Annotated in this window: 56 protein-coding genes and 1 pseudogene (2 of these 57 cut by a window edge); 32 read left to right on the top strand and 25 right to left on the bottom strand. The window is 60.6% G+C overall.

Annotated elements, in window-relative coordinates; translation table 11 throughout:
- The 11 genes in view from AB4N64_RS14400 to AB4N64_RS14350 are tightly spaced (at most 30 nt apart) and all read left to right on the top strand, a layout consistent with a single transcriptional unit that may run on beyond the window.
- Positions 1-627, top strand: the 3' portion of a protein-coding gene (locus AB4N64_RS14400; RefSeq protein ID WP_460126532.1) for a hypothetical protein. Its footprint begins 177 nt before the window's first position; 627 of the gene's 804 nt are visible here — the last part of the coding sequence; its start codon lies beyond the left edge, outside the window; it ends in the stop codon at positions 625-627.
- A 1-nt stretch (position 628) separates the two neighbouring features.
- The gene (locus AB4N64_RS14395; RefSeq protein ID WP_460126530.1) at positions 629-1,174 is read left to right on the top strand and encodes a PilN domain-containing protein; all 546 of its coding nucleotides are present in this window, start codon (positions 629-631) and stop codon (positions 1,172-1,174) included.
- The gene (locus AB4N64_RS14390; RefSeq protein WP_460126528.1) at positions 1,161-1,709 is read left to right on the top strand and encodes a GspMb/PilO family protein; all 549 of its coding nucleotides are present in this window, start codon (positions 1,161-1,163) and stop codon (positions 1,707-1,709) included. Before AB4N64_RS14395 ends, AB4N64_RS14390 begins: the two co-directional genes overlap by 14 nt.
- Positions 1,709-2,227, top strand: a complete 519-nt coding sequence (locus tag AB4N64_RS14385; RefSeq protein WP_460126526.1) for a hypothetical protein — start codon at positions 1,709-1,711, stop codon at positions 2,225-2,227. The genes AB4N64_RS14390 and AB4N64_RS14385 overlap by 1 nt, the downstream gene beginning before the upstream one ends.
- A complete protein-coding gene (locus AB4N64_RS14380; protein ID WP_460126524.1) occupies positions 2,224-4,068 on the top strand; it encodes a secretin N-terminal domain-containing protein in 1,845 nt (614 codons plus the stop codon). The genes AB4N64_RS14385 and AB4N64_RS14380 overlap by 4 nt, the downstream gene beginning before the upstream one ends.
- A 2-nt stretch (positions 4,069-4,070) precedes the next feature.
- Complete coding sequence (locus tag AB4N64_RS14375) at positions 4,071-4,544, top strand: type II secretion system protein (RefSeq protein ID WP_460126522.1); 474 nt, start codon at positions 4,071-4,073, stop codon at positions 4,542-4,544.
- Between the two features lie 3 nt (positions 4,545-4,547).
- Positions 4,548-4,922, top strand: a complete 375-nt coding sequence (locus tag AB4N64_RS14370; RefSeq protein ID WP_460126521.1) for a type II secretion system protein — start codon at positions 4,548-4,550, stop codon at positions 4,920-4,922.
- A complete protein-coding gene (locus AB4N64_RS14365) occupies positions 4,897-5,436 on the top strand; it encodes a type II secretion system protein (RefSeq protein WP_460126519.1) in 540 nt (179 codons plus the stop codon). The genes AB4N64_RS14370 and AB4N64_RS14365 overlap by 26 nt, the downstream gene beginning before the upstream one ends.
- A complete protein-coding gene (gene csgE / locus AB4N64_RS14360; RefSeq protein ID WP_460126517.1) occupies positions 5,433-5,822 on the top strand; it encodes a curli production assembly/transport protein CsgE in 390 nt (129 codons plus the stop codon). Before AB4N64_RS14365 ends, csgE begins: the two co-directional genes overlap by 4 nt.
- Entirely contained in the window at positions 5,819-6,253 is a 435-nt protein-coding gene (locus AB4N64_RS14355; protein WP_460126515.1) for a curli assembly protein CsgF, read from the top strand. The genes csgE and AB4N64_RS14355 overlap by 4 nt, the downstream gene beginning before the upstream one ends.
- A 30-nt stretch (positions 6,254-6,283) precedes the next feature.
- A complete protein-coding gene (locus tag AB4N64_RS14350) occupies positions 6,284-7,141 on the top strand; it encodes a CsgG/HfaB family protein (protein ID WP_460126513.1) in 858 nt (285 codons plus the stop codon).
- 293 nt (positions 7,142-7,434) lie between these two features.
- On the opposite strand, the gene AB4N64_RS14345 is transcribed toward AB4N64_RS14350, so the two are convergent.
- A complete protein-coding gene (locus tag AB4N64_RS14345; protein WP_368559208.1) occupies positions 7,435-7,875 on the bottom strand; it encodes a phage infection protein in 441 nt (146 codons plus the stop codon).
- Positions 7,876-8,179: 304 nt separating this feature from the next.
- Positions 8,180-8,542, bottom strand: coding sequence for a hypothetical protein (locus AB4N64_RS14340; RefSeq protein ID WP_460126511.1), 363 nt, complete (start codon positions 8,540-8,542; stop codon positions 8,180-8,182).
- Between the two features lie 553 nt (positions 8,543-9,095).
- Here AB4N64_RS14340 and AB4N64_RS14335 point away from each other — a divergent pair.
- A complete protein-coding gene (locus AB4N64_RS14335; protein WP_368554010.1) occupies positions 9,096-9,413 on the top strand; it encodes a DUF6124 family protein in 318 nt (105 codons plus the stop codon).
- A gap of 185 nt (positions 9,414-9,598) precedes the next feature.
- Here the strand turns inward: AB4N64_RS14335 and AB4N64_RS14330 are convergent, their stop codons facing one another.
- The 5 genes from AB4N64_RS14330 to AB4N64_RS14310 all read right to left on the bottom strand — a co-directional run bounded on the left by AB4N64_RS14330 (position 9,599) and on the right by AB4N64_RS14310 (position 15,805).
- Positions 9,599-9,883, bottom strand: a complete 285-nt coding sequence (locus AB4N64_RS14330; RefSeq protein WP_460126509.1) for a hypothetical protein — start codon at positions 9,881-9,883, stop codon at positions 9,599-9,601.
- Between the two features lie 287 nt (positions 9,884-10,170).
- Entirely contained in the window at positions 10,171-11,616 is a 1,446-nt protein-coding gene (locus AB4N64_RS14325; RefSeq protein WP_460126507.1) for a curlin, read from the bottom strand.
- A 28-nt stretch (positions 11,617-11,644) separates the two neighbouring features.
- Positions 11,645-12,109 carry a curlin gene (locus tag AB4N64_RS14320; RefSeq protein ID WP_460126506.1) on the bottom strand — a complete coding sequence of 155 codons (465 nt, stop codon included), beginning with the start codon at positions 12,107-12,109 and terminating at the stop codon, positions 11,645-11,647.
- 58 nt (positions 12,110-12,167) lie between these two features.
- Positions 12,168-14,423, bottom strand: a complete 2,256-nt coding sequence (locus tag AB4N64_RS14315; RefSeq protein WP_460126504.1) for an Ig-like domain-containing protein — start codon at positions 14,421-14,423, stop codon at positions 12,168-12,170.
- 35 nt (positions 14,424-14,458) lie between these two features.
- The gene (locus tag AB4N64_RS14310; RefSeq protein ID WP_460126503.1) at positions 14,459-15,805 is read right to left on the bottom strand and encodes a hypothetical protein; all 1,347 of its coding nucleotides are present in this window, start codon (positions 15,803-15,805) and stop codon (positions 14,459-14,461) included.
- A 292-nt stretch (positions 15,806-16,097) separates the two neighbouring features.
- On the opposite strand from AB4N64_RS14310, the pseudogene AB4N64_RS14305 reads away from it, so the two are divergent.
- The 5 genes and pseudogenes from AB4N64_RS14305 (at position 16,098) to AB4N64_RS14285 (ending at position 24,551) form a co-directional block, all read left to right on the top strand.
- Positions 16,098-17,545, top strand: a pseudogene (locus AB4N64_RS14305) (sensor histidine kinase).
- A 187-nt stretch (positions 17,546-17,732) separates the two neighbouring features.
- Positions 17,733-20,534, top strand: a complete 2,802-nt coding sequence (locus tag AB4N64_RS14300; protein ID WP_460126501.1) for a multicopper oxidase domain-containing protein — start codon at positions 17,733-17,735, stop codon at positions 20,532-20,534.
- Positions 20,531-21,562 (top strand): SCO family protein, encoded by a 1,032-nt coding sequence (locus tag AB4N64_RS14295; protein ID WP_460126499.1) that lies wholly within the window; start codon positions 20,531-20,533, stop codon positions 21,560-21,562. Before AB4N64_RS14300 ends, AB4N64_RS14295 begins: the two co-directional genes overlap by 4 nt.
- Positions 21,563-21,664: 102 nt before the next feature.
- Entirely contained in the window at positions 21,665-23,155 is a 1,491-nt protein-coding gene (locus tag AB4N64_RS14290; RefSeq protein ID WP_460126497.1) for a sensor histidine kinase, read from the top strand.
- A complete protein-coding gene (locus AB4N64_RS14285) occupies positions 23,124-24,551 on the top strand; it encodes a sigma-54-dependent transcriptional regulator (RefSeq protein WP_460126495.1) in 1,428 nt (475 codons plus the stop codon). The genes AB4N64_RS14290 and AB4N64_RS14285 overlap by 32 nt, the downstream gene beginning before the upstream one ends.
- Here AB4N64_RS14285 and AB4N64_RS14280 read toward each other — a convergent pair.
- Entirely contained in the window at positions 24,542-24,931 is a 390-nt protein-coding gene (locus tag AB4N64_RS14280; protein ID WP_460126493.1) for a hypothetical protein, read from the bottom strand. The two genes, AB4N64_RS14285 and AB4N64_RS14280, sit on opposite strands and share 10 nt — an antisense overlap.
- Positions 24,932-25,101: 170 nt before the next feature.
- Between AB4N64_RS14280 and AB4N64_RS14275 the strand changes: the two genes are divergently transcribed.
- Positions 25,102-25,953 carry a class I SAM-dependent methyltransferase gene (locus AB4N64_RS14275; RefSeq protein ID WP_460126491.1) on the top strand — a complete coding sequence of 284 codons (852 nt, stop codon included), beginning with the start codon at positions 25,102-25,104 and terminating at the stop codon, positions 25,951-25,953.
- On the opposite strand, the gene AB4N64_RS14270 is transcribed toward AB4N64_RS14275, so the two are convergent.
- Positions 25,938-26,246, bottom strand: coding sequence for an addiction module antidote protein (locus AB4N64_RS14270; protein WP_460126489.1), 309 nt, complete (start codon positions 26,244-26,246; stop codon positions 25,938-25,940). The genes AB4N64_RS14275 and AB4N64_RS14270 overlap by 16 nt on opposite strands.
- A gap of 434 nt (positions 26,247-26,680) precedes the next feature.
- On the opposite strand from AB4N64_RS14270, the gene AB4N64_RS14265 reads away from it, so the two are divergent.
- The 6 genes from AB4N64_RS14265 (at position 26,681) to AB4N64_RS14240 (ending at position 32,686) form a co-directional block, all read left to right on the top strand.
- The gene (locus AB4N64_RS14265; protein ID WP_460126487.1) at positions 26,681-27,349 is read left to right on the top strand and encodes an ABC transporter ATP-binding protein; all 669 of its coding nucleotides are present in this window, start codon (positions 26,681-26,683) and stop codon (positions 27,347-27,349) included.
- A 1-nt stretch (position 27,350) separates the two neighbouring features.
- Positions 27,351-29,822: an ABC transporter permease gene (locus AB4N64_RS14260; RefSeq protein WP_460126485.1), complete on the top strand. Its 2,472-nt coding sequence runs from the start codon at positions 27,351-27,353 to the stop codon at positions 29,820-29,822.
- Positions 29,812-30,882 (top strand): lipocalin-like domain-containing protein, encoded by a 1,071-nt coding sequence (locus tag AB4N64_RS14255; protein ID WP_460126484.1) that lies wholly within the window; start codon positions 29,812-29,814, stop codon positions 30,880-30,882. The genes AB4N64_RS14260 and AB4N64_RS14255 overlap by 11 nt, the downstream gene beginning before the upstream one ends.
- Before the next feature lie 61 nt (positions 30,883-30,943).
- Positions 30,944-31,186 (top strand): hypothetical protein, encoded by a 243-nt coding sequence (locus AB4N64_RS14250; RefSeq protein ID WP_460126482.1) that lies wholly within the window; start codon positions 30,944-30,946, stop codon positions 31,184-31,186.
- Positions 31,187-31,197: 11 nt separating this feature from the next.
- Entirely contained in the window at positions 31,198-31,368 is a 171-nt protein-coding gene (locus AB4N64_RS14245) for a hypothetical protein (RefSeq protein ID WP_460126481.1), read from the top strand.
- Positions 31,369-32,008: 640 nt separating this feature from the next.
- Complete coding sequence (locus tag AB4N64_RS14240) at positions 32,009-32,686, top strand: type 1 glutamine amidotransferase domain-containing protein (protein WP_460126752.1); 678 nt, start codon at positions 32,009-32,011, stop codon at positions 32,684-32,686.
- A 48-nt stretch (positions 32,687-32,734) separates the two neighbouring features.
- Here the strand turns inward: AB4N64_RS14240 and hglS are convergent, their stop codons facing one another.
- The 6 genes from hglS to AB4N64_RS14210 form a co-directional block, all read right to left on the bottom strand.
- The gene (gene hglS / locus AB4N64_RS14235; RefSeq protein ID WP_460126479.1) at positions 32,735-34,120 is read right to left on the bottom strand and encodes a 2-oxoadipate dioxygenase/decarboxylase HglS; all 1,386 of its coding nucleotides are present in this window, start codon (positions 34,118-34,120) and stop codon (positions 32,735-32,737) included.
- A 110-nt stretch (positions 34,121-34,230) separates the two neighbouring features.
- Positions 34,231-35,187, bottom strand: a complete 957-nt coding sequence (locus tag AB4N64_RS14230; protein WP_460126477.1) for an alpha/beta fold hydrolase — start codon at positions 35,185-35,187, stop codon at positions 34,231-34,233.
- Between the two features lie 22 nt (positions 35,188-35,209).
- Entirely contained in the window at positions 35,210-36,664 is a 1,455-nt protein-coding gene (locus AB4N64_RS14225; RefSeq protein ID WP_460126475.1) for a flavin-containing monooxygenase, read from the bottom strand.
- A 241-nt stretch (positions 36,665-36,905) separates the two neighbouring features.
- The gene (locus AB4N64_RS14220) at positions 36,906-37,775 is read right to left on the bottom strand and encodes an isocitrate lyase/PEP mutase family protein (RefSeq protein ID WP_460126473.1); all 870 of its coding nucleotides are present in this window, start codon (positions 37,773-37,775) and stop codon (positions 36,906-36,908) included.
- A gap of 151 nt (positions 37,776-37,926) precedes the next feature.
- Positions 37,927-38,961 carry an arginine N-succinyltransferase gene (gene astA, locus AB4N64_RS14215; RefSeq protein WP_460126471.1) on the bottom strand — a complete coding sequence of 345 codons (1,035 nt, stop codon included), beginning with the start codon at positions 38,959-38,961 and terminating at the stop codon, positions 37,927-37,929.
- A 55-nt stretch (positions 38,962-39,016) separates the two neighbouring features.
- Positions 39,017-40,033 carry an arginine N-succinyltransferase gene (locus tag AB4N64_RS14210; protein ID WP_460126469.1) on the bottom strand — a complete coding sequence of 339 codons (1,017 nt, stop codon included), beginning with the start codon at positions 40,031-40,033 and terminating at the stop codon, positions 39,017-39,019.
- 534 nt (positions 40,034-40,567) lie between these two features.
- Between AB4N64_RS14210 and AB4N64_RS14205 the strand changes: the two genes are divergently transcribed.
- Together AB4N64_RS14205 and cobF are read left to right on the top strand one after the other, a co-directional pair.
- Positions 40,568-41,140, top strand: coding sequence for a histidine phosphatase family protein (locus AB4N64_RS14205; protein ID WP_460126467.1), 573 nt, complete (start codon positions 40,568-40,570; stop codon positions 41,138-41,140).
- On the top strand, positions 41,140-41,895 hold the full coding sequence (gene cobF, locus AB4N64_RS14200) for a precorrin-6A synthase (deacetylating) (RefSeq protein WP_460126465.1): 756 nt from the start codon (positions 41,140-41,142) through the stop codon (positions 41,893-41,895). The genes AB4N64_RS14205 and cobF overlap by 1 nt, the downstream gene beginning before the upstream one ends.
- Here the strand turns inward: cobF and ftrA are convergent.
- On the bottom strand, positions 41,864-42,853 hold the full coding sequence (ftrA, locus tag AB4N64_RS14195; RefSeq protein ID WP_460126463.1) for a transcriptional regulator FtrA: 990 nt from the start codon (positions 42,851-42,853) through the stop codon (positions 41,864-41,866). The two genes, cobF and ftrA, sit on opposite strands and share 32 nt — an antisense overlap.
- 101 nt (positions 42,854-42,954) lie before the next feature.
- Between ftrA and AB4N64_RS14190 the strand changes: the two genes are divergently transcribed.
- The 4 genes from AB4N64_RS14190 to AB4N64_RS14175 all read left to right on the top strand — a co-directional run bounded on the left by AB4N64_RS14190 (position 42,955) and on the right by AB4N64_RS14175 (position 46,467).
- Positions 42,955-43,389: a rhodanese-like domain-containing protein gene (locus AB4N64_RS14190; RefSeq protein WP_460126461.1), complete on the top strand. Its 435-nt coding sequence runs from the start codon at positions 42,955-42,957 to the stop codon at positions 43,387-43,389.
- A gap of 235 nt (positions 43,390-43,624) precedes the next feature.
- Positions 43,625-44,404: an ABC transporter substrate-binding protein gene (locus tag AB4N64_RS14185; RefSeq protein WP_460126459.1), complete on the top strand. Its 780-nt coding sequence runs from the start codon at positions 43,625-43,627 to the stop codon at positions 44,402-44,404.
- Positions 44,405-44,532: 128 nt separating this feature from the next.
- Positions 44,533-45,645 (top strand): succinylglutamate desuccinylase/aspartoacylase family protein, encoded by a 1,113-nt coding sequence (locus AB4N64_RS14180; RefSeq protein ID WP_460126457.1) that lies wholly within the window; start codon positions 44,533-44,535, stop codon positions 45,643-45,645.
- Between the two features lie 105 nt (positions 45,646-45,750).
- Positions 45,751-46,467, top strand: a complete 717-nt coding sequence (locus tag AB4N64_RS14175; protein ID WP_460126455.1) for an alpha/beta hydrolase — start codon at positions 45,751-45,753, stop codon at positions 46,465-46,467.
- A gap of 3 nt (positions 46,468-46,470) precedes the next feature.
- On the opposite strand, the gene AB4N64_RS14170 is transcribed toward AB4N64_RS14175, so the two are convergent.
- From AB4N64_RS14170 to AB4N64_RS14155, 4 genes are all read right to left on the bottom strand, one after another.
- On the bottom strand, positions 46,471-47,037 hold the full coding sequence (locus AB4N64_RS14170; RefSeq protein WP_460126453.1) for a hypothetical protein: 567 nt from the start codon (positions 47,035-47,037) through the stop codon (positions 46,471-46,473).
- A 100-nt stretch (positions 47,038-47,137) separates the two neighbouring features.
- The gene (locus tag AB4N64_RS14165; protein WP_460126451.1) at positions 47,138-47,632 is read right to left on the bottom strand and encodes an RES family NAD+ phosphorylase; all 495 of its coding nucleotides are present in this window, start codon (positions 47,630-47,632) and stop codon (positions 47,138-47,140) included.
- Entirely contained in the window at positions 47,629-47,850 is a 222-nt protein-coding gene (locus AB4N64_RS14160) for an antitoxin Xre/MbcA/ParS toxin-binding domain-containing protein (RefSeq protein WP_460126449.1), read from the bottom strand. The genes AB4N64_RS14165 and AB4N64_RS14160 overlap by 4 nt, the downstream gene beginning before the upstream one ends.
- A gap of 156 nt (positions 47,851-48,006) precedes the next feature.
- Positions 48,007-48,774, bottom strand: a complete 768-nt coding sequence (locus AB4N64_RS14155) for a hypothetical protein (RefSeq protein ID WP_460126447.1) — start codon at positions 48,772-48,774, stop codon at positions 48,007-48,009.
- A gap of 282 nt (positions 48,775-49,056) precedes the next feature.
- Between AB4N64_RS14155 and AB4N64_RS14150 the strand changes: the two genes are divergently transcribed.
- On the top strand, positions 49,057-50,376 hold the full coding sequence (locus AB4N64_RS14150) for an Nramp family divalent metal transporter (protein WP_460126445.1): 1,320 nt from the start codon (positions 49,057-49,059) through the stop codon (positions 50,374-50,376).
- A 137-nt stretch (positions 50,377-50,513) separates the two neighbouring features.
- On the opposite strand, the gene AB4N64_RS14145 is transcribed toward AB4N64_RS14150, so the two are convergent.
- Genes AB4N64_RS14145 through AB4N64_RS14135 form a run of 3 tightly spaced genes read right to left on the bottom strand, consistent with a single transcriptional unit; the run spans position 50,514 to position 53,107 of the window.
- Positions 50,514-51,695 (bottom strand): acetyl-CoA C-acetyltransferase, encoded by a 1,182-nt coding sequence (locus AB4N64_RS14145; RefSeq protein ID WP_460126443.1) that lies wholly within the window; start codon positions 51,693-51,695, stop codon positions 50,514-50,516.
- Between the two features lie 11 nt (positions 51,696-51,706).
- A complete protein-coding gene (locus AB4N64_RS14140) occupies positions 51,707-52,372 on the bottom strand; it encodes a CoA transferase subunit B (RefSeq protein WP_460126441.1) in 666 nt (221 codons plus the stop codon).
- A 36-nt stretch (positions 52,373-52,408) separates the two neighbouring features.
- The gene (locus AB4N64_RS14135; RefSeq protein ID WP_007975747.1) at positions 52,409-53,107 is read right to left on the bottom strand and encodes a CoA transferase subunit A; all 699 of its coding nucleotides are present in this window, start codon (positions 53,105-53,107) and stop codon (positions 52,409-52,411) included.
- 174 nt (positions 53,108-53,281) lie between these two features.
- Between AB4N64_RS14135 and AB4N64_RS14130 the strand changes: the two genes are divergently transcribed.
- The gene (locus tag AB4N64_RS14130; protein ID WP_460126439.1) at positions 53,282-54,166 is read left to right on the top strand and encodes a LysR substrate-binding domain-containing protein; all 885 of its coding nucleotides are present in this window, start codon (positions 53,282-53,284) and stop codon (positions 54,164-54,166) included.
- A 28-nt stretch (positions 54,167-54,194) separates the two neighbouring features.
- Here AB4N64_RS14130 and AB4N64_RS14125 read toward each other — a convergent pair whose 3' ends face one another.
- On the bottom strand, positions 54,195-55,037 hold the full coding sequence (locus AB4N64_RS14125; RefSeq protein WP_460126437.1) for an NAD-dependent protein deacetylase: 843 nt from the start codon (positions 55,035-55,037) through the stop codon (positions 54,195-54,197).
- A gap of 173 nt (positions 55,038-55,210) precedes the next feature.
- Positions 55,211-55,519, bottom strand: the final stretch of a protein-coding gene (locus AB4N64_RS14120; RefSeq protein WP_460126435.1) for a class I SAM-dependent methyltransferase. 738 nt of this gene lie beyond the right edge of the window; the window shows 309 of its 1,047 coding nt (coding positions 739-1,047); its start codon lies off the right edge, out of view; the stop codon is at positions 55,211-55,213.

Below are 55,519 nucleotides of genomic sequence, written 5' to 3'. Positions count from 1 at the left end.
CGCGCCGGTGCCGAGTTGAGCGTCGTGGTTTCCGGGCACTTCAGCCGGTTCTGCCTGGTGCCCTGGAGCGAGCAGATCAGCAGCCCAAGCGAATTGCTCGGCTTTGCGCAACTGTGTTTCGAAGACCTCTACGGCGCGCCCAGCCAAGCCTGGAACCTGGTGATCTCGGCGGAACCGGCCGGCCATGACCGCATCGCCAGCGCCTTGCCCGAAGACCTGCTGACTCGGCTGCGCACCCTGGTCCGTGCCCGAAGTCTGCGCCTGCGCTCGGTGCAGCCCTATCTGATGGCGGCGTTCAATCATTTCGACAAAAGCCTGGCCGGTGGCGACTTCTTGTTCGTGGTCGCTGAACCGGTGCGCAGTGTGTTGCTGCTGCATCGCGAGCAGCGCTGGAGCTCGGTGCGCTCGGTGGGCAGCAGCGACAGCGACGCCGCGTTGACCGCACTGATTGCCCGTGAATGCCAGTTGCAGGCGTGCACGAGTGAGCGGCCGCTGAGCGTCTATCTGCATGCCCCGGCCCGCGTCGACGTACAACCGGACTTGCCCGACGTGCAGTTGCGCACCCTCGAAGAAGGCCGGACACCCGTACGCGATTGCCTGTACGTCATGTCCCGGGCGGTGGCCTGAGATGCGCACTCTTAATCTGGATTTTCAACCACGCCGGCGCTCGGGTCCGTTGGGCTGGACCCTGCTGGTGCTGGGCGGCGTGCTGGCGCTGAGCTGCCTGGTGATCTCGCAGCGCCTGGGTGAACAGGTCGAGCAACAGCAAGGCCATCTGCAAACAACCCAGCGCGTGCTGACCGGCGATAACGGAACCAGGGTCAGCCTGACCCCGGCCGAGACCCGAGAACAGGCGCAGAACCTGGCCGAGATGCGCAAGGTTTCGCAGCAGTTGCGCCGGCCCTGGGAAAGCCTGTTCGCCATGCTGGAGACCATGCCGCGCACCGACATCGCCTTGCTGACCCTGACTCCCGACGCGCGCAAGGGCCAGGTGCGGATCAGCGCCGAGGCGAAAGACCTGGAGGCGATGCTGGATTTCCACCGCAACCTTGAAGCCAGTGACGAGCTGTCCGATGTGTCGCTGCTCAGCCACGAAATCGTGGCCAACGTGCCGGAACATCCGGTGCAATTCAACCTGTCGGCTACCTGGGAGATTGGCGATGCGAATCCCTAGACTGATCGTCCACGAATACCTGCACGGTCTGGGCGTTCCGGGCCTGGCCGGGGCGGTGTTGCTGCTATTGGCGCTGGGGTACGGCCTGCTGGGCCTGCTGCCGCACTGGCAGTCGTTGCAACAGCTCAGCGTGCAAACCCAGGAAGCGCGCGAGTATCTGGCCAGGGTCGAGGAGGGGAGTATTGCGGCCCCGGTGGTGCCGCAACGGCAACTCGATGACTTTCGCAGCAAGCTGCCGGCGCAGCCCCAGGCCACTGTCGCCATCGACAGGATCTACGCGCTGGCAGCGCAGGAACGCATCACCCTGGCCCGTGGTGAATATTCCCTGGGCGTCGACCCCAAGACCCATCTGGCGCGCTACCAGATCCTGCTGCCGGTGCGGGGCAGCTACCCGCAACTTCGGCGCTTCCTGCACGCCTTGCTGGGCCAGTTGCCGGCAGTGGTGGTGGAGGACGTGGAGTTCCAGCGCAAGAAAATCGCTGACACCGACCTGACCGGACGGATCCGCCTGACCCTTTATCTGTCGAGGTCATGATGAATACCAAGCGCGCAGCAGGTTGGGCAGGTTTCCTGGGCGTCGCAGCGGCGCTGGCCTGGTTGCCCGGATACTGGATGCCGGCCGAGGAGGGCGATGAAACGCTCGCGGTGACCGCTACGACTGCCAGCGGCAATCCCCGTGTTGCCTCGCCGGACGCCACAGGCAAGCACAAAGCGGCGGTGATCAAGGACTTGAGCCCGGCAGGTGACCTGTTCACCGCCCGCAGCTGGAAGGCCGCACCCACCCTGGCCAGTGTGGTCGAGCAGCCCGTCAACATGACCCCGGTGGTGCAGGCCCCCACTGTACCGCCGATGCCGTTCCAGTTCGTTGGCCGGCTGGATGACCGTTCCGATCTGCAGGTGTTTTTGCAGAGCGGCGAAAAAATATACGTCGTACGCAAAGGGGATGTGATCGACGACACCTGGCGGCTCGAAGGCATTACCGATGCCGAGCTGAACCTGGTCTACCTGCCGATGCATTTGTCCCAGACCTTGTCTGTGGGGAGCGCGCCATGAACACAATCCGTTCGCTGATGAGCCTTGGCCTTTACGTTGCGCTGGCCGCGTGCAGTTCCGCGCAAGTGGCCAACAAGGAAGCTGCCGACTTGATCGACCAAGGGCAGTACGAAGCCGGACTGGCGCGGATCCAGGAAGGGCTGCGGGAAAACCCACGTGACACCGAACTGCACATGGCGCTCAACACCCAGCGAGTCAAGGCCATCAACGCGTTGCTGACCGACGCCGACACCGATCGCGCCCGCCGTGACTTCGCCTCGGCCCGCACCAGCTACAGCCGGGTGTTGACCATTGAGCCGAACAATCGCCGCGCCCAGGACTCCCTGCGCCAGCTCGAATACCTGCGCAGCATGGACGAAAAACTCGAACTGGCCCGTGGCGATCTGCGTCGCGGCGACATTTACGGCGCCGATCGGCAGATCAAACAGATCCTTGAGCTTGACCCGCAAAACGCCGGTGCCCTGGAACTGCAAGGCAACATCCGCCTGGTGCAGAGTCGCAACGTCATCCAGTACCCCCAGTTGCGCACTCGCCTGGATCGGCCGGTGACCCTGGAGTTTCGCGATGCCAATCTGAAAACCATTTTTGAAGTGCTGTCCCAGGTCGCCGGCCTCAATTTCATCTTCGACAAGGACCTGCGTCCGGACATGAAAGCCACGATCTTCGTGCGTGACGTGCGCATCGAGGACGCCGTGGAACTGCTGCTGCAACAGAACCAGTTGCACCAGAAAGTGGTGAACGAAAATACCCTGCTGATCTACCCGGACTCACCGCAGAAGCTCAAGGATTACCAGGAACTGGTGATGCGCACCTTCTACCTGACCAGCATTGACGCCAACACCGCGCTGAACATGGTCAAGACCATGCTCAAGACCCGCGATGTGTTCGTCGACGAACGCCTTAACACCTTGACCATGCGCGACACCGAGGACGCGATCCGCATGGCCGAAAAACTCCTGCAGTCCCAGGATCAGTCCAACCCTGAAGTGGTGCTTGAAGTGGAGGTGATGGAAGTCGCCACTCAACGGATTCTCGACCTCGGCCTGCAATGGCCCAACACCTTTGGCGTAATCAACAGCGACGGCTCGCCGGTGACCTTGCTCGATCAGCTCAAGGGCATCGACTCCAGCCGGATCACCATCAACCCGTCGCCCCAGGCCAAGATCAACGCCCAGGACAACGATATCAACACCCTGGCCAGCCCGACCATCCGCGTGAGCAACCGCGAACAGGCTCGCATCCACATCGGCCAGCGTGTGCCGATCATCAGCGCCACCTCAGTGCCGTCCACCCAGGGACCGGTAATCACTGAAAGCGTGACATACCTGGACGTCGGTCTGAAACTGGAAGTGCAGCCCACTGTGCACCTGAACAACGAAGTGGCGATCAAGATCGCCCTCGAAGTCAGTAACGCCACGCCTCTGGAACCGACCCGCCAGGGCACGATTCCGGTCCAGGTCGACACCCGCAACGCGCAGACCACCCTGCGTCTTCACGACGGCGAAACCCAGATACTGGCCGGCTTGATGCGCAACGACCACGGCGCCACCGGCAACAAGATCCCGGGCCTGGGCGACATCCCGGGGCTGGGCCGGTTGTTCGGCAGCAACAAGGATAACGTCAGCAAATCCGAGCTGGTGCTGTCGATCACTCCACGCGTGGTGCGCAACCTGCCGTATCAGAGCCCATCGGACATGGAGTTTACCACTGGCACTGAAACCAGCATGCACATCCAGGCGCCGGATCGCGGCATGCAGACGACCGTGACCACAGGCCCCGCGGATCGACTCGACCGCCCCGTGGCAGCGACCTCGACCCAAGTCTTTATCGAGAAGCCTTGATCATGAACGCCTCGCAACGCGGTTTTACCCTGGTCGAAGTGGTGGTGACGCTGGCGCTGATCGGCATGCTCGCGAGCATGGCTGCGCCGCTGACCGAGACCGTGGTACGCCGTGGCAAGGAACAGGAGTTACGGTCCGCGCTGTATCAGATCCGCGATGCCATCGACGCCTACAAGCGTGCCTTTGACGCCGGCTATATCGAGAAGTCGCTGAACAGCAGCGGTTATCCACCAAACCTCAAGGTACTGGTGGACGGCGTGCGCGATGTGCGCAGCGCCAAGGGCGCCAAGTTCTACTTCCTGCGCCGTATTCCCCGCGACCCGCTGGCCACGGTCAAACGCGACGATGAAGGTGGCTGGGGTGTGCGCAGCTATGACAGCTCGGCGCAGAACCCCCGCGAAGGCGAAGACATCTTTGATGTGTATTCGAAGGCCCGCGGCAAGGGTCTCAACGGCATTGCGTATCGGGAGTGGTGAATCATGCGTCGGCAGAAGGGTTTTACCTTGCTGGAACTGATGGTGGTCATGGCAATCATCGCCACCCTGATGACCATCGCCATGCCCCGTTATTTCAACAGCCTGGAAACCTCCAAGGAAACCACCTTGCGCCAGAGCCTGGCGGCGATGCGCGAAGCGTTGGATCACTACTACGGCGACACGGGGCGCTATCCCGACTCGCTTGATCAACTGGTGGAGCAGCGTTATCTGCGCAACCCGCCGATGGACCCGATTGCCGAGCGCAAGGACGTCTGGGTGCTGGTCGCTCCGCCGGATGGCGTGCAGGGCGGGGTCGCCGATATCAAAAGCGGTGCCACAGGGAGGGCGCGTGATGGCAGCCTTTATTCCGAGTGGTAAGCCTGCCGGCGAAAGCGGCTTCACGTACCTGGGCGTGTTGTTTCTGGTCATGGTAATGGGGATGGGCCTGGCCAGTGCCGCCGAGTTGTGGTCCACCGCGTCGCGTCGCGACCGCGAGCGCCAGTTGCTGTGGGTCGGCACCCAGTACGCCCAGGCCCTGCGCAGCTACTACCGATCCTCGCCTGGGCTGGCGCAGTACCCAAAAGCCCTTGAGGACCTGTTGCAGGACGAGCGTTTTCCCAACCCCAAGCATCATTTGCGGCAGCTCTACCCGGACCCGGTCACCGGTGGCGAATGGGTCCTGATGCGCGGTTTTGACGGGCGCATCACCGGCCTGACGAGCGCCTCCACGGACAAGCCGTTGAAGCAGGACAATTTCCCCACCCAGTGGTCGGACTTCGCGGGTATGGCGAGCTACAAGGACTGGCAGTTCGTCGCCGAGAAAGCCTTCCTCGACGGCGCAGCAGGCGCCGGCAAGGGCCAGGCCAAATCGCCACAGGGGTTGCAGCCATGAACCGGTTTTGCCTGGCGCTGATCATGATGCTGGCGAGTGCCGCCGCCCCGGCCGGCGAAGAAGACGAAATGATGGGCTTCATCGTCGATGACACGATCTCGCACATCGGCCACGACTTTTACTACTCGTTCAGTGAACGCCTGCGTGCCACCAGCCCGATGGATTTCAACCTGGTGGTGCGCGAACGACCTTCGGCGCGATGGGGCGCCCTGGTCACCGTGGAATTTCAGCAGCGCCTGGTTTACCGGCGGTTCCTGCCGCCGAACACCGTGGAACTCAAGGAAGAGGCGTACGACGCCGCCGACTGGGTACGCGGGCAGATCGTCCAGCGCAAGCTGGAAGCCATGTTGCAGGACACAACGGACCTTGAGAGGGACGAATTATGAAAACAACAAACTTCTCGCAACGTTCAGTGCTTTCACGGGCCGGCCTTTGCCTGCTCGGGCTTGCAGGTTGCAGCCTGGCGCACGCCACGGAACTGGTCTACACGCCCATCAACCCGTCGTTTGGCGGCAACCCATTGAACGGCACGTGGTTGCTCAACAATGCCCAGGCGCAGAACGACTACGACGATCCCGACTTGAAAAAACGCACTTCGGCAGCCGGCACATCGGCATTGGAGCGTTTCTCCAGCCAGTTGCAATCACGTCTGCTCGGGCAACTGCTGGACAACATCTCAGCGGGCAACACCGGAAGCCTGACCACCGACGCTTTCATCGTCAACGTCATCGACGACTCCGGGCAACTGACCATCGAGGTGACGGACAGGGCCACGGGTGAAGTCTCGGAAATCAAGGTGAGTGGCCTGGCCCCTTGATGGGGATGTGCTTGATGGGGAGTGATGGACATGAAAAAAATAATAGTGCTAGGGCTGATATTGGCGGCATTACAAGGGTGCAGTCTGCGTGAGCCGATCGGCGCCGAACAGGACACCGAAACCCCGACGCTCACCCCAAGGGCGTCCACTTACTACGACCTGATCAACATGCCGCGCCCCAAGGGCAGGCTGATGGCGGTGGTGTATGGTTTCCGCGACCAGACCGGACAATACAAACCGACCCCGGCCAGCTCGTTTTCCACCAGCGTGACCCAGGGCGCGGCGAGCATGCTGATGGACGCGTTGCAGGCCAGCGGCTGGTTCGTGGTGCTCGAGCGCGAAGGGCTGCAGAACCTGTTGACCGAGCGCAAGATCATTCGCGCCTCGCAGAAAAAGCCCAACACCCCGGTGAACATCCAGGCGGAACTGCCACCGTTGCAAGCGGCGAACATGATGCTCGAAGGCGGGATCATCGCCTACGACACCAACGTCAAGAGCGGCGGTGAAGGGGCGCGCTACCTGGGCATCGACATCTCCCGCGAATATCGCGTGGACCAGGTCACCGTCAACCTGCGCGCCGTGGACGTGCGCAGCGGCCAGGTGCTGGCGAACGTCATGACCAGCAAGACCATCTACTCGGTCGGCCGCAGTGCCGGAGTGTTCAAGTTCATCGAGTTCAAGAAACTGCTCGAGGCCGAAGTCGGCTATACCACCAACGAACCGGCGCAATTGTGTGTGCTGTCGGCGATTGAAGCGGCGGTGGGGCATTTGCTGGCCCAGGGGATCGAGCGGCATTTGTGGCAGGTGGCGGGGGACAACTCGGTGCAGAATGAAACGCTGGATCGGTACCTGACGCAGAACAAAGTCGTGCCCGAGGAAGAGGAATGAGCCCAATCCCCTGTGGGAGCGGGCTTGCCCGCGATGGCGGCTTTCGACCTAGTACATATCCATTTCTGCGGTAACGGCCGCTTATGGTTCCGCTCTTACCGCGGGTCACTTTGAGTCCCTGTAGGAGCGAGCTTGCTCGCGATGGTAGCCCAGGCACCGCGGGCATCCAGGCAGCCAGCGTCATCGTTAACGACGATCGCGAGCAAGCTCGCTCCTACAGGACCCCCGGCACGTACAAAAAGCCCGGCTGATTAGGCCGGGCTTCTTGTTGGGTGTTGCGCGGGGGCCATGCTTCATACGGCACGGCGTTCGATCAGGCGATCCGAGCCACCTTCGGCTACACGGCGTTCGATGAGACGATCAGAGCCACCTTCGGCTACACGGCGTTCGATCAGACGATCTGAGCCACCTTCGGCTACGCGGCGTTCGATCAGACGGTCAGAGCCACCTTCAGCAACGCGACGTTCGATCAGACGATCCGAACCACCTTCAGCCACACGGCGTTCGATCAGACGATCCGAACCACCTTCAGCCACACGACGCTCGATCAGACGATCCGAACCACCTTCAGCTACGCGGCGTTCGATCAGACGATCCGAACCACCTTCAGCTACGCGGCGTTCGATCAGACGGTCAGAGCCACCTTCAGCAACAACTGGCTGAGCAGAGGTAGCGGCAAAAGCGTTAACTGCGAAAACCGAGAAAGCGATGCTGAGAAGAGTTTGGCGTTTCATGATCGTGTGCTCCAAGGGGTGTAGTTGTTTGGTATGGAGCTGATGTTACGCCGCACAATTTTTATGAGAACTTCATTGAGCTGATGGTAACTATCGACGCCGATAATGCCCGCGCCAACCACATCCCCCTGTAGGAGCGAGCATGCTCGCGATGGAGGCCCAGACACCGTTGGGTGTCAGGCAGCCAGCGTCATCGTTAACGACCATCGCGAGCAAGCTCGCTCCTACAGGACCCCCGGCACGTACAAAAAAGCCCGGCTGATTAGGCCGGGCTTTTTGTTGGGCGTTGCGGTTGAGCCATGCTTCATACGGCACGGCGTTCGATCAGACGATCTGAGCCACCTTCGGCTACGCGGCGTTCGATCAGACGATCTGAGCCACCTTCGGCTACGCGGCGTTCGATCAGACGGTCAGAGCCACCTTCAGCCACACGGCGTTCGATCAGACGGTCAGAGCCACCTTCAGCTACGCGGCGTTCGATCAGACGGTCGGAACCACCTTCAGCCACACGACGCTCGATCAGACGATCCGAACCACCTTCAGCTACGCGGCGTTCGATCAGACGATCCGAACCACCTTCGGCAACCACCGGGTGAGCGGCGGTAGCGGCAAAAGCGTTAACTGCGAAAACCGAGAAAGCGATGCTGAGAAGAGTTTGGCGTTTCATGATCGTGTGCTCCAAGGGGTGTAGTTGTTTGGTATGGAGCTGATGTTACGCCGCACAATTTTTATGAGAACTTCATTGAGCTGATGGTAACTATCGACGCCGATAATGCCCGCGCCAACCACATCCCCCTGTAGGAGCGAGCATGCTCGCGATGGAGGCCCAGACACCGTTGGGTGTCAGGCAGCCAGCGTCATCGTTAACGACCATCGCGACGGTTCGACGCCTCGACAGGCTCGCTCCTACAGAACCTGTTTCCGTAGGAGCTTTCCGCAATGGCCTCACCTTGCTCCTTTGCCTACAACTACGCCAGAATCCGCTGGCTTGTGTGCCTTGTCTCCTGGCTTTACCGTTCCCCTGTCGCTGCCCATTCAGCGAACGGGTTTAGCAGCCTGGACAATTTCAAGGCACGCCAGCACACCTCGTTACGGTGACTGTGCGTGGGGCACTTCGGTGCGCCGGGTTCCTTGATCCCTGGTCTGCTAACCCGCGTACAGTTGCCACCCACTTGTTTAGCAGCAACACGTGGCGACTCCATTGATCAAGGAGCTTCACCATGCCCAAGGTAACGCCAAATCCCCCCGAATCATCCTCACCAAACGAGCCAGTGGACGAGCTGGGTTTCGATCCTGCGCTGCTGAAGTGCGCATCACCCCACACCCCCAGTACCCTGTTTCTCATTGCCCCTGACATCGACACTGAAACTCTGTTGGCCAGCGCCTGCGAATCCCTGGCCTCGGCGAGCATCATGGCCGGCGATCTCTCGGTGTTCGTGGACGGGCCGCAGCGCAGCATGTTGTTGGGCATCCAGCAAATCATCATGCTGGCTGACCTGGCAGTGAATCGCGCGCTGGATAACCTGGATCCCCTGTAGGAGCGAGCTTGTCGAGGCGTCGAACCGTCGCGATGGTCGTTAACGATAACGCTGGGTATCTGGATGCCCGCGGTGCCTGGGCTTGCATCGCGAGCAAGCTCGCTCCTACAGGTCCCCCGACAGGTACAAAAAAGCCCGGCTGTTCAGGCCGGGCTTTTTGTTGGGCGTTGCGGTTGAGCCATGCTTCATACGGCACGGCGTTCGATCAGACGGTCAGAGCCACCTTCAGCCACACGGCGTTCGATCAGACGGTCAGAGCCACCTTCAGCCACACGGCGTTCGATCAGACGATCAGAGCCACCTTCGGCTACGCGACGTTCGATCAGGCGATCCGAACCACCTTCGGCTACACGGCGTTCGATCAAGCGATCCGAACCACCTTCGGCAACCACCGGGTGAGCGGCGGTAGCGGCAAAAGCGTTAACTGCGAAAACCGAGAAAGCGATGCTGAGAAGAGTTTGGCGTTTCATGATGGTGTGCTCCGGGGTGTTATTGGTTGGTATGGAGCTGATGTTACGCCGCAGATTTTTTATGAGAACTTCATTCAAATGATGGTAACTATCGACGCCAATAATGCCCGCACCAACCACCCCCCTGTAGGAGCGAGCTTGCTCGCGATGGTAGCCCAGGCACCGCGGGCATCCAGGCAGCCAGCGTCATCGTTAACGACGATCGCGAGCAAGCTCGCTCCTACAGGGCCCCCAGACGAAAAAAAACCGCGACCCTCACCAGGGTCGCGGTTTTCCTTGCCTCGCGCTCACTGCTGCATCACGGTCGCCCGGTTATCCATCCCCATCTGTTGAACGGTTGCCATCTGCGTCGTACCGCTCTGGTCGACGTTGGCAGTGTTGCCGGTGCCGCCCTGGGTGACGTACGCCACGTTCATGGTATCGGCCTGTTTGACGGTGATCATGTTGTCGTCGCCGCTCTGGCTGGTGTAGGCCTCGTTGCCGGTGCCCGATTGGGTGAAGTTGGTGGTGTTGTTCATGCCGTTGCTGTTGCCCATGGCCAGGTTGGCAGTGCCGCGCTGGTCGGCGACGAGGATGTTGTCGGTGCCGTTCTGCTCGAAGTACAGCTCGTTGAAGCTGTCAGCCTGGACGACTGTGGTCTTGTTGCCAGATCCTCCCTGGAAGGTGGTCATGATATTGCTGACGCCGTCCTGGGTGAGGTTGGCGGTGTTGCCGTTGCCGTTCTGGTTGACGGTGGCGCGCTGGTTGCTGCCGAACTGGCCGCCTTTTTGCGGGCCTTTCCAGTTGCTGGCGTAGACCTTGTTGTCGTTACCCACCGAGGTCGCCGTGAGCGAATGACCGTCGCCGTTCTGATAGGTGAAGTGCACATTGCCCACGCCGGTCTGGTACAGCGCCAGGCTGGAGCCAATGGACTCGAACTGGTCGGCATAGATGGCGTTGAGGTCACCGACCTGGAACACCTGGGCGACGTTGTTTTCCCCAAAGCTCTGGTCGACCACGGTTTCGTTGCTCACGCCCGACTGGTTGACGGTGGCCTGGCTGGCGAGCTGGGTGTCCTGCCAGACTTCGGTGCCGTTGCCGTCACCGAACTGGTTGATGGTCAGAGTGCCGCCTTCGCCGTTGCGCTGGTCGCCGTAGGCGTAGTTGGTGCTGCCCGCCTGGTTGATGTTGATCTGGCCGCCATTGTGGAAGACCTGTTCGGCGGTACCGTAGTTGCCGCTGCCGTACTGGATGATCACCGCGTTGTTGGCGGTGCCGAGCTGGATCTGTTCGATGTTGGCGTCATTGCCGTCACCGAACTGGTAGGTCTGGCCACTGGTGCTTTCCTGACTGTCCTGATAGACGAACGAGAAGTTGCCGGTGCCTTCCTGCTGCTGCAGCACTTCGCCGCCACCGACGCCGATCGACTGGCTGGCATGGGCGGTGTTGAAGGCGCCGGTCTGCTGCTGGGTGATCTTGCTGTTGTCCTCGAACAACTGCTCGGCGTAACCGGCGTTGTAGTCGCCGACCTGGTTCTGCTCGATGGTGCCGGTGGCCGTGTCCTGCACGGCAGCGGCGTCGTTGCCTTGGCCCAGTTGCTGTTGGGTCGCGGAGCTGAACGAGGCCTTGGTCTGCTTGACGTCGGCAACGTTGGCGGTACCGTTCTGGTTCTGGGTGGACTGGCTGTCGTCGGCCATGGCCTGGGCACTGACCATGACCAGGATGGCGGCGGTAAGGGGCGTCAGTTTGAACATGATGAAACCTCCAGGATGATGCAGTGCTTTAGCGGTATTGTTTGACCGAAACGCTCATGCCATTTCCCGACTGGTTCACGGCGCTGGAAAGCCCCGTGCCGGCCTGGTCGATGCTGGCGTCGTTGTTATTGCCGTTTTGGGAAATCTGCGCGCGGTTCTGGCTGCCGGTCTGGGTGATCGAAGCGGCATTGCCATAACCTTGCTGGGTGATCATCGCCATCAGGTCGCTGCCTTGCTGCAGGATGAACGCTTCCTGATTGCTGCCCGACTGGACGATGGTGCCGAGCAACGACTGGCCGTTCTGTTGCACCAACGCCACGTTGGCCTGGCCGTTCTGGTTGATCAGTGCCTGTTGGCCAATGGGCGTCGGTAACTCGCCCAGATCGGCACCGGGGCCCAGATCGTCGTTTTCCATCAAATCGTCGGCGCCGCTCGCGCCTGCGCCGCTGCAAAGCAGAAGCAGGCAGAGCAGGGCGGCGGTTGACGTTTTCATGGTCTTGTCCTTTTGAGTGAAAGGGCCCCATCAGCCGGGTGGCCGATGGGGCGCGGGCTCAGTTGGAGATCACTTGCACGGTGCGCACGGTGCCTTGGGACGAGGTGATGGTGGCGGTCGGGTTGGCCGACGGGACCACTGTTGTCGTGTTGTTCACCGTCAGCCGCCAGCGCCCGGTCACCGGCACCGTGGTGGTGCCCAGTGTTTGCAGCCCGGTCGGGGTAGTGACCTGGATGGTGATGGTGTTGCCGGTGGTCACCGATGAGGTCCCGCTGAGGTCCCAGGTGAAGCGGTTGTTGGAACGTGCGGTCACGGTGGCCGCCGTCACGGCAAAGGTTTCTGCCGCTGGCCGTGGCGAGACTTGCACGGTTACCGTCGCCGGGGCTGTCGACACGGCGCCGAAGCTGTCCCGCGCGAAGTAGGTGAAGGTTGTGGTGAAGGCGGTCGTCACGGTCGCCGGTGGGTTATAGGTCAGGACCGTGCCATTGCTGGTGACGGTGCCTCGGCCTGCTGCCGGTTGAGTGAAACTGGCCACCCCGAGCGGCAGGTTGCCTTCCGGATCGGTGTCGTTGGTCAACACGTTGATCGGCACGGACACACCCAGGGTCGCGATGCTGTCAGCCACGGCCGTTGGCGCCTGGTTCGGTGCCACGGTGATGGTCACGGTCGCGGCCGTGGTGGAAGCCAGGCCTTTGACGTCTTGCGCCTTGTAGGTGAAGGTCGTGGTCAGTGGCGAATTGACCACTGCCGGTGGGGTGTAGACCACCGCAGTGGTGCCGCTCAGCGTCACGGTACCTTGCCCGGTTTCCGGTTGGGTCAGCGCGGTGATGGCCAGCGGCGTGTTGCCGTCCGGGTCGCTGTCGTTGGTCAACAGGTTGAGGGTGATCGGCACGCCGAAGCTGGTGCTGCCGCTGTCCGCGTTGGCGATCGGCGCCTGGTTCTCGCCGCTGTCCGGCGCGGTGCCGACCACCACGACGGGTTCGGTGTCGCTGCCGCCGGCCGAGGATTTGATCGTCACGGTGGCCGGTGGTTGAGTCAGGTCGGCGACGGTGAGTTTCTGCAATAGGCCTTGTTTCGACAAGCGTCCGAAACCTTGGGCAACCATGTCAGGCACGTTCACTTCATCGGTGGACGTGGCTTCAATGACCAGGCTGTGATTGCTCCAGTTGTAGCGTGCGGTCTGGACTTTCACGACGTCAGTGACTTTGCTCGAGACCGCCGTTGGCCGGGTGGTTGCGTCGCCCGGGGTGTTGGCGGTGAGCACCACCACTGGCGGCACGTTGCCGTTGCTGATGAGGTGCTGGGCGAAGTACTGGCCGCGTCCGTCGCCGATCATGTTGACCAGGCAAGGTGATGGAGGCGTGCCGGGAATCAGTGTCACGCTTTCGCGGAAGCACAGGCTCGAACTGTTGGGCGATTTGCCAAAGACTTCCACCTGGGTGCTGCTACTGCCAGGGCCGGTGGACTTGCGTCGATAGGTGGCACGACCGATTTCCACCGGTGTCTGTGTCCGGCTGTCGAGAATTTTGCCGGAGACGGTAAACGCCGAGGTCTCGATGGTGCCCGCCGGCCCTTGGATACGCAGAAAATTGGTGCCGAAGGGGCTGCCGGTGACCGCCTCGGAGATGTTCGGATCGCCGATGAACGTGTCCATGGTGCCGGTGTCCGGGTTGAGCTCGGGGTAAGACCCGCCAACGCCGCGCAGGAAAGGCCCGACTTCACCCGTGAGCGCACCGGAGAAGTTGCCCGGTGCGCCGATGCCGACGTCGCGGGTGACATTGATGACCCGCCGGCCAGGCGTCGGCACATTGATCGTTTCCTTGCCGTAGGGGTGAGTGATCACATAGGTCCCGGCGATGGGAATGTTCACGCGAATGCGAATCCGCGCGAAGCTGGCCTGATCGCCATCGATCGGGTTTTCCGCCGTGAAGGCTGCTTCGACCCCCGCCACGTAGGCGTCCACGCCGTAACCGCCGACATCGGCGATGGTGGTTTCTGCGAGGAACCAGAAAGCCTCCGGTGGCCAGTTGTCCGGGAACACCATGGGCTGAGTGTCGTCGAAAATCCCCGGTTCCGGATTAAGGATGCACATGTAGGCCGGTGCGCCGGGTGCACCTGGGGCCCGGGAGCTCGTCGCTCGTGACTGGCACAATTCCAGCGACAGTTCAGTATTGTCCTGATACCACATGGGGAATTTCCCCGTGGCGAAGGTGTAAGGGCCGGGGTCGACGGCGGCGAGTTGAGCGAACGCAGTGCCGGAGAGCGAGATTGTCAGCCCCAGAGCGTTGAGTGCGAAGCGTGGCCACTTGTTCATGATGCCTCCTGATGCGGATCTGGGCATGAGTGCGTTCATTGCACGATGACCACGTCTTCGATATCGACGCCGCCATTGGCGGACGTCACTTGCACCTTGGCCGGTGGAATCGGCGTGATGTTGGTCGACAGGGTTTTCTCAGGACCGCTACCACTCAATGCACCGATGGCCACCCCGGTGCCGGAGGTGGCGGTCAACACCGGTGGCGAAGTTTCGTCGCTGCTGGAAGCAACGATGGTGAGCTGGCCGTTGCTGAGCTTGTATTCGGCTTGTGTGATCACCACCAGGTCGGTCAGCGTTGCGGACCGCGTGGTCGCTGTGCTGGTGGAAATGGCCAGGTGGTTGTCCGCCGTGACCGACAGGCTGGTTGGCAGCGTCGGGTTGGTGGCGGACTGGGCATACCAATGGCCGGTGGTGTCGGCCTCGGTCAGGTTGAGCACCGGCGTGTTGCTGTCCAGCTTCACGGTGGCTGGTGGCGGCGGGGCCAGCACGAACACATCCTGCTGAGCCACCGGGGCACTGCTGCCAGCCTTGCGTGAGTAAGTGCTGCGTTCGGTGATCAGCGGGGTCGGCCGGGCGACCGTCGACAACTTGCCGGATATGGCGAGGACCGTGGTGCGCAGGTCCAGGCCGTTGGGGCCTTCGATGCGAATGTAGTTGGTGTTGAAGGGGCTGCCGGTGAAGGTTTCTTCCAGGTTCGGATCGCCGACAAATTGCTCGACTGCCTGGGTTTCGGGATTGGTCTCGGTGTAAGGACCGTTGGTGCTGCGCAGGAATGGGCCGATATCACTTTTGAGCGCGCCGTCATAGGTTTTCGGCGAGCCGATACCGATGTCGCGGGTCATGTTGATCGCTTTGCGGCCAGCGACAGGCACGTCGAATATGTCGACGCCATAGGGGTGAGTGATCGTGTAGATACCCGGGGTGGGCACGTCGACGCGAATCCGGATACGGCCGAAGCTGATCTGGTCGCCTTCCTTGGGATCGCCGCCGGAGAAGGCGGCTTCCAGGGCGCTGACGTAGGTCAGGTCGATGCCGCGCGCAGCGTCGACGATGGAGCCGTCACCGGTGAACCAGAACGCTTCGTCGGGGAAGTTATCCGGAAATACCATCGGCTTGGTGTCGTCGAAAATCCCGGGGTTGGGACCCAGCAGGCACATGTAGGCAGGCGTGCCCGCCACGACAGGGGCCCTGGAACTGACAGCCTTGGTCAGGCACAGGTCGAGGGTACGACCGTGGGTGTCCTGATACCAGGCGGCAAAGTTGCCGGTGGGAAGCGTATAGGGACCTTGGTCCACAGCAAACAACGCGGCCTGGGCAGAGCCTTGGGCCAGTGCACTCACGATCATGGCGATCGCGGTTTTGGACAGTAAAGGGTGCATGAGTTTTCCCTCTATCGAAGACCTGCCCCCGGGGGTTGGGTCAGTTGAGGGGGCTTCGGCAACTTCCATACCAACAACGTGAAAGTGTCAGGAGAGGCCCGTGGTAGTCGGGTATTGGGGGTGAGAAGGCCTGACGCGTCCAAGCAGGGAACGGGCGATTTTCCCCAGGATTGGGGTAAGGATGGGGATGCTCGCTCCTACAGAAGATTGAGGGATGCCAATCCCCAGCACCGGGCAAAAATGTGGCCATGGGCTATAACCAAAAGGGGGAAGTGGTCAGGAAGCAGTGCCCATGAACATGCCAACACAAACCCTTCAGAATCAGGAGGGCGACGTCCTTCTGCGCTCGCGCAAGCAGCCATTCAATCTGTTGCGCTGGTTCTCGCTGATCAGCATGGCGGTGATCGGCACCGTGGCGATTGCGTTGGGCGCGGTCTCCACCAAGTTCGTGATTACCGAAAGTATTCAGCGCGATGCGTTGCTCACCTCGCAGTTCATCCAGGCGATTGCCTCGGCGGAGGTGCGCCACGTCTCGATCCCCCATGTGCGCACCATGGGCGACTTGCTCGACCCACGCCAGGATCGCAACTATCCTGAAATCGACCCCTTGGCCCGCGCCGATGCCCGGGGCGAATTCCTCGATCATGTCGCCCACTTGCCCGACGTGATCCTGGCCAACATCTACGCCCCCGATCGCATGGTGATCTGGTCGACCAACCCGGCGCTGATGGGCACCACCATCGAAGCCGATGAAGACCTGGACCATGCCTTCGAATTCAAGACACCGGTGTCCGCCAGTTACCACGATGTCGACAAGGCGCGCATGGAGCAGAAGTTCACTTCACCCCTGAATACATCTTCATCGAGAATTACATTCCACTGTTCGACGCCGAGGGCAAAACCGTCACGGCGATGGTCGAGATCTACAAGGAACCCAAGGACCTGATCGAACGCATGCAGCGCGGACTGGTGCTGATCTGGCTGGCGACAGCCCTGGGGGGCGGGCTGATTTACTTGGGGTTGTACTGGATCGTGCGACGCGCAGCGATGCAACTGGCGGCACAACAAAAGCAACTGATTACCAACGAAACCTTCGTGGCCCTGGGCGAGATGTCATCGGCGGTGGCCCATAGCTTGCGTAATCCCCTGGCGACCATCCGCTCGAGCGCCGAGCTGGCACTGGAGTTCGACAGCGGGCCGGCGCACAAGAACATCAATGACATCATTGGCCAGGTCGACCGCATGTCGAAATGGGTGCGCGAACTGCTGCAATCCCTGCGTCCTTTGCACGATGAACCGGAGCCCGTGAACCTGGTGGCCGTCTTGCAAGAAAGCCTCAAGGCGTTCGAGCAGCAGATCGCCAGGGCTTGCGTGAACGTGGTGTTCGAGCCGCAGCAAATGCCAATGGTGGTGAGCCAGCCGATGCAGTTGGCGCAGATCCTCAACAGCCTGATCGCCAATGCACTCGAAGCGATGGACAAGGGCGGGACGCTAACGGTTACCCTGGAATCGAGACATCCCCGCCGTGTGAAAGTCGCCCTTCGCGACACCGGTAAGGGTATGAGCGAGGAGCAGCGCAAAATGGCCTTCCGCCCGTTTTTCACCACCAAGCAGGGCGGGCTCGGCGTTGGGCTGGTGCTGGTCAAGCGGATCATGGAGCGCTGCGGCGGTTCGGTCAGATTGGAAAGCCGTGAAGGCGAGGGCACGTGTGTCCGTCTGTCGTTCAAGCGCTTTCCCTGAAAATGGGGATGAACTTTCCCCGGTAGCGGGTGTCATTCCCCACCCCGATCGGCACCGGTATGGCACATTGATGCTGATAAGCCATTGTTTCGCGGGGTGTTAACACTTTCGTATTAAGTTGTTACAAATTTGGCCGATTCCTTGCAAAACCACCAGTACCCCCTTCATGACTTCGAGGCGGCTGGTGATGAACACGAAAGCCCGTTATCCCTTCAAATGGCTCCTGACGCCTTTGAGCGTTGTCCTCACAATGACGCTGGGCACGGCGACGCTGCGCGCCAGCCCGATCGATGACGAGCGACAGCCAGAACCGACAGACCCTTCGGCGTACTACGACGAACCGGCCGACGAGCCCGCGGCTCTAAACGCCATCCTGACCATGCCGGAGGCCAACGAAGACTCCTTCGATCTGCCCGATGGCGTCAAAGGCAGCCGCGACACCACGCGCCAGGAAAACATCCTGCCGCCGACGGTGCAGACCAGTTTCAACTATCCCACCAACGGGAAGCCCAGCCCGTTGTTCGGCGCGTTGCCTTTCACTCAGCAACTGGCGCTGTTCGAGGAGTTCGGCCCGGAGAAACTCGACCCCACCACACCGTCGGCGCCCTTGCCATTCCCCGCAGCAGCCATCGGCCCGTTGCCGCAACAGGACCCTACCAGCGTTGCCCGCAGCGCACCGCCCAGCGCCGCTCTCGATGCCTTCATGCGCCAACCGGGGCTGACACCATTCCCCAGCCAGTTCTCCAATGTGGTGGATCGCAACCCGTGGCAGGCGCAGATCGAGTACTTCCTCAACCGCCGCATCGGCTCCTCGGCCGAAGGTCGTCCACCAGGAAAGGGCTGGTCGCATCAACGCTGGAACGAGTTCTACCCGCAAACAGCCTACAAGACCGTACAGACCGGGATCAGGACCAACACCGGCTGGCGTGACAGTCATCAGATGCATGGTTACGCCGTGGGGGAGTTCGGCCCTGGTGGCCTCTATCACAACGTCGCCGGCATCCCCGCCACGGACGGCACCGCCAAGGGTGTCGAAGCGCGGATTCACCCGAACATGCCGGTGCAAAATCACAACTCGGTGTGGACCTTCGACGGCACCTTGCCGCCCAAACTGTTGATGGTGCGCTATGGCCAACCGGTGCTGATGCGTCACTACAACGGCTTGCCCATCGACCCCTCGGCCAACATGGGCTTTGGCCTGCACACCATCAGCACTCATGAACACAACGGCCACGCCCCCGCGGAAAGCGACGGGTATGCCAACGCGTTCTTTTTTCCGGGCCAGTATTACGACTATCGCTGGCCGATCCAGCTGGCCGGTTACGACAGCATCAACACCAAGGCCGAAGACCCCCGCGCGGCGTTCCCCTGTGCGCCAGGTGAAACCCTGTGGACCAACGACCTGACCCCCAGCCTCAAGACCTGCGACCACGGCACCATCAAGATCCGTGGTGACTGGCGCGAGACCATGAGCACCCACTGGTTCCACGACCACATGCTCGATTTCACCGCGCAGAATGTCTACAAGGGCAACGCGGCGATGATGAACTACTACAGCGCCCTGGATCGTGGCAACGAATCGGTCAACGACGGTGTCAACCTGCGCCTGCCCAGCGGCAGCGCCTTGCCGTGGGGCAATCGCGACTACGACATCAATCTGCTGTTCGCCGACAAGGCGTGGGATCAGAGCGGCCAATTGTGGTTCAACCCGTTCAACACCGACGGGTTCCTCGGTGACGAGGTGCTGGTCAACTGGCAGTGGAAACCGACCCTGGATGTGCGCGCCCGCAGTTATCGGTTCCGCATCCTCAATGGTTCAGTGTCACGTTATTTCAAGCTGGCGCTGGTGCGTGAGATCAAGGGTAGCAGTGGCGAATTCCAGGGACCGAAAAACTCCGGTGTGTCCTACGCCCGCGTGCCGTTCCACATGATTGCCAACGACGGCAACATCATGGAGCACGCCGTCCCGTTCGATGGCAGCATGGATCTGGACGCCGACGGCGATAAGCAGAATCACAACGCGATCCTGCCGACACAAGGTATCGCCGAGCGCTTTGACATCATCGTCAACTTCGCGAAAAACGGTATCAAGCCTGGAGACAAACTGTTCTTCGTCAACCTGCAAGCCCACGACGATGGCAAGGGTCCCAAAGACGTGATCCCGCTGGCCGACCTGCTCTCCGAGAAATATCTGGCGGTGATCAAGCAAACCAGCAAGGGACCGCAGTGGGACAGGGGGGACCCGGCCGTCGGCAAGGTGCTGCAACTCAACGTCAAGGCCTACACCGGTCAGGACCTGGCCATGGACCCGGCGGCCTATGAACCGGCCAAGCCCGGCAAGGCCGAAGGCCTGGTGATGATTCCGCTGAAAATCCATCGCGACAACGTCGCCGACAAGCAATTGCTGGCCAACGCACGCCACCGTACCTTCACCTTCGGCCGCTCCGACGGCACCGATGAAGCACCATGGACAGTCAAGACCGATGGCGGGTTCGGCTTTCACATGGACCCTCGTCGGCTGAACACCGCCACCAAGCTGGCCAGCGGTCCGACCGATGCAGGCGTTGCGGGTTTCGGCACCCTTGAGGTCTGGAACATCAAGGCCGGCGGGACAGGCTGGAGCCACCCGGTGCATGTGCATTTCGAGGAGGGCATCATCCTCAGCCGTGGCGGCAAGGCTCCACCGGAATGGGAAAAATGGGCGCGCAAGGACGTGTACCGCATTGGCTCGGAAAAAGACGGCCTGGACAGCGTCGAGATGGCGATCAATTTCCGCGAATTCGCCGGGACCTACATGGAGCATTGTCACAACACCCAGCATGAGGACAACTCGATGCTGCTGCGCTGGGACATTGAGAAGCCGGGGCAATTCCAGTTGATGCCAACACCGCTGCCGAGCTGGGATGGCGTGCGCTACGTCAACTCCGCTGCGCTGCCAACCTTCCGCAATGGCGATGGCTTCGGCCCGCAAGTACAGGTGAAAAAATGAACCGGGCCGGCGCCGACAGCGCGCTGCCGACGCCGCGCGCCCGCGCCCTGGGCATGCACCTGATTCTGGTGCTGGTCACCTGCCTGCTCGCCGCCAGGGCGTTGGTCGCCCATGACGGCGTGCTGGCGCCGCCGGAATCGACGACCCCCTGGGGCGGCAACTACTTTCCCAACACCCTGCTGACCGACCAGGACGGTCGGCAGGTGCGTTTTTTCGATGACCTGATCAAAGACAAAGTGGTGGTGATCAATTTCATCTTCACCTCATGCAGTGATTCATGTCCGCTGGAGACGGCGCGCTTGCGCCAGGTGCAAAAGTTGCTGGGGGATCGAGTGGGCAAGGACATCTTCTTCTACTCGATCAGCATCGACCCGTTGAGCGATACCCCCGAGGTGCTCAAGGCCTATGCGCAACGCTTCAAGGTCGGGCCGGGCTGGCAGTTCCTCACCGGCGAGTTCGAGGCCGTCACCGACTTGCGCAAAAAACTGGGGTTGTTTATCGAGGGCGTCGACAACGGTCGCAACAAGGACCACAACCTGAGCCTGATTGTCGGCAACCAGCAAACCGGGCGCTGGATGAAGGCCTCGCCGTTTGAGAATCCGTGGATTCTCGCCGATCAACTGGCCAACACCTTGCAAAACTGGAAGCAGGCCAGCTCGGAAGAGAGTTACGTCAATGCTCCGGAAATCCGCGCGCCAAGCAACGGTGAAGAATTGTTTCGTACGCGTTGTGCGTCGTGCCACAGCCTCGGCCCGCAGGACGGACAAGGCATCGGTATGCGCAACATCGGCCCGGACCTGGTCGGCGTGACCCGTCAGCGTGAGCTGGCCTGGCTCAACCGCTGGATACGTGAACCGGACCGCATGCTCGCCGACAAGGACCCGATCGCCACGCAGCTTTTCGAACGGTTCGACCGGGTCCCGATGCCCAACCTGCGCCTGGATGAACAGTCGGCGCAGTCCATTATCGAGTTCCTGCAGGAGGAAACCGAGCGCCAGCAACCGTTGCAGGCGGCTCAGGTGCAATAGCGGCGAAATACAATCATAGAGGCCGTCGGTTTCGATCAATGCCACCTACACTGATCCGAAGCACCACGGGAAATGCCTTACGTCTCGGTCAGGATTCCTTTCATGCAGATACTCGAACAACCACAAGTACCTGCGTTGCCGCCAGCCGAAAAAGGCATTGGCTTACGGGAGCAATTCAACCTTTTGCGCTGGTTTTCCCTGGGGAGCTTCCTGATCATCGCCGGTGTGGCGCTGGCGCTGGGCTACATTTCCACGCGCTTTGTGGTGGAGGAGAGCATCGAGCGTGATTCCATGCTGACGGCGCAATTCGTCCAGGCCATTGGTGCGGCGGAGATCCGGCATGCGTCGATTTCCCCCACTCGAACCATTGGTGAAATGCTCGACCCGCGCCAGGACGACGACGATCCGGACCTCACCGCCCAGGCCCGCGCTTCTTCGCGTGCCGAATTCCTCGATCACGTCGAGCACCTGCCAGACCTGCTGCTGGCTACGGTCTATGCCCTTGACCGCACGGTGGTCTGGTCAACCAACCCAGAGCTGATCGGAGAGCGGATCGAGGACGACGAGGAGCTCGATGAATCCTTCGAAATGAGGGAGCTGGTGTCCACCAGTTACCACGAGATTGATGAAGAGCGCCCCGAGCAACGCCTGCTGCGGGAGCCTGAATACCTGTTCATCGAGAACTACATCCCGATGTTCAATGCCGACAGGAGCAAAGTGATCGCCATGGTGGAAATCTACAAGGAACCGGCCGACCTGGTGGCGAGCATCCAGCGCGGCTTCAAGACGATCTGGTTCGCCACCTTGCTCGGCGGCGCCGCCATTTATCTGGGACTGTTCTGGATTGTCTGGCGCGCGGCCAAGCTGCTGGAGAGTCAGCAGAAGCAGTTGATCAGCAACGAAACCTTCGTCGCTTTGGGTGAAATGTCATCAGCCGTGGCCCATAGCCTGCGCAACCCTCTGGCCAACATCCGCTCCAGTGCCGAACTGGCCCAGGAAATCGCCAGTCACGGGGCGCAGAAAAACATTGGCGACATCATCAATCAGGTCGATCGCATGTCGCGCTGGGTGCGTGAGCTGCTGGTGTCGTTGCGACCGGTGAAGGACGATGAGGAAAAGGTGGACCTGGTGGCCGCGATTGACGACACCCTGAGTGCCTTCGAACCCTTGATCCGGCGCTGCGGCGTGGAAGTGCGCTTCACACCGATGGCCTGCACACCGGTCGTCAGCCAACAGGTGCTGCTGACGCAAATACTCAATAGCCTGTTCGCCAACGCCCTGGAGGCCATGCCCAAGGGCGGCGTGCTGAGCATCGACATCGAATCGCAACACCCTGGCCATTTGCGCATGACCCTGAGCGACACCGGCAAGGGCATGAGTCGTCAGCAGCAACAAATGGTCTTCAAGCCGTTTTTTACCACCAAACAAGGTGGCCTGGGCGTCGGTCTGGCCCTGGTTAAAAGAATAATGGAGCGTTTTGAAGGTTCGGTCGAACTGACCAGCCAAGAGCAGGAAGGAACCCGCGTCAGTCTTCATTTTAAAGTGGCAACGGGAGAGGATCATGGAGCACAGCATTCTACTGGTCGAGGATGACGAACTCCTCGCGGAGAATATACAGACGTACCTCGAGCGTAAGGATTTCGAGGTGACGGTTTGCCACTCGGCTGAAGAGGCGCTGGAAAAAATGCACACGTTTGCCCCGGACGTGGTGCTCACCGACAATTCGCTGCCGGGCATGAGCGGTCACGATCTGATCCAGAAGCTGCGCGTGCGTGCGCCGGACCTCAAAGTGATCATGATGACCGGCTACGGCAACGTCGAAGATGCCGTGGTGGCGATGAAAGAGGGCGCCTTCCACTACGTCACCAAACCGGTGGCGCTGCCCGAACTGAAGTTGATGCTGGACAAGGCCCTCGCCACCGAGCGGATGGAGCGCACGTTGTCGTTCTACCAGGAGCGCGAAGCACAGAAGTCGGGGGTGCAGGCGTTGATCGGCGAATCGGCACCCATGCAGCACCTGAAAAACACCATCGGTCAGTTGCTCGACGCCGAGCGCCGTATGACCAGCGGTGATTTACCTCCCGTGCTCGTTGAAGGCGAGACCGGCACAGGCAAGGAACTGGTGGCCCGCGCCCTGCATTTCGACGGGCCGCGCAGCAAGGGGCCCTTCATTGAGTTCAACTGCGCATCGATCCCCTCCAATTTGCTCGAGTCCGAGCTGTTCGGTCATGAGAAGGGCGCGTTCACCGACGCCAAGGACCGTCGCACCGGGTTGGTGGAGGCCGCCGATGGCGGCACGTTGTTTCTCGATGAAGTGGGGGAAATGGACCTGCTGTTGCAAGCCAAGCTGCTCAAGCTGCTGGAGGACCGTACCATTCGCCGGGTGGGCTCGGTCAAGGAGCGCAAGGTCGACTTGCGGGTCATCAGCGCGACCAACTGCAACCTCGAGCAGATGGTCCAGCAGGGCAAATTCCGCCGCGACCTGTTCTTCCGTTTACGTATCATCTCGATCAAGGTGCCGCGCCTGTATGACCGTGGCGAAGACATCCTGTTGCTGGCCCGGCATTTCCTCGCCATGCACGGCAAACGCTATGGTAAACCCAACCTGCATTTCAGTGATCAGGCCGAAGAGCTGATGCTCAACTACAGCTGGCCAGGCAATGTGCGCGAACTGCGCAACATGCTCGAGCAAACCGTATTGCTCGCCCCGAACGACACCATTGCCGCGCACCAGTTGAACGTGTGCCTGAGCCTGGTGGATGAGCCGCTGGTGATGCCGGAAATGCCTCACAGCGAGCCGCGCCCGATGTACAACGGCAGCGAGTCGATGAACCTGCCGGAAGTGGAACGCGACATGGTGCGCAAGATGCTCGACAAGACCGACTGGAACGTCACCAAATCGGCCCGCCTGTTGGGCTTGAGTCGTGACATGCTGCGTTACCGGATCGAAAAACTCGGCCTCGCACGCCCCGACAAGCGTCAGTGGTAAACCGCCGTCGCCTTCTGGCTGAGGCAGGCCAGGAGGCAGGTGGGATCGATGACTTCCTGGTTGACGTACACCCCGCGCTCGGCGTCATAGGTGCGAATGAACACGCGGACGGTGGCGTCCGCAATCGTCGGCAGGCGTGAGTCGGAAAACTCATGCTGACTGGAGATCGGGATGAAGTCCTGCGGCGCCGTCGGGATGTACGACCCTGGTGGCACCGTGCTCAGACTGGGCGGTGCAGGGTGGGCAAACGGCTGATCATCGCCGTAGTAATTGAACTCGCTGCTGTATTCGGACGTCGGCGTCAGGCTGTTGTCCGCGTGGGCGTTGAGGGTGACGGTGAGACAAAAGGCGAGCGCCAGCGTCAGTTCGGTGTATTTCATGGCTGCACCTGCGAATTCGGTTTTCCCGCATTTCCCCAAGGCCATTTACTATAGCTGCCGAGCGGGGGTGTTGCCGCTTTACAAGAATCCAACAAACAGCCAATGGGCTTATCGAAGGTGCTGATCTAGACTCGGGTCCGGCAAATAACTGCCGAAGTCTGGAGCGCGCAATGGAAATGCCGTCAAACCAATCCGTCATCGCCAGCAACCGCGATGCCTGGAACGATTCCGCCCGACACCACAAGGACAATCCTGAATGGCTGGCACTGTTGACGCAGGTGGCCGAGACTGATTTTTCCTGCCTCGATGACACCTTGCGCAATGTGCTGGAGCAGGTCGGAGTCGACGGCAAGGCCGTGGTGCAATTGGGCTGTAACAATGGTCGCGAAAGCCTTTCGCTCTTTGCGTTGGGTGCCCGCCATGTGGTGGGCGTTGACCAGTCCGCTGCGTTTCTCGATCAGGCCCGCGAGTTGGCCTCCCGCTCACCCCATGCACCGACGTTCATCGAAGCAGATATCCACCACCTGCCGGAAGAACTGCACGAGCGTTTCGACGTGGCCCTGATCACCATCGGCGTATTGAACTGGATGCCGGACATCGGCGAGTTCTTCCAACACGTCGCACGTACCCTTAAACCCGGTGGGGCACTGGTGGTGTACGAAACTCATCCGTTCCTGGAAATGTTCAACCCCGAGGCCGACGATCCTTATCGCCCGGATTCCTCGTACTTTCGCCGCGAACCGTTCATGCAGGATCAGCCGATCGTCTACGAAGGCAAGGTCGAACAAGCGGCGGCGACGTCCTACTGGTTTGTTCACACCCTGGGCGATATCTTCACCGGCGCCATCGAGGCGGGCTTGCAGATCAGCCATTTCAAGGAATATCCGCATTCCAATCGCGAAGAGCTGTATGACCGTTATCAGCAACAGGCTGCACAGCTACCGATGTGTTTTAGCTGGGTGGCGTGCAGGAGTGAGCATGGGGCGAGCACGGGGCGAGCGCAACTTCAGATCACTGAGTGATTTTCCAGGTGGCCTGGTTGTGCGCGCAAATCGATTCCAAGGGCATGGATGACCTTCAATACCGTGTCAAAACGAGGTTTGGCACCCGGTGCGAAAGCTTTGGTCAGGCTCTCGCTCTCCATGCCCGAATCCTTGGCAATCTGTGACATGCCCCGAGCCCTTACAACGTAGCCGATGGCCCTTAGAAACTCCTCGTTATCGCCGTCTGCCAGTACTTGGGACAAGTACTCGCTCATGGCTTCGTCGCTGTCGAGCAGCGCGACCATATTGAATGCAGTCGAAGTTTGGCTCATGGTTGGATCTCCCTTGCCAATTTTCTTGCCCGCTGGATGTCAGCGGCTTGCGATGACTTGTCACCCGCGGCAACGTTATCGCGCAAGGTGAAGTAGACCCGATAGCCGTGCCATGTCGCGAAAGTAGTGGTTTGCCGAACGATATAATCCATCCATCGACTGTATCCATCTGGATAGGTCTGAGCAGTCGGGCCGTTCGCTGACCTAGCGTGTGATTTTCCTGAAACTGTGTAGGGCTATCAGTTGTCCACAGGGCAATCGCTGCAGTGGATCGCGCGATCTGGTAAATCCTCTTACGCCGGACCCTACAAGGGCGAGATTGTCTACCTAAGGCATTCCGGCAATAGGCAAAAACACGGTTAACCACCCAAAATACGCTCACCCAGCCTTCATCCCCGTTACTCTGTCTCCATACTTTTTGCAGGTTTACTTCCATGCTCCAGGTCCAGGGCGTCTTCAAAAGCTATGCCACCGCACAAGGTCCGCTTCCGGTGTTGCAGGGGGTCGACCTGACGCTCACGTCTGGCAGCAGCCTCGCGTTGATGGGGGAGTCGGGGAGCGGCAAGAGCACCTTGCTGCACCTGATCGCCGGCCTCGACAAGGTCGATAGCGGCAGTATCCGCAGCGGCGAGTATCGGCTCGAGGAGATGAGCGAAGCGCATCTGGCCAACTGGCGGCGTACGGAAATCGGCCTGGTGTTTCAACAGTTCAACCTGATCGGCAGTTTGCGTGTAGAGGACAACCTGGCATTTCAGGCTCGCCTGGCGGGGCGTTTTGATGAGCGCTGGCAGGCGCACCTGGTCCAGCGATTGGGCTTGGCTGATGTATTGCGTCGTTATCCGGAGCAGCTGTCCGGCGGTCAACAGCAACGGGTGGCGTTAGGGCGTGCACTGGCCGCGCAACCTCGGTTGCTGTTGGCGGACGAACCCACCGGCAGCCTGGATGAAGCCACCAGCGATGAAGTGTTGAAGCTGTTGCTGGAATTGCTCGACGACAGCCCAACGACCTTGTTGATGGTCACCCATAGCCCGAGCGTGGCCGCGCGACTGGCGCAAAAGGTGGTGTTGCACCGCGGACGCCTGGTCGGCGCGGACGAGCGCTGAGGTGGGGATTTTTCGCCAGACATTACGGGCGTTGCTCAGCCATTGGCAACGCCATCCGGTGCAGTTGTGCAGTGTGCTGACCGGGCTTTGGCTAGCCACTGGCTTGCTGACTGGCGTGCAGGCGCTGAACAGCCAGGCGCGTGACAGTTACAGCCGGGCCAGCCAAATGATCGGCGGCGAACCCCAGGCCAGCCTGAGTGCGCCCGGTGGCGCGACGTTTTCCCAGGCCCTCTTTGTCGAGCTACGACGGATGGGGTGGCCGGTGTCCCCGGTTTTGCAGGGGCGGGTGACGCTCAAGGGCCATGAAGATCAACGCCTGCAACTGATGGGTATCGAGCCAGTGTCGTTGCCGGCCGGCTCTGCGGTAGCCGGGCAAACCCTGGCGATCGAGCGGATTGTCGAATTTTTCAGTGCACCGGGCGCCACCTGGATTTCGCCGCATACCTTGCAGGCATTGGGTTTGCGCGAAGGTGAGCAACCCGCCAGCGTCAGTGGTGCGCCTCTGCCGCCGCTGCAAGTACAGAGCGACATGGCGCCTGGGATGTTGCTGGTGGACATCGGCTATGCCCAACAGATTCTCGGACTGCCGGATCAACTGTCACGATTGTTGTTGCCCAAGGATTTCACCGCCACCTTGCCGGATCAGTTCAAGGGGCAGTTACAGTTCAAGCGCAGTGGCGAGGAGAACAACCTCGCACGCCTGACCGAAAGCTTTCACCTGAACCTCGATGCCTTGGGCTTTCTCTCCTTTGTCGTCGGACTGTTCATTGTTCATGCCGCCATCGGACTGGCACTGGAGCAGCGCCGAGGACTGCTCAGGACCTTGCGCGCCTGCGGTGTCAGCGCACGTCGGCTGATCATTTGCCTGGCGTTCGAACTGGGCATTCTGGCGGTGATCGGCGGGATCGCCGGTGTGGTGACCGGCTACCTGCTGGCCAGTATCCTGTTACCCGACGTCGCAGCCAGCCTGCGCGGACTGTATGGCGCCGAGGTGCCCGGTCAGTTGAGTCTTAGCCCGTGGTGGTGGCTCAGCGGAGTTGGCCTGAGCCTTTTCGGCGCTTTGCTGGCCGGCGCCAACAGTCTGTTGCGCGCGGCGCGCCTGCCCTTGCTGGCATTGGCTGATCCCCAGGCCTGGCATCAGGCCCATGCCCGGTGGTTGCGCCGCCAGGGTGTGGTAGCGGCACTTGCCGGGGTGATTGCAGTGCTCGCATGGGGTTTTGGCGACAGCCTTGCCAGTGGTTTCGTGCTGTTGGCGGCCTTGCTGATCGGCGCCGCGCTGGCGCTGCCGGTCGTGCTCAACACGCTGCTGAACCTATTGTTGCAGCGCCGCCGTTCCGTGCTCGGTCAGTGGTTTCTCGCCGATTGTCGCCAGCAATTGCCGGCCCTCAGCCTGGCGTTGATGGCGCTGCTGTTGGCACTGGCGGCGAACATCGGCGCAGGCAGCATGACTGCCGGTTTCCGTCAGACCTTTGGCGACTGGCTGGAACAACGATTGACCGCTGAGTTGTACGTGAACCCGCAAAACCCGGCACAAGCCACTGACATGTATGCCTGGCTCAAGCAGCAGCCAACGCTCACGGCGGTATTGCCCAACTGGCAGGTGTCGATCCAGTTGCAAGGCTGGCCGGCGGATGTGTTCGGCGTGATCGACCACCCCACCTATCGCCAGCACTGGCCGTTGCTCGAAGCGACGGGCGATGACGCCTGGGAACAGCTGGCCAGGAGCGACGCGCTGATGCTCAGCGAACAACTGGCCCGACGGTTGAACGTACGGCTGGGCGATCACCTCACGCTGCCCACGCCGACTGGCTCGTGGTCGCCGCGTATTGTCGGGATCTATGCGGACTACGGCAACCCGAAGGGGCATGTTCTGGTCAACGCCGACCACTTGCTGCGCGGCTGGCCGCAACTGACGCCGAGTCGCTTCAACCTGCGCATCGAGCCCGTACGGATCCCGGGGTTTCTGAACAGCCTGCAGACCCGTTTCGCCCTGGATGACAGCCGCATCGTCGAACAGGTGCGGCTCAAGGACTGGTCCACCCAGGTGTTTGAACGCACCTTCGCCGCCACCGCAGCCCTGAACAGCCTGACCCTCGGCGTCGCCGGCGTGGCGCTGTTCATCAGCCTGCTGACCCAGAGTCAGAGCCGTCTTGGACAACTCGCGCCGTTGTGGGCGCTGGGGGTAACACGTCGACAGTTGATGTTGCTCAATCTCGGGCAGACCTGGCTCCTGTCCGTACTGACGCTGGTGCTGGCGCTGCCGCTGGGTATCGCGCTGGCGTGGTGCCTGGACACGGTCATCAACGTGCAGGCCTTCGGCTGGCGACTGCCATTGCGCGTTTTCCCGCTGCAACTGGCGCAGTTGATGGGGTTGGCGCTGCTCGCCACCTTGCTGGCGTCGGCTTGGCCGCTTTACTCGCTTTACCGCACACAACCGGCGGACCTGCTGAGGACGTTTGCCCATGAGGATTAAACGCGCGGCCTTGTGGTTGCTGGTGCTGCTGGTCAGCGGTTGCGACAACCCGTCGCCGGATGAAAAAGGTTTCGCCGGTCTCGGCGGCGAGGCGGCTGCCTTCACAGCAGTAGTGCCCGGTCGGGCGTTCAGCTTTCCAGCGGATCACGGTCCCCATGATGGTTTTCGCATCGAGTGGTGGTACGTCACTGCGAACCTCAAGGACGATCAAGGTCAGGAATTCGGCGTGCAATGGACACTGTTTCGCAGCGCGCTGAAGGCCGCGCCCGAAGTGCCGGGTTGGGGTAACCAGACGATCTGGCTGGGGCACGCAGCGGTGACTTCGGCAACGGCGCACCACGCCGCCGAACGTTATGCCCGCGGCGGCGTGGGCCAGGCCGGGGTGAGCATCCAACCATTCAATGCCTGGATAGATGATTGGCGTTTCAGCAGCCAGGATCCCGTTGCGCTGGATGATCTGCAACTGAGTGCCCGGGACAAGGGATTCGACTACACCCTGCAACTCACGGCTACTCACGCGCCAGTCTTGCAGGGCGACAAGGGCTTCAGTCAAAAGTCCGAACAGGGCCAGGCGTCGTACTACTACAGTCAGCCTTTTTTTCAGGCCCGAGGCACCCTGCAAATCGACGGCAAGACTTATCAGGTCAGCGGTCCTGCGTGGTTGGATCGCGAGTGGAGCAGCCAACCACTGACGGCCAACCAGAGCGGTTGGGATTGGTTTTCCCTGCACCTGGAGAGCGGCGAGCAGGTGATGCTCTACCGGATGCGCCAGCACAATGGCGAGCCATACCTCACCGGTACCTGGATCGACGCACAGGGGCACACGCAGTCGTTGCACGCCGCTGACATCAGCCTCGCACCGCTGGAAGTCAAAAAGGTCGCCGGGCGCTCAATGCCTGTGCGTTGGTCAATCCGGATTCCCGGCAAGCAACTCGACATCACCACGACGGCGCTCAACCCCGACGCGTGGATGGATCTTCGAATTCCCTACTGGGAAGGTCCCGTACGCCTGGGCGGTAGCCATACAGGGCAGGGTTACCTGGAGATGACCGGTTATTGAGGTGGAACTCTCGGTGGCGTTACACCCTCCTAATTGAACCCGCCACTTCATCGGAGCCGTCATGAGCGACGACCTCAAGTTGCCCGATCTGGATGCATGGCAGCGCCTGTTCGATGACCAGGCCTACTGGCAACAATCCCCGGATGCCCATTACACCGAGCTGCTGCGCTTGGCGGATGATCTGTTGGGTCAAGGCGCCATTGACCTCGAACAGTGGCAGACCCTGAGGAGCAGGGCCGAGGACTCCCACAAGGACTCACCTGGCGTGAACGTCAGTCAGGAAGTCGATGACCCCGAAGCCTGAGGAGAATATCCATGAACGATCGATCTGACACCTTCAAGCACCCCGACGAACCGCGTCCGCCCGGTGAGGTCGAGCGCGACAATGATGCCCTGCGCCCTACCGATCCGACCCGACGCAAGGAAAGCGGCAAGGGGACCGCCAGTGGTGAATCCACTGCGCAGGAAACCGCCAATAATCGTTGACCGCGGAATTCAAAAGTCGAGTGTTGGCTCTATAATTCTTATTTATTTTTGTACATCTTTCGTACAAGGCTAAGTCGGATTATGGTCGCACTGGTGAGTTTAAGAAGTGTATGTAAATCAATTTTTTGATGACATTTAATTAATGCTCGATAAATTTGATGTTATTGGCGCGCACATCGCTATCAAGTTCCATTAGACTACACGCCGTTCGCCCAGTGGCGGGGCTCTTTACCGGTGCATGGATTGCCAAGGCCATTACACTGGGCGAACACCTCCAATGACTGTCTCTGACGAGAGTACGTCTCGCTGATGGCGCATGTCCGCAATTGACAACCATATTGCGCAATATGTTGCGCAATATGTATTGAACACCTCCTTCGTAAATTCGATCATTTGCTCTATTTTTGCGAAGTTACATTCTGTTTCTTATTACTGTTTCAGTGCCAATAATTGAGTGCTGTGGACTATTTATGCGGCTCCCGCCAGTCATGAGAACCTGAAGTGTTGCCAATCAAAAGTTCCCCAAAGATCTTGCGATAATTGAATTGCAGTGCTTCCAAGTGCGAGCCACTGCAACGAACTGCGCTGCCTGGTGGTCGAATCCAGCGGCAAACACATTCCCGAATTCAAGGAGCGCGACATGAAAATCCTGATGGTTTTGACGTCTCACGATCAATTGGGTGACACGGGTAAGAAAACCGGTTTCTGGCTGGAGGAGTTCGCCGCACCGTATTTTGCCTTCAAGGATGCCGGTGCACAGTTGACGCTGGTATCGCCCAAGGGGGGGCAACCGCCGCTGGACCCCAAAAGCGACGAGCCCGACGCACAGACCGCTGCCACAGACCGTTTCCGCAAGGACTCCGCCGCCCAGACCGCGTTGGCCTCCACCGCGCTGCTGAGCAGCGTGCGGGCGGAGGATTATGATGCGGTGTTCTATCCAGGTGGCCATGGCCCGCTGTGGGATCTGGCCGAAGACAAGATTTCGATCGCGCTGATCGAAACCTTGTACAAGGCCGGTAAACCGGTGGCGATGGTCTGCCACGCGCCGGGCGTATTACGTCATGTGAAGGGCGCAGACGGCCAGCCGTTGGTCAAGGGCAAGCGGGTGACGGGGTTCACCAACTCCGAAGAAGAAGCGGTGCAACTGACCCATGTGGTGCCGTTTCTGGTGGAAGACATGCTCAAGGAGAAAGGTGGGAATTACTCCAAGGCTGAGGACTGGGCGAGTTATGTGGTCGAAGATGGGTGGTTGCTCACCGGGCAGAATCCGGCGTCATCCGAGGCCACGGCGCAGGCGTTGCTGGCAAAACTGAAATAAACCCGAACCTGAAGGGGCGAGCACGCTCGCTCCTCCAGGGGGGACGCGTCAGGGTTTCATGTTCAGGGTGGCAAAACACTCTTCGATCGATCGTCGCTGCGTCTCGGCATACAGCTGCAGCTCATCGAGGGTTGCCCGACCCAGCGCCCGTTCGAAGGCTTGCTGGTTGGAGTGTTGGTCATAGTGGACTTGCGCCGCATCCCCCAGGTTCGACTGGAAGATACCTGCCGCACTCACAGGCAGGAAGTCTTCGTATACCAGCGGTTCCGCCCTGACGTAATCATTGCTCAGCAACGCTTGCAACGACAGCGGTTGGCGCTCCCCTGATGCCAGGCCTTTGTCCGTGACCACATAACGGAAGTACGCCAGTTCCTGCTGGCGCATGTCATCCAGGGTGTCAGGGAATTCGCCAAAGTGTTGCGTCATCAGCGCGTTGTAGCGTGCTGCATTGCCTTCGTTGGGGAAGTCATTGAGTTCATCGCGGGCAGCGTTGAGCAAGCGGTCGTAAAGCGCCCGACCTTTCGGGGTGAGGGCGGCGCCACGCTGTTCGATTTCGCCGAAACGGGCACTGTGGCTGCCGTGGCTGTCGGGTTGGTCAGTGAATGACACGGGTTCATCCAGCGCCTTGAAGCTGGTCTGGCGCAGCAGGATAGGGCATTGGCGGCGGGGTGGGCCTTCGATCACCGCCTTGGGCGTGATGCCATGCGCCGGCATCTGTGCCTGAACGATGTCGATGTCCAGCGTGCGGGGCGTCAGGTGGTTGATGTGCGGGCCCTTGAACGCCACCACGTCGGCAATCAGGCGATGCTGGGCGCTGAGTTGGCGATACTGTTCGGCGGTCACGGTGGCGCTGTGGTGCCAACGGAAGGTTTCCAGTGCCTGTTGGACAAACGCCTCGGCCTCCGGCTCGGTCAGGCCGCCCTGGGACTGTGCGCGGTCGATCAGGGTGAGCGCCATCGGTGTGAAAATCGAGCGTTTATCCAGCACCGACTGGGCAAAGCTGCGCAGGTCCGGATTCTCGATCAACTCCAGGCGCAGGAGCGAGGTAAACACCCGGAACGGGCTGACCTGCAACGCGTCTTCGTGCACGGCGCGAAATGCTGTGGAATGCACCGGCACGCCGGCCGGGGTGAGGTCGTAATAACCAACGGGTTGCATACCCATGACCGCGAACAAACGGGCGAGGGTGGCCAGCTCCGCCGCTGTGCCGACGCGGATGGCGCCATGGCGCTCCATGTCCAGGCGCTGGATTTCGCCGGTGCTGTCCAATTGCCGGGCAATCTGCGGATCGCTGTCCAGCACATGACGGTTGGTCTTTTCCACCAGCTCCATGAGCGCACCGTAAAGCGGGACTTCTTTGCGGTACATGTCGGACATCGCTTTGGAGAAGCGTTGGCGGATCAGGTCAGGGCTGACAAAGTTTGGGTGGCTCATGCACAAATTCCAGGCGCGGTGACGGGAAGGTTGTGAGCAAAGATCGCAGCCTTGCACGACACCGGCAAACGAAGAATCTTATGGACTTCATTCTGCAAAGGACTGATTAGCTAGTGCATGCGCTGATCCTGCGGGCTCTCCTGGCGCTGGGATGCCAAAAACTCCCGATACAACCGGGCTGAACCTGCCGGTGCCTCAACCATCGGCATATGCCCGATGCCTTCCCAGATTTCCACCCGCAGGTCCTCGATGCCTTTGCTCCAGATGGCGACGCTGCTGACGTCGATCAGACGATCCTTGCGGCCCCACAGCAACAGCGCCGGGCACTTGATCTGGGCCAGCTTCGGCTCCATGGGGGGGCTGGCGCGGAAATCCCGGAAGATTTCTTCCAGCTCGTCCCGAGACTGTTCGTATCTTTGTGCAATGGCGTCCAGCACCACGCCGGGCACCCACGGCGGTTCTGCCATGGTCATGGCGTAAAAGTACCGAAATTCTTCCCGGGAGTTGATCAGGAACGGATTGTGGCCCTTGGCCAAATGGCGCTCCAGATCGCTGGCTTCAGGTGCCGTCACGCCCGCCGGGTCGATCAGGGCGACCGAGGCTATACGCTCCGGATAGGTCGCCGCGAGCCAGGCCGCCATGTAGCCACCCATCGAGTTACCGATGACGTGCACCTTTTCGACGCCGCAGACGTCGAGCAGCTGGATCATCCGTTTCGCCTGCAATGGAATGTCATAACCGCCGCCTTCCTTGAATCCGGTTTCCCCGTGCCCGGCGATATCCGGAATGATCACGCGGTAACTGCCGACGAAATGCCGAGCGAAGCGCAACCAGATGTTCTTGTCGGCGCTGTAGCCATGCAACATCAGCACACTGCTCGAGGCTTCATAGGGGCCACCCTGCCAAGTCGAAACAGTCATTTCTGCGATCGGCACGACAATCTTGTGCAGCCGATACAATTTCGCTTCGGCCGCCATGTTCAGGTCATAGAGCCAGTAACCGATGGCTGGGTAGCTCAACCAGCTCCAGGCGATGAAAACCGCAATGACGACAACCAACAAAAGCATCAGGCGTCTCCCTTCTCTCTGATCAAGACAGAATGTGATCGGCGGGTTTCAGCGCCCGGGTCAATTGGTGGTAGCTGAAACTGAACCCGGGGAACATGGCGATCACATGCCCACTCTTGCTTTGATACCAACTGTGGCAGCCTCCGGACTTCCACACCGTGCGTTCCATTTCCCTGTGGATCATTTCAGTGTAGGTACGTTCTGCCTCAGGGCGAACTTCAATGCTGCGCAAACCCTGTTTTTTCAGGGTGCGAATGCAATCGAGGATGTAGTTCATCTGCGATTCGATGATGAACAGCGCTGACGTATGGCCAATGCCGGTGTTGGGGCCGGTGACGATAAACAGGTTGGGGAAGTCTGGCAGGCTGGTGCCGAGGTAGGCGCGGGGGTAGGTCGCCCAGAAATCTCGCAATTGCTTGCCGTTTTTTCCGCTGACCGGGTAGGAAATCACTCCGTCGGTAGCGTCGTAACCGGTGGGCCAGACAATCAGGTCCACGTCGATGTGCTGCCCGTCCAGGGTGTTGATGCCGGTTTCGTCAATGGAAGAGATGCCTTGTTCGCGGCAGTGCAGTGTGACATTGGGGCGAGCGAGGGCCGGGTAGAGCGTGCTGGAGACGATGACTCGCTTGCAGCCAATCGCGTAGTCCGGTGTCAATTTGCGACGCAATTGCGGGTCAGGCACTTGCCGCTTGAGGAAGCGCAGCGCGTGGAGCTGGACCAGACGGATAGCCGGCTTTGAATACTTGAAGGCAATCACGCGGGTTTCGAACTGCCAGTAGATCATCCAGCGCAGCAATTTGTACGCCGGTTTCAGACCCAGCAGCCAACGTTGTACAGGCCCGAAGGCGCGGTCAGCCCGTGGCAGCACCCAATGGGGCGAGCGTTGGAACACATGTAAATGCGCGACATCCGGGGCAATCGCGGGAATCACTTGGGCGGCGCTGGCACCGCTGCCGACGATGGCGACGCGTTTTTGCCGATAGTCGTAGGCGTGATCCCAGTTATTGGTATGAAACGTCTTACCCTGGAAGCGCTCCATGCCCTCGAAGTGCGGGATCACGGGCTGGCTCAACGGCCCCGTGGCGTTGATCAGGAACTGTGCATGAAAGGTGCCCTTGCCCGCTGTGTGCACCGTCCAGCGTCGGGCTACATCGTCCCATTCGACGTGAAGGACGTTGGCATTCAGTTCGACCTTGTCCCGCAGGCCAAAGTGCTCCACCACATGCTGGGTGTAGCGATGCAGCTCTGCCTGCCCGGCGAACATCTGTGTCCAGCGATAGGGCGCGAAGGACAGTGAATAGAGTGGCGAAGGCACGTCCACGGCGGCGCCGGGGTACGTGTTCTGGCACCAGGTGCCGCCGAAGAAGTCACGTCGCTCAAGCAGGCGGAAATCATCGATACCGGCCTTGAGCAAATTGATCGCCGCGCACTGCCCACCAAAACCGCTGCCGATGATCAACACCTGGAAAGTCTGCATGGGCGTCCTTGTTAGGGTTACTTTTGTTTATCCCCCTTCATGTATAGCCAAACATTTCACAGGTGTGTCGCGGTGATTCATCCCCAGGCGCTGAATTCCCCCTGTACCTGTAGGAGCGAGCATGTCGAGGCGTCGAACCGTCGCGATGGTCGTCAACGATGACGCGGGTATCTGACACCCAACGGCGTTCTGGAGACCATCGCGAGCAAGCTCGCTCCTACAGGATAGGGGGCGTGCAGGGTTATTCCTTCACGCTCATGAATTCTTCCGCGTAACGGATGTATTCCTCGGGCTGCGTGTAAGTGTGGGTCAGTTCCGTCGCGCTCAGGTCCGAGGCCTGGGTGAAGATTTGGCGTTGTTCGCGCAAGCTGTCATAGGTCGCCTTGATGGCCGCGAAGTAAGCACCGTGCCCGTCGATCACGACACGTACGCCCAGTTCCGCGAGGCGATCATCGTCGCGCAGCAGCGGATTGCCGTACGTCACCAGCATCAGCGGCACGCTCAGGTGCTCGGCGATCTGCTCCAGGTGGTCGAAATCACGGACGCCGACCATGCAGATGCCGTCTGCACCGGCTTTTTGATACTGCCGGGTACGGCTGATGACTTCCTGCACCGGCAGGATACCGGCGTTGGTGCGAGCAACGATGGCCATTTCGGTGTCGACCCGTGCTTCCAGGGCAGCGCGGATCTTGCCGACGCCTTCGGCGACGCCGATCAAGTCCGTGGATTTTCGGCCAAATTGCGCTGGTAGCAGCGTGTCTTCGATGGTCAGGGCGGCGACGCCGGCGCGTTCCAGTTCGACGATGGTGCGCATGACGTTAAGCGCGTTGCCGTAGCCGTGGTCGGCGTCGGCGATGAATGGCAATTGAGCGACGCGACCGATGCGGGTGGCCTGCTCGGCGAATTCGCTGAGGGTGATCAGGGCGAAGTCGGGGGCGCCCAGCACCTGCAAAGAGGCGACCGAACCACCGAGGATCCCGACCTCAAAGCCCAGGTCTGCGGCGATGCGTGCCGACATCGGATCGAAGACCGACGCTGTGTGATAGCACTTGTTGGAAGCGAACAGTTCACGGAAGTTGCGGCGCAAATCTTGATGGGAAAGCCTGGACATATAAGTTCCACCAATACAAAGGAATGGAAAGGCTTGAGCAAGAGTGTCAACGCCGAAGACGCAAAAGGCTATCACGCCACGGGGGAAATTATGATGACCAATTTGTCGGACTTTTCATTTTGAAGCCCCGGATGCAGGAAGATCAGGCCATTCAGGCGGCAACCGCTCGCGCCTGGTGGCAGAGCAGCGGCACCGCGCGAACCGAGTCACCCGGCTGCAACTGCAGGCGTTTGGCGGTAAGCCTGTCGACCATCAGACTGTTGCCCACCGGCTTTGCGGGAGCCGTGGTAATGCGGCAGTTTTCCAACCGGCGATTGTGGATCAGCCAGACGGGTGCATGGTCGTCCGGCGTGCCGATTGCCAGCACAAGCGCCTGGCTGTCCCGTACGCTACGGATCTTCGCCAGGGGCGCCTCGATGACGGGACCGGCATCGAAGATATCGACATAGCCTTCGTGAGTGAAGCCTTCATCGGTGAGGATTTTCATCGCCGGCTCGGTGTTGGGGTGGGCCTTGCCGATGACCGCCTGGGCCTGTTCGGTGAGCAGGCAGGTGTAAAGTGGCTGGCGTGGCATCAGCTCGGCGATGGAAGCCTTGCTGCCCAGCCTCGACAATTGATGGGCGTGGTTGAAGTCCATTTTGAAGAAGTGCCGACCCAGGCTGTCCCAGAAGGGAGAGCAGCCTTGCTCATCGGCTCGGCCGCGCAGCTCGGCAATAAGCTTTTCACCGAACAGTTCGGCAAATTCCGCCACGAACAACAAACGCCCCAGGGACAGCAACCTTCCGTTGCTGCCTCGACGTTGATCAGGGCGCAGGAACAACGAGCGGACTTCCGATTGGCCGGTCATTTCGTTGTTCAGGAACAATGTCGGAATCTGTCGCTGGATGCCCAGATCAGGGCAGGATCGGACGGTCATCCCGACCCGATAGTTGTACCAGGGTTCGCGCAAGCCAATGGCTCCCGTCAGGGCGCTGATGCCGACGACCTGCTGATCGTCGTCCTCGAGCACGAACAGGTAATCGGCGTCGGCCCGTTCGATCTGTCCGGCGAAGGCCCTTTGTGTCCAGCGCAGGCGGTGGGCCAGGCGTTCCTCGTCGGCGGGCAGGGCGGCCAGCACAGGTACGGCTTGCCGAGCCAGTGTCAACAAGGCGGCGAGGTCTGTGATTCGCGCGGGGCGGACGATCATGGAGCCCTTCCTTCCATTGGCTGCCGCGAGCATCGAACCTCTGTCCGCAAGGCGCTCACAGGGCGATCACCCGCACCAGGCTGCCGTCGGTCACCTTCAGGGCCGCGCACATCTCGCCATCCAGGGACACCGGTTGCCCGGCGTGGTAGTCCAGCTCGGCGACGATGGCACGAAAACCTTTCAACGATTCGTTACTGACCAGGTAGCGACCGCGTGCATCGATGCTGTCGTTGCGCAGGACGGTGTCGACCTTGCTCTGCGCAATCGAGCGGATATCGGCCAGACGTGCATGCAAGGTCGGGCCGCCGTCGAAGAGGTCGATGTAGCTGTTGGTCTCGAACCCCTCGCGCTCCAGGATATCGAAAGCGTCCTGGCCGTCGGGGTGAATACGACCGATGCAATCCTGTGCCGGCTGCGGGAGCATCGGTACGTAGATCGGATATTGCGGCATCAGTTCGGCCAGGAAGGTACGGCTTTCCAGCCCGCAAAGACGCTCGGCTTCGGCGTAGGGCAGGTCGAAGAAGTGCTTGCCCACGGCGTCCCAGAAGGGCGACCGGCCTTCGGCGTCGCTGTAGCCGACAATCTCGGTGATGACTGCTTGCGCAAAGCGCTGCGGATGGGCGGCGATGAACATCAGGCGCGCCCGGGATAACAGTTCGGAGGCCGGTGAGCGCACCAGCGGCGCATCGATATGAAAACCACGCAACAGGGTGTGGCCGTTGAGGTCATGACACAACGACAGCGCCGGTACGCCATGCTCGATGTTCAGCTCCCGCGAGGCGCTGGTGAAGTGTCGGTTGCGCAGGCTATGGAACGGTTCGTCGAACCCGGCGGTGGCGAGGATTTCCGAACAGCCGGCCAGGTGTTGGTTTGTCAGGTCCTGCAGTACGAAAAAGTAGTTTTGCCCACCAGGAGACCGCACGTCCTGATCGAATGAGTTGCACGAATCAACGATCCGTTCGTGCAGGCGCTCGGCGTTGTCCGGCAGGGACGTCACGCCGATGAGGCTGTCGTGAGCCAGTCGTTGCAACTGGGGCAGGTCGGTTAACTCCACTGGGCGTATGACCAGCATGGATGCACTCCTGTATCAATGGGTTCGGCGCTGGGCACGAACCTGACTATCACTGTCGGTTTCCACGCATTGAGTCGGCGGTCGCTTTTGGTCTTCAGGCGCCGCTCTTGTTTTTAATCAGCTGAGGCAGTACTGCGTCTATGCCACTGTGGCCAGCACCGCATCGATCAGGATTATAGAGACGTTGGTTGGTGTTGCGGGGAGGGCATCCGGGCTCCTGCTGGATGAGGGGTTTGTTTACATTTCATAATCCGTTACAGCAGTATTTATTTAACCTGCGTCCCCTGTCTAGTGAATTTTTGCGAGGTTGTTTACCGCATTATCCAGGTATGAAATCCCCGTCAGTCTTGGGTTACGCGCCTGTCAGTCAGTCTTGTAGGCCCTCGCTGATAAGGCTGTCGGAGATCGCTGTTTTAATAGCTGGCAAGTGTACTTTCGAGATGAAACGATCGCCCTCGATCACCTTTCTTACGGCACAATCAGGCCTGTTCGAACGCTTCATGTCGTTGAGTTTCCTTAACCGAGTGATTTTCCGTGCAGTCGACCCGTTTGACTTTGTTGTGTCACGCAAGAACCGTCGCACAAAAATTAGCGTGTTTTCCTAAGGATGAGCCGTTAGAGATGGATTGGCAGTCAGCGAGCGGCTGCTTGGGCGGCCAGTTCAAGGGCCGGCTGCGTCTTTTCTGCGCCCCGGAACTGCGTACGCGACAAACCGCCGTTTTATGCGGCAGCGGTGCGGTGATTGTCGAGGCGCTGCAAGACTGCAATTTTGGCCGTTGGAAAGGTGCACGGATCAGCGATCTGCAAAGCGCCGAACCCGAGGCGCTGCAGGCCTGGCTCGATGACCCGCACGCGACGCCCCATGGCGGTGAGTCGGTGGCGCAACTCGGTGAGCGGGTAGGGGCATGGCTGGCGACACTGGAAGCCACGCCGGGCCATATCGTTGCCGTGACGCATCCCTTTGTCATTCGTGCGGCCTTGACTCAGGTGTTGCAGAGTCCAGCTTTCAATCACATCGATGTTGAGCCTCTGTCCGCCATCGACTTGCGGTTCAACGGGCGTTGGCGCCTGCGTTTGCCAGGGGCTGACCTTGAGGGTTCGCGTTAATGAAAAAACTGATGGTCATCGGCATCGGCGCCGGCAACCCTGACTACATCACGATGCAGGCCGTGAAGGCGCTCAATCAAGTGGATGTGTTTTTTCTCATGGACAAGGGGCAGAGCAAGGACACACTCATCGACCTGCGCCGCGAGATTTGCGAAACCTACATCAGCGATCATACCTACCGGTTTGTTGAAGCCCACAGTCCGGAACGTGAGCACGGCGATGTGGACTACAAGGCGAGTGTGGAGGATCTGAACCTTGCAAAGCAGCGCACCTTCGAGCGGCTGATCAGTGAAGAACTCTCTGACGACCAGTGCGGCGGCTTCCTGGTGTGGGGTGATCCGGCGCTATACGACAGCACCATCCGGATCCTGCGCGCGATCCTGGCGTCGGGGCGATGCACGTTTGAGTTCGACGTGATTCCAGGCATCACCAGCGTCCAGGCGCTTGCGGCGCAACACAAGGTGCCGCTGAACAGTATTGGTCGTTCGATCGAAATCACCACGGGTCGACGGTTGGCAGCCGGGCAAGTGAGCGACGCCGACAGCCTGGTGGTGATGCTCGATGCGCAGAATTCCTACCAGCAGGTGGTGGATCGAGATACGGAAATCTATTGGGGGGCCTACCTGGGCACACCGGATGAAATTCTCATCAACGGTAAGCTCGAGGACGTGGCGGATGAAATCGAGCGGGTACGCAAGGCGGCGAGAGCGGCCCATGGATGGATCATGGATACCTATCTGTTGCGCAAGCCTTGACCCCACGCCCGAATCGCTCCCGGTACGTTGAAGGAGGCACGCCTACCACCGTGCGAAACGCCACCCGGAAACTCTCCACCGAGCGATAACCGCACTGCTGCGCAATCTGGTCAGTGTTTTGGTGGGTGCTTTCCAGCAACTCCCGTGCCCGTGCCAGGCGTTCGTGCTGTAACCAGACTTTAGGCGCAAGGCCGGTGGCCTCGGTGAAACGGCGCAGGAAGGTTCTTTCGCTCATCGCTGCTTCGCTGGCCAGCTCGCGCACTTGCAACGGAACGTGTAAGCGCTCTCGCGCCCACTGCATGACGCGTGATAGGTCACTGCGCGGTGTAGGGCTGACGGGTGTCGGGATGAATTGCGCTTGGCCACCGGTGCGTTGCGGCGACATCACCAACCGGCGGGCCACGGAGTTGGCCACTTGTGTACCGAAATCCCGTGTGACCAGGTGCAGGCAGGCATCGATGCCGGCGGCGCTGCCTGCCGAGGTGATCAATTGGCCGGAGTCGACGTAGAGCACGTCAGGGTCGACCAGAATATTCGGGTATCGCTCGGCCAGTTCCGTGGTGTAGCGCCAGTGGGTGGTGGCGCTGTGGCCGTCGAGCAGGCCGGTCGCCGCCAGCACAAATACTCCGGAGCAGATCGAGAGCAACCGTGCACCACGCCCATGGGCTTGACGCAGGGCGACGATCAAGCGATCAGGCACCGCAGCGTTGCGATCGCGCCAACCGGGAATGATGATGGTCCGGGCATCCGCGAGCAGCTCCAGGCCGCCATCGGCCAGCACCTGAATACCGCCCATCGCGCGCATAGGGCCCTCGTCAACTGCGGCAATGCGGTGTTCGTACCAAGGGAAATCGAACTCCGGCCGCGCCAGGCCGAAGATCTCCACGGCGATACCGAACTCGAAGGTGCAAAGGCCGTCGTACGCCAAAATGGCGACCAATCCAGGGGTGGGATGCATTTGGCGTAAAATTCCCGGTAGCTGTCTTGTGCGCCACTTTAGCGGCAAGTGGCGGGCGGTTAAAGTCCTCTCATCCCCATCGAAACTCTGGAGCACTGCCCATGACCAGTCTGGTTCGCAATATCCCCGCCGCCCCGTCGGCCATTGCCCTGATGCATTTCAGCAATCGCCTGACGTTTGAAACCGATTGTTCCGATGTCTACGCCAGTCAACAGGCAGGTGAAATTGATTTTGTCCTGGTGGACACCCGTGGTCCGCTGGCATACGAGCGCGGTCATGTGCCAGGCGCCATCAACCTGCCGGGACGGTTGCTGAGCGCCGAACAGCTAGCCGGTTACGCCACCTCCACGCTTTTCGTGGTCTATTGCGCGGGGCCGCACTGCAACGGTGCCAATAAGGCGGCGGTGAAACTCGCCGCGTTGGGTTATTCGGTCAAGGAAATGATCGGCGGGGTGATGGGGTGGCTGGATGAAGGGTTTGAATTGAGTGTCCCTCGGCCCCTCCCAGGCGCTGCCGTCATTGGTTGTGAATGTTGATCTGGCAAAACCATTAATCTGACCCGCGTCCGGACCGGGTGCTACCTGATAAGGGGCAGGTCCGGAGCTGAAACGATCTCGCCTTTTTTATAAGTTTTTGTCGCTTGCGCACAATTTACCCGTGTACAGCCGCTCTAGACTGCCGGCCTCTTCGGTTTTCTCACATAACAAAGCTCTGACCGAAAGCTGACAATCGAATGCTGCCAATAAAAGCCTCCGTACACGGGAGTTATAAATGAAGAAGCTAGTGATGTTCGGTGCCCTGGCACTGTCGATGTTGTCCCTGACCGCCGTGGCTGATGACGCCAAGCCGATCCGTATCGGTATCGAAGCCGGTTACCCGCCATTCTCGATGAAAACCCCTGACGGCAAACTCACCGGTTTCGACGTCGATATCGGCGACGCGCTGTGCGAGCAGATGAAAGTCAAATGTACCTGGGTCGAGCAAGAGTTCGATGGCCTGATCCCGGCACTGAAGGTCAAGAAAATCGACGCGATCCTGTCGTCCATGACCATCACTGACGACCGCAAGAAGAACGTCGACTTCACCATCAAGTACTACCACACCCCGGCGCGCTTCGTGATGAAGGCTGGCACCGACATCAAGGATCCGCTCACCGAACTCAAGGGCAAGAAAATCGGCGTGCTGCGTGCCAGTACCCACGACCGTTTTGCCACCGAAGTGCTGGTGCCGGCCGGTATCGAGCTGGTGCGTTACGGCTCGCAGCAGGAAGCGAATCTGGACATGGTTTCCGGTCGCGTCGATGCGCTGCTGGCCGACTCGGTCAACCTCGATGACGGTTTCCTGAAAACCGATGCGGGCAAGGGCTTTGCCTTTGTCGGCCCGACCTACGAAGACGCCAAGTACTTCGGCGGCGGTGCCGGTATTGCCGTACGCAAGGGTGACAAGGAGCTGGCGGACAAATTCAACACCGCTATTACCGAAATCCGTGCCAACGGCAAGTACAAGCAGGTGCAGGACAAGTACTTTGATTTCGACGTCTACGGTCATTAATTCACCGTAGAAAAAAAGTGGCCCCGTTGACGCGGTGGCCACTTTTTTTATGTGCACTCACTGTCGAAGTCAAAAGCTATTGGTAGATCCCACAAGGGATCATGCTGTTTGAGTATTGAGGAGTTCCCATGCAACGCATCGACCACCCGCTCCCTTGGAGCCACCTCGGCACCGAACGCACCCTGAGCGTGTTCCGATATGGCACAGGAGCGCGCAAGGTCTATATCCAGGCCAGTCTGCACGCGGACGAACTGCCGGGGATGCGCACTGCCTGGGAACTGAAAAAACGACTGGCCGAACTCGAAGCCCAAGGCCAGTTGCAAGGCGTGATCGAGCTGGTGCCGGTGGCCAATCCCATCGGTCTCGATCAGCACCTGCAAGGCAGCCACATGGGCCGTTTCGAGCTGGGCAGCGGCAAGAATTTCAACCGCTCGTTCGTGGAACTGAGCGCACCGGTCGCCGAGTTGATCGGTGATCGCCTCGGCGCCGACGCCCAGGCCAACATCGCACTGATCCGTCAGGCCATGGGCGAGGTGCTCGACGGCTTGCCCGCTGCTGCGTCGCAGCTTGAGGCCATGCATCGCCTTTTGTTGCGCCACGCCTGTGACGCTGACATCACCCTTGATCTGCATTGTGATTTTGAGGCGGCCATCCACATTTACGCCTTGCCGCAACACTGGCCACAGTGGCAGTCGTTGGCGGCGTGCCTGAAGGCGGGCGTTGCGCTACTGTGTGAAGATTCGGGCGGTAGCTCGTTCGACGAGTCCTGTTCTTCGCCGTGGCTGCGGCTGGCCAAGGCGTTTCCCGAGGCAGCCATTCCACTGGCCAACCTGGCGGCCACTCTGGAGCTGGGCAGCATGGGTGACACCCGGATCGATCAGGCTCAAGCCAACTGTGAAGCGATCCTCGGGTTCCTGGCCGAGCAGGGGTTCATCGCCGGCGACTGGCCAGAGGCGCCGGATGCGTGTTGCGAGGGGATGCCGTTCGAAGGCACGCAATACCTGTTTGCACCCCACCATGGCGTGGTCAGTTTCTTGCGTAATGCGGGTGAGTGGGTTGAGAAGGACGATGCGTTGTTCGAAGTGGTCGACCCGTTGAGCGACAGGGTCACCACCGTGCGCGCAGGGACCAGTGGCGTGTTGTTCGCGATCGATCGTGGTCGCTACACCCAGCCGGGCACCTGGCTGGCGAAGGTGGCCGGGCGTGAAGCGATTCGGGCCGGGAAACTGATCAACGACTGAGTGGTGGCTGATCGTTCCCCATGGGCTGGGAACGATCAGCACTTGCCGGTGCACTTCACAATGTTAGGCTTTGCGGCGAATCCTGCGCTTTGTGAAGGAAGCCTCATGTTGAAAGTTCTCGCTCTGCTGGCACTGCTGATGTCCGCCACCGTCCATGCCCAACCCATGCTGCACACCGACCTGCCGCTCAAATACCTTGAGCAGGCCAGCTCCGATTCCGTCGATCAACCGCTGGTCATCTTCCTCCACGGCTACGGCAGTAACGAGCAGGATCTGTTCGGCATCAAGGACGAGCTTCCGGCGCGCTATACCTACCTGTCGGTGCGCGCACCGATGGTGATGCAGGAGGGCAGCTATCAGTGGTTTCGCAAGAAAGGCGAGGGTGCCTACAACGGTGATACGGAAGATCTGAAAACCAGTGGTCAGGTGTTGCTGGATTTCATCACACAGGCCGCGAAGAAATATCACACCGAGCCAGGCAAGGTTTACCTGGTGGGTTTCAGCCAGGGCGCGATCATGTCCTACGAAGTGGCGTTGCGTCACCCCGAGGCCGTGGGTGGGATCGCCGCGTTGAGCGGTCGGATCTTGCCGGTGCTCAAGTCCGAACTCAAACCTGAAGAAAAGCGCCAGTCATTGGCAATCTTCATTGGCCATGGCACGGCAGACAAACGCTTGCCTTTCAACGATGGCACCGAGGCTGAAAGCCTGTTGAAGAGCCTGTCACTCAAACCCGAGTTTCACGCCTACCCGGGCGTGGGACACAGCATCAGTGCCACCGAGATGCAGGACTTGAGCGCCTGGCTGCAACGCCTTAATCCCTGATTTTCACTTGCCCGAGACGATTTGCTTGATCAGCGCTTCGTGGCCGGCATTGTCGCTGAGGCGGGATATCACCTGAACCAATGCCATGCGCGTGCCCGAGGCCGCCATCAGTGTGGTATCGAGGGTCTTGCCGCCGCCCTGGGTGGCGGTGCTGTCGATTTGCCTTACGCCCAGGCCGGTGCCTTTTTGTGTGAAGCTTTTTTCGCTGAGTTTGGTGAAGTCCGGCAATGCCTTGGCTTGCTCGGTGGCAAAGTCGGCGGCTGCGGCGTCCAGGAACGCCCCGTCGTTGTCCTTGGCATTAACGCCGCCGGGGACGGTGTTCTCGGCGACGATGACCACGGTCTTGGTGGTCTCATTGGTGTACATGGTACCGCTCGCACCGGTCGGGCTGGCCGGAAGAGGGTTGGCAACAAAGCCCTTGGGCAAGGTGAACTTGAATTTAGCGCCCAGCAGCGAAACCTTCGGCGCCGGCCCGGTATCGGCTGCCTTGGCAGCATAGGCATTCAAAGTCCCCAGGCTGGCCACCGCAGCCAGCAACAGGACAACGGCTTTTTTACTCAACAGTGACATTCGTACTCTCCAGGGTGGACTCGCGGTGGGGGGCGATCATCCCATGGAGGCTGTCGCGTGTTCCAGCGCGAGCTAACGGACGGTCAGGTGCTTGCGGGGTTCACGCGCACCTCACCAATCGGGTATCCAACCCAAAACGTTGCTGAGACACCAGTTGATAGTGATCCACCGCCAGATCGCAGCTGACCAGCAGGTTCCAGGAACACCCGTTCACTGCCGAAGGGATGAGCACAAAAGGATGCTCGGCCAACAAGCTGTCGGCGAACTGCTGCTGGTTGGGGGAAGGAGGGGATGGCGTCAGCCAATTGGGGTTCGGTAATTCTTCGGGTTGAACGATCTTGATCAGTTTTGAATCCAGCACTTCGAAACGCGTCATGACGTGGGGCACCCTGTCGATCAGGTCAAACCCGGCGTGGGCTGCCACTTCCAGAATGGCTGTGGAAGGGTCCGCCGACGCATAGATGATCCGGCGCCCTGGCGGATTCCAACGGCCACCGGCCTTTTGCGCACCGACCCCGCTGGCCCAGGTGTTTTTAAAGGCCTCGCGATCCAGGCGCCAGGCATGCCATTTTCCATCCCAGGGCAGAGGGTTCATTGATAGACCCCGTACTCGATACGGGTCAAATAACCTTCCACTCGCTCGAAACCGAGCGCGTTGTCGAGGAGTTCCAAAGGGATCTGGCCTTCCAGATGCTTGCAAGGACTGTTCAGCCATTGCTCGGCAAATGGTTTTCCGCCAAACACGCTATAGGCGTGATCGAGGAGCTGGGCATACTGAAAGGCTACGGGGTTTTGTTGCTGGTTCAATCGCATGGTGGCGCTCTCCTTGGCCATACCGTCTTTTGTCGTGACAACGCTACGCCTTGGGCTTCCGACGGCCAACCGGAAAAACATGTGGGAGAAATCTAGGAATAAGGGGTTTTTGTCGTCACTTGTGGGAAGGGTAAAAGGCCTCAGGTTGAGCAACCCTTATCCTGTCCGGGCTGGTTGGTTTAACAGGCGTTTAGTCACACCCAGCATCATCACCGATACCGCGATACCGAGCGCAAAACCACCGCCCAGGCCCAGTCTCGGCAAGGCCATCGCCACGACCAGGCAGAACGCGGCAAACGAATACATGCCGGTTGCCGTCGCCCGCAGCAGGGCGGCCGTGAAGGCCGGCCCGCGGCTCTGCTGGGAGAACACCGCCATCACACTGCCCAACACCGGAAACACCGCGAGCAGACCGCTCCAGCGTTCACCGACGGTGCTCGCCAGCCAGGTGACGGCGAGGGTCAGCAGGGCGCCTGCGATCATGCGCAGCAGCAATTTGTCGGATTTCGGCGCAGGGCCCGACACCACGGGTTGCACGGCGGGGAACAGGTACGGTGCCGCCAGCAGGGCGGTTGCAGCCGCGATCACCGAGATCACCAGGGAGGCCGGTATCAGCGACAGCACCCCGGCCGCCGTCGCCCAGACCAGCAATGAAACCGTCAGCGCCCACGGCCATCCGGCACGTTGGGCGACCTGGGCGTAGCAGATGCAGAAGGCGATCATCGCAAACATCGCCGACAAGGCTGCCGTCGCCGACTGCGCGACGAACGCATCGCCCTGTTCGACGGCGAGGAAAAACAGAATCGGTCCGACGACCACTGGCAAACCCGACAACCAACCCGCAACACTCGGACCCCAACGTTTACCGGCCAGTGAAATCAGCAGCAGAAAACCGGGAATGACCAACAGTTTGAGCAACAGCACGCGTACACCTCCAACTTGTGAGTCGGCAACGTTAGCACCGTGATGAATGGATTGCTCTATATCCGCATTGATTTTGTATACAACATGCACCCCTGTAGGAGCGAGCTTGTCGAGGCGTCGAACCGTCGCGATGGTCGTTAACGGTGACGTGGGCTGTCTGGATGCCTGCGGTGTCTGGGGCTGACATCGCGGGCAAGCCCGCTCCTACAGGGCGTTGTCCCTTTGTCCGATCGGCGCGAAACGTCTAAGCTGCCCCCTCCCGCCCGTTTCTGGAATGCCTGCGTGAAATTCAGTTTGCCCAAAATCGCCACTGCGCCTTTTTGCCCGCCGGAAGTCGCGGGCAGCGTTGCCGTTGATCCGCATGCGTCTTTCTTCAAGCGCGTGCTGCGTTTTGCCGGCCCAGGCCTGCTGGTGTCCATCGGCTACATGGACCCGGGCAACTGGGCGACCGCCATCGAGGCCGGTTCGCGCTTTGGCTACAGCCTGTTATTTGTGGTGTTGCTGGCAAGCCTGGCGGGGATGGTGGTGCAGTGCCTGTGTTCACGCCTTGGCATCGCCACAGGGCGCGACCTGGCGCAGTTATCCCGCGAGCGCTACAGCACCCGAACCGCGCGGACACAGTGGGTACTGGCGGAAATCTCGATCATCGCCACCGATCTCGCCGAAGTGCTCGGCTGTGCGCTGGCGTTCCACTTGCTGTTGGGCTGCTCGCTGAGTGCAGGCATCGCCCTCACGGCGTTCGACACCCTGCTGGTGCTGGCCCTGCAGAACCGCGGCTTTCGCCGACTGGAAGCGATCATGCTGGTGCTGGTGGGCACCATCGGTGCGTGCTTTTTCGTAGAGCTGCTGTTGATCAAACCTTATTGGCCGGACGTTGCCCGGGGATTCACCCCATCACTTTCCGCCATCGGCGACGCCGCGCCGCTGTATCTGGCAATCGGGATCCTCGGGGCGACGGTGATGCCGCATAACCTGTATCTGCACACCTCGATCGTGCAGACGCGGATGATCGGCAAGGATCTGGCCAGCAAACAGGATGCGGTGAAACTGGCACGCATCGACACCATTGGCTCCCTGGCGCTGGCCTTGCTGGTCAACGCCGCGATCCTGATTCTCGCCGCGGCGGCCTTCCACAAGACCGGGCATACCGATGTGGTGGACATCCAGGACGCCTATCACCTGCTCGACCCGCTGGTGGGCGGAGCATTGGCCAGCGTCCTGTTCGGCGTGGCGCTGCTGGCGTCCGGGCAAAGTTCGACGTTCACCGGCACCATCGCCGGGCAGGTGATCATGGAGGGTTACCTGAACCTGCGAATTCCCTGCTGGCAACGCCGGTTGATCACCCGAGGACTGGCGCTGATACCGGCGTTCATCGGCGTGTGGCTGATGGGCGACAACGCGATTGGCAAACTGTTGGTGTTGAGCCAGGTGGTGCTGAGTTTGCAGTTGCCGTTTGCCCTGTATCCGCTGATCCGCATGACCAACGATCACCAGTTGATGGGGCCGTTCGTCAATCGTTTGCCGACACGGGTGCTGGCGTGGGGGCTGTTTGTGGTGATCAGTGGGGCCAATAGCTGGTTGATCCTGCAATTCCTGAGCTGATGCCCACGCCCCACAGGCAGGCCCGGATCCAACGCCAGAAAAAAAGAACCCGGTGACACCGAAAGGTGCACCGGGTGTTTTGCCAGGCTGCGACGGTTCTTCGTGGGTCCCCGTACAGCCTGTCGAACGCGTTGGGGTTACGCCCGTTCCAGCGCCAGTGCGACGCCTTGGCCCCCACCGATGCACAGGGTGGCGAGACCTTTTTTGGCGTCGCGCTTGATCATCTCGTGCAGCAGGGTTACCAATACGCGGCAGCCCGAGGCACCGATCGGGTGGCCGAGGGCAATGGCGCCGCCGTTGACGTTGACCTTTTGCAGGTCCCATTCCAGGTCCTTGGCCACCGCCAGCGATTGGGCGGCAAAGGCTTCGTTGGCTTCGATCAGGTCGAGCTGGTCGATGGACCAGCCGGCTTTGTCCAGGCAACGGCGCGTGGCCGATACCGGACCGATGCCCATGATCGCCGGGTCTACGCCCGCGTTGGCGTAGGCAGCGATTTTCGCCAGTACCGGAAGGCCCAGTGCCTTGGCTTTTTCGGCGCTCATCAGGATCACGGCGGCGGCGCCGTCGTTCAAGGACGAGGCGTTGCCGGCGGTCACCGAGCCGTCCTTCTTGAAGGCGGCTTTGAGCTTGCCCAGGGATTCGGCAGTGGTGCCTGCCCGTGGCTGCTCGTCGGTGGCGAAGGACAGCGGCTCGCCCCTGCGCTGCGGGATCAGGATCGGCGTGATCTCATCGACGAACCGTCCGGACTCGATGGCGGCCGTGGCTTTTTGCTGAGAAGCGGCGGCGAAAGCATCCTGTTGTTCGCGGCTGATGTTGTATTTCTCGACCAGATTCTCGGCGGTGATGCCCATGTGGTAGTCGTTGAACGCATCCCACAGGCCATCGCTGATCATGGTGTCGACAATCTGGGCGTGACCCATGCGCAGGCCGGTGCGCGCGCCGGGCATCACGTAATTGGCCAGGCTCATGCTTTCCTGGCCGCCGGCAATGATCACGTCGGCATCGCCGCAACGGATCGCTTGGGTGGCCAGGTGCAGGGCCTTGAGGCCCGAGCCGCAGACCTTGTTCAGGGTCATCGCCGGGACGGCGAAGGGCAGGCCAGCCTTGATCGAGGCCTGGCGCGCAGGGTTCTGCCCGGCGCCGGCGGTCAAGACCTGGCCCATGATCACTTCATCGACTTCGGCAGGGTCCAGGCCGGTTTGTGCCAGCAACTGGCGGATCACCGCGGCACCCAGGTCCACGGCGGATACGCTGGCCAGCGAACCCTGGAAACTGCCGATTGCGGTGCGCGTGGCGGCAACAATGACGACTTCTTGCATGGAAGGATTCCTCACTGGTCAGCGAACTGCATTTCTGGAACGTGCTCTGGCACGATCAGTTTACCGGCGGTTTTGGCAACGATTTCCTCGACGCTGACACCTGGCGCACGTTCCTTGAGAATGAACGCGCCGTTTTCGATTTCCAGGTAAGCGAGGTCGGTCAGTACGCGCTTGATGCAGCCCGCGCCGGTCAGCGGCAGGCTGCATTGGGACAAGAGCTTGGATTCACCGTCCTTGGAGGCGTGGGTCATGATGACGATGATGTTGTCGGCGCCGGCTACCAGGTCCATGGCGCCGCCCATGCCTTTAACCAGTTTGCCGGGAATCATCCACGAAGCGATATTGCCTTGCACATCCACTTCGAAGGCGCCCAGCACGGTCAGGTCGACATGACCGCCGCGAATCATCGCGAAGGATTCGGCGGACGAAAAGATCGAAGCGCCAATACGCGCGGTCACGGTTTGCTTGCCGGCGTTGATCATGTCGGCATCGATCGTTTCTTCGGTAGGAAACGGGCCCATGCCGAGCAGGCCGTTCTCCGATTGCAGCATGACTTCCATGCCTTCGGGAATGTAGTTGGCGACCAGGGTCGGAATGCCGATGCCCAGGTTCACGTAGAAGCCGTCCTGCATTTCACGGGCGACGCGTTGAGCCATTTGTTCGCGGGAAAGTGCCATTGTTGTTATTCCTTCATTCGGTCCGGGGGCAGAGGATCACTTGCGTACGGTGCGTTGTTCGATGCGTTTTTCGAACGTGCCGCAGATGATCCGGTCGACGTAGATGCCAGGGGTGTGGATCTGCGCCGGGTCCAGCTCGCCGGGTTCGACGATTTCTTCGACTTCGACCACGGTGATCTTGCCCGCCGTAGCGGCCAGCGGGTTGAAGTTCTGGGCGGTGTGACGATAGATCACGTTGCCGAAGTGGTCGGCCTTCCAGCCCTTGACGATGGCGAAGTCGCCGGTGATGGACTCTTCCATCAGGTATTTACGGCCGTGGAATTCGCGAACTTCCTTGCCTTCTGCAACCGGGGTGCCGACGCCGGTGGCGGTAAAGAAGGCCGGAATGCCGGCACCGCCAGCACGCATTTTTTCGGCAAGGGTGCCTTGCGGGGTCAGGATGACCTCGATCTCGCCTTTGAGCAGTTGCTCTTCGAACAGCTTGTTCTCGCCCACGTAGGAGGCCACGACCTTGCTGATCTGCCGGTCGGTCAGCAGCACACCCAGGCCAAAACCGTCGACACCGCAGTTGTTGGAGACCACGGTGAGGTCGCGGGTGCCCTTGCGCTTGATCTCGGCAATGAGGTTTTCCGGAATACCGCACAGGCCGAAGCCACCCGCGATCACGGTCATGCCGTCTTCAAGACCTGCCAGAGCTTCCTCGTAGGAACTCACGCGCTTGTCGAAACCTGCCATATGCACCTCTTTTATTCTTTGTGGGCGGCTGGCTAGCCGTATGGAATGAAGTGTCTCGCCGGGATATTCATTTGTTAAGTTGATTTTTAAGGTTGATTGATAGATAAAACTCAACAAAACACCGCTTCACGCTTGCAGCTTAAAGCTTGTAGCTTACAACTGGAGCCTCAGGATATGACCGTCAAGCAGATCCGCGCTTTCCTCGCCGTGGCCCAGAGCCTGAGCTTTGCCGTGGCCTGTGAGCGCTTGCACCTGTCGCAATCGGCCCTGAGCCTGACCATCAAGGCGTTGGAGGAGGGGCTGGGCGGCCGTCTGTTTACGCGCAACACGCGCAATGTGGCACTCACCGCCGAGGGCGAGGCGCTGGTGCCACTCGCCCGTCGTTTGATCGCCGACTGGGACAACGCCGAGGATGAACTGCGCCAGCGGTTTACCCTGCAACGCGGTCGCGTGACCCTGGCGGCGATGCCTTCCTTTGCCGGCAACCTGCTGCCGCCGATCCTCAAGACCTTCCGCGCCCGCTATCCGAACGTCAACGTCACGGTCAACGACGTGATCAACGAGCAGGTGCTGGAGCTGGTGCGCGATCGGCAGGTGGAACTGGGCGTGGCGTTCGAGCCGAGCATGACCACCTCCCTTGAGTTCACGCCGTTGTATCGCGATCGGTTTGTCGCGGTGGTGCCGCTGGATTCGCCATTTGCCAGCCGCGAAGACATCGACTTCCAGACGCTGCTGGAACAGCCGTTCATCACCCTGCAACGACCCTCGACGGTACGGGTGATGCTCGAAGAACATTTGCAGGCGCGGGGCATGAAGCTGCCGGTGGAGTTCGAAAGCCATCAACTGGCGACGGTGGGCCGCATGGTCGCCAGCGGCCTGGGGGTGAGCGCGGTACCGGCTTTGTGCGCCGGGCAGATGCGCGAACTGGGCGCACGCTGCATCACCTTGCAGGAACCCGTGGTGGAACGGGCGATTGGCGTGCTGACCAAGCCCGGGGTGGAGCTGTCTGCGGCGGCCCAGGCGTTGTTTGATGTGCTTCGCGAGTCGTGGAACTTGTAATCACCGCTCCTACAGGGGATCGGGGAGTTCAGGTGTTCAGTCGCTGCACCAGCAACGGCAACAACTGCTCGCAGGAGCCCTCGATCTTCAGGTCGAGCAAATCGTCTGCCCGGGTCTTACCCAGGTTGATCGCGATCAGCGGCTTGCCCTGATCCACCACCGCCCGGCACAGGCGGAAGGCCGAGTAGGCCATTAGCGAAGAGCCGACCACCAATAGCCCTGCGGCGTTTTCGACCGATTCCATGGCCTTGGCCGCCGTCTGCTGCGCCACGTTCTCACCAAAAAACACCACGTCCGGTTTCATCCGTTCCCCGGCGCAGTGGGGGCAGTGCGGCACCTGGAAACGTGCCTCGAACGCTGCATCGAGCAGGGTGTCGCCATCGGGTGCCTGCACGGCGTCGACGCCGGCCAGATAGGGGTTCTGCGCCTCCATCAACCGCTGGATCGAATCACGCTCGCTGCGCTGCCCGCAGTCCAGACACAGCACCCGATGCAGGCTGCCATGCAGTTCGATCACATGGCGACTGCCGGCCTGGTCGTGCAAGGTGTCGACGTTCTGGGTGATCAGGCCGCCTATCTGCCGCGTGCCTTGCAGCGTGGCCAGGGCTTCGTGCGCCGCATTAGGTTGCGCCTGGCGCACCCGCGGCCAGCCGAGCATGGCCCGGGCCCAGTAACGGCGGCGGGACTCCGGGGCACCGAGGAATTCCTGGTACATCATCGGTTGCCGGCCCCGGCGCACGCCCTGGTTGTCGCGGTAGTCAGGAATACCGGACGGGGTGCTGATGCCGGCGCCGGTCAGTACCGCGAATGGCTGCTCGGCCATGAAGTGCTGGAGGCGATCAAGCTGGTCATGGATCGGGCGGTCGAGCATGTTCAATACTCCGGGTCACCTTGAATCCATGCAGGTTACCACCTCAAACACACCCCTGTAGGAGCGAGATCGCGATGCGGTGTGTCATTCAAAACTGTATTGGCTGATACACCGCCATCGCGACGGTTCGACGCCTCGACATGCTCGCTCCTACAGGAAGGGGAAAGTAGGGCTTATTTCCTCGCCTCCAGAATCAGGTTGAACGGCGTTTCTGTCGCCCGGCGGAATGTGCTGAACCCCGCCTCGGTGAACACCTGGCGCAATCGTGCCTCGCCTGCCTGGGCGCCGAGCCCGAGCCCGACTTCCTGGGACAGCGAATTGGGCGTGCAGATAAAAGTCGAGGCGGCGTAGAAAAGCCGTCCCACCGGGGTGATATTGTCGTCGAGCCGGTCGTTGGCGAAGGGTTCGACCAGCAGCACCGTGCCGTTGGGTTTCAGCGACTGGCAGGCATGACGGGCCGCGCCCACCGGGTCGCCCATATC

Source organism: Pseudomonas sp. S2_C03 (genome assembly GCF_054668405.1).
The sequence above is the reverse complement of the archived record's forward strand: the minus strand, read 5'-3'. Positions and strand labels throughout refer to the sequence as shown.

What these genes read in the sequence shown, in the direction of transcription:
- AB4N64_RS14220 (WP_460126473.1), bottom strand. Translation starts at nt 37,775, where the DNA reads ATGTCCAGGCTTTCCCATCAAGATTTGCGCCGCAACTTCCGTGAACTG.
- astA (WP_460126471.1), bottom strand. Translation starts at nt 38,961, where the DNA reads ATGATCGTCCGCCCCGCGCGAATCACAGACCTCGCCGCCTTGTTGACA.
- AB4N64_RS14230 (WP_460126477.1), bottom strand. Translation starts at nt 35,187, where the DNA reads ATGCTTTTGTTGGTTGTCGTCATTGCGGTTTTCATCGCCTGGAGCTGG.
- AB4N64_RS14325 (WP_460126507.1), bottom strand. Translation starts at nt 11,616, where the DNA reads ATGTTCAAACTGACGCCCCTTACCGCCGCCATCCTGGTCATGGTCAGT.
- AB4N64_RS14345 (WP_368559208.1), bottom strand. Translation starts at nt 7,875, where the DNA reads ATGAAACGCCAAACTCTTCTCAGCATCGCTTTCTCGGTTTTCGCAGTT.
- AB4N64_RS14375 (WP_460126522.1), top strand. Translation starts at nt 4,071, where the DNA reads ATGAACGCCTCGCAACGCGGTTTTACCCTGGTCGAAGTGGTGGTGACG.
- AB4N64_RS14385 (WP_460126526.1), top strand. Translation starts at nt 1,709, where the DNA reads ATGAATACCAAGCGCGCAGCAGGTTGGGCAGGTTTCCTGGGCGTCGCA.
- AB4N64_RS14335 (WP_368554010.1), top strand. Translation starts at nt 9,096, where the DNA reads ATGCCCAAGGTAACGCCAAATCCCCCCGAATCATCCTCACCAAACGAG.
- AB4N64_RS14315 (WP_460126504.1), bottom strand. Translation starts at nt 14,423, where the DNA reads ATGAACAAGTGGCCACGCTTCGCACTCAACGCTCTGGGGCTGACAATC.
- cobF (WP_460126465.1), top strand. Translation starts at nt 41,140, where the DNA reads ATGAAAAAACTGATGGTCATCGGCATCGGCGCCGGCAACCCTGACTAC.
- AB4N64_RS14165 (WP_460126451.1), bottom strand. Translation starts at nt 47,632, where the DNA reads ATGAACCCTCTGCCCTGGGATGGAAAATGGCATGCCTGGCGCCTGGAT.
- AB4N64_RS14135 (WP_007975747.1), bottom strand. Translation starts at nt 53,107, where the DNA reads ATGGCAGGTTTCGACAAGCGCGTGAGTTCCTACGAGGAAGCTCTGGCA.
- AB4N64_RS14370 (WP_460126521.1), top strand. Translation starts at nt 4,548, where the DNA reads ATGCGTCGGCAGAAGGGTTTTACCTTGCTGGAACTGATGGTGGTCATG.
- AB4N64_RS14395 (WP_460126530.1), top strand. Translation starts at nt 629, where the DNA reads ATGCGCACTCTTAATCTGGATTTTCAACCACGCCGGCGCTCGGGTCCG.
- AB4N64_RS14210 (WP_460126469.1), bottom strand. Translation starts at nt 40,033, where the DNA reads ATGCTGGTCATACGCCCAGTGGAGTTAACCGACCTGCCCCAGTTGCAA.
- AB4N64_RS14190 (WP_460126461.1), top strand. Translation starts at nt 42,955, where the DNA reads ATGACCAGTCTGGTTCGCAATATCCCCGCCGCCCCGTCGGCCATTGCC.
- AB4N64_RS14130 (WP_460126439.1), top strand. Translation starts at nt 53,282, where the DNA reads ATGACCGTCAAGCAGATCCGCGCTTTCCTCGCCGTGGCCCAGAGCCTG.
- AB4N64_RS14275 (WP_460126491.1), top strand. Translation starts at nt 25,102, where the DNA reads ATGGAAATGCCGTCAAACCAATCCGTCATCGCCAGCAACCGCGATGCC.
- AB4N64_RS14340 (WP_460126511.1), bottom strand. Translation starts at nt 8,542, where the DNA reads ATGAAACGCCAAACTCTTCTCAGCATCGCTTTCTCGGTTTTCGCAGTT.
- AB4N64_RS14350 (WP_460126513.1), top strand. Translation starts at nt 6,284, where the DNA reads ATGAAAAAAATAATAGTGCTAGGGCTGATATTGGCGGCATTACAAGGG.
- AB4N64_RS14175 (WP_460126455.1), top strand. Translation starts at nt 45,751, where the DNA reads ATGTTGAAAGTTCTCGCTCTGCTGGCACTGCTGATGTCCGCCACCGTC.
- AB4N64_RS14250 (WP_460126482.1), top strand. Translation starts at nt 30,944, where the DNA reads ATGAGCGACGACCTCAAGTTGCCCGATCTGGATGCATGGCAGCGCCTG.
- AB4N64_RS14160 (WP_460126449.1), bottom strand. Translation starts at nt 47,850, where the DNA reads ATGCGATTGAACCAGCAACAAAACCCCGTAGCCTTTCAGTATGCCCAG.
- csgE (WP_460126517.1), top strand. Translation starts at nt 5,433, where the DNA reads ATGAACCGGTTTTGCCTGGCGCTGATCATGATGCTGGCGAGTGCCGCC.
- AB4N64_RS14170 (WP_460126453.1), bottom strand. Translation starts at nt 47,037, where the DNA reads ATGTCACTGTTGAGTAAAAAAGCCGTTGTCCTGTTGCTGGCTGCGGTG.
- AB4N64_RS14310 (WP_460126503.1), bottom strand. Translation starts at nt 15,805, where the DNA reads ATGCACCCTTTACTGTCCAAAACCGCGATCGCCATGATCGTGAGTGCA.
- AB4N64_RS14225 (WP_460126475.1), bottom strand. Translation starts at nt 36,664, where the DNA reads ATGCAGACTTTCCAGGTGTTGATCATCGGCAGCGGTTTTGGTGGGCAG.
- AB4N64_RS14330 (WP_460126509.1), bottom strand. Translation starts at nt 9,883, where the DNA reads ATGAAACGCCAAACTCTTCTCAGCATCGCTTTCTCGGTTTTCGCAGTT.
- AB4N64_RS14240 (WP_460126752.1), top strand. Translation starts at nt 32,009, where the DNA reads ATGAAAATCCTGATGGTTTTGACGTCTCACGATCAATTGGGTGACACG.
- AB4N64_RS14365 (WP_460126519.1), top strand. Translation starts at nt 4,897, where the DNA reads ATGGCAGCCTTTATTCCGAGTGGTAAGCCTGCCGGCGAAAGCGGCTTC.
- AB4N64_RS14255 (WP_460126484.1), top strand. Translation starts at nt 29,812, where the DNA reads ATGAGGATTAAACGCGCGGCCTTGTGGTTGCTGGTGCTGCTGGTCAGC.
- AB4N64_RS14380 (WP_460126524.1), top strand. Translation starts at nt 2,224, where the DNA reads ATGAACACAATCCGTTCGCTGATGAGCCTTGGCCTTTACGTTGCGCTG.
- AB4N64_RS14280 (WP_460126493.1), bottom strand. Translation starts at nt 24,931, where the DNA reads ATGAAATACACCGAACTGACGCTGGCGCTCGCCTTTTGTCTCACCGTC.
- AB4N64_RS14185 (WP_460126459.1), top strand. Translation starts at nt 43,625, where the DNA reads ATGAAGAAGCTAGTGATGTTCGGTGCCCTGGCACTGTCGATGTTGTCC.
- AB4N64_RS14145 (WP_460126443.1), bottom strand. Translation starts at nt 51,695, where the DNA reads ATGCAAGAAGTCGTCATTGTTGCCGCCACGCGCACCGCAATCGGCAGT.
- AB4N64_RS14285 (WP_460126495.1), top strand. Translation starts at nt 23,124, where the DNA reads ATGGAGCACAGCATTCTACTGGTCGAGGATGACGAACTCCTCGCGGAG.
- AB4N64_RS14140 (WP_460126441.1), bottom strand. Translation starts at nt 52,372, where the DNA reads ATGGCACTTTCCCGCGAACAAATGGCTCAACGCGTCGCCCGTGAAATG.
- AB4N64_RS14125 (WP_460126437.1), bottom strand. Translation starts at nt 55,037, where the DNA reads ATGCTCGACCGCCCGATCCATGACCAGCTTGATCGCCTCCAGCACTTC.
- AB4N64_RS14355 (WP_460126515.1), top strand. Translation starts at nt 5,819, where the DNA reads ATGAAAACAACAAACTTCTCGCAACGTTCAGTGCTTTCACGGGCCGGC.
- AB4N64_RS14390 (WP_460126528.1), top strand. Translation starts at nt 1,161, where the DNA reads ATGCGAATCCCTAGACTGATCGTCCACGAATACCTGCACGGTCTGGGC.
- AB4N64_RS14290 (WP_460126497.1), top strand. Translation starts at nt 21,665, where the DNA reads ATGCAGATACTCGAACAACCACAAGTACCTGCGTTGCCGCCAGCCGAA.
- ftrA (WP_460126463.1), bottom strand. Translation starts at nt 42,853, where the DNA reads ATGCATCCCACCCCTGGATTGGTCGCCATTTTGGCGTACGACGGCCTT.
- AB4N64_RS14265 (WP_460126487.1), top strand. Translation starts at nt 26,681, where the DNA reads ATGCTCCAGGTCCAGGGCGTCTTCAAAAGCTATGCCACCGCACAAGGT.
- AB4N64_RS14300 (WP_460126501.1), top strand. Translation starts at nt 17,733, where the DNA reads ATGAACACGAAAGCCCGTTATCCCTTCAAATGGCTCCTGACGCCTTTG.
- AB4N64_RS14180 (WP_460126457.1), top strand. Translation starts at nt 44,533, where the DNA reads ATGCAACGCATCGACCACCCGCTCCCTTGGAGCCACCTCGGCACCGAA.
- AB4N64_RS14270 (WP_460126489.1), bottom strand. Translation starts at nt 26,246, where the DNA reads ATGAGCCAAACTTCGACTGCATTCAATATGGTCGCGCTGCTCGACAGC.
- AB4N64_RS14320 (WP_460126506.1), bottom strand. Translation starts at nt 12,109, where the DNA reads ATGAAAACGTCAACCGCCGCCCTGCTCTGCCTGCTTCTGCTTTGCAGC.
- AB4N64_RS14295 (WP_460126499.1), top strand. Translation starts at nt 20,531, where the DNA reads ATGAACCGGGCCGGCGCCGACAGCGCGCTGCCGACGCCGCGCGCCCGC.
- hglS (WP_460126479.1), bottom strand. Translation starts at nt 34,120, where the DNA reads ATGAGCCACCCAAACTTTGTCAGCCCTGACCTGATCCGCCAACGCTTC.
- AB4N64_RS14245 (WP_460126481.1), top strand. Translation starts at nt 31,198, where the DNA reads ATGAACGATCGATCTGACACCTTCAAGCACCCCGACGAACCGCGTCCG.